44 protein-coding genes, 1 tRNA gene and 3 pseudogenes are annotated in these 48,629 nt (G+C 39.3%); 37 read left to right on the top strand and 11 right to left on the bottom strand.

Annotated features, from left to right (window positions below; genetic code table 11):
- The 6 genes and pseudogenes from Q0C76_RS08340 to Q0C76_RS08315 form a co-directional block, all read left to right on the top strand.
- Positions 1-200: pseudogene (locus Q0C76_RS08340) on the top strand (hypothetical protein); the annotation flags it as partial.
- A complete protein-coding gene (locus tag Q0C76_RS08335; RefSeq protein ID WP_295731877.1) occupies positions 193-2,292 on the top strand; it encodes a class I SAM-dependent DNA methyltransferase in 2,100 nt (699 codons plus the stop codon). The pseudogene Q0C76_RS08340 and the gene Q0C76_RS08335, both read left to right, overlap by 8 nt.
- 21 nt (positions 2,293-2,313) lie before the next feature.
- On the top strand, positions 2,314-3,636 hold the full coding sequence (locus Q0C76_RS08330) for a restriction endonuclease subunit S (protein WP_295731887.1): 1,323 nt from the start codon (positions 2,314-2,316) through the stop codon (positions 3,634-3,636).
- Positions 3,637-5,247, top strand: a pseudogene (locus Q0C76_RS08940) (DEAD/DEAH box helicase family protein); the annotation flags it as partial.
- Positions 5,248-6,552: 1,305 nt separating this feature from the next.
- Positions 6,553-7,504: pseudogene (locus tag Q0C76_RS08320) on the top strand (helicase-related protein); the annotation flags it as partial.
- Positions 7,505-7,639: 135 nt separating this feature from the next.
- On the top strand, positions 7,640-8,137 hold the full coding sequence (locus Q0C76_RS08315) for a hypothetical protein (RefSeq protein WP_295731873.1): 498 nt from the start codon (positions 7,640-7,642) through the stop codon (positions 8,135-8,137).
- Positions 8,138-8,789: 652 nt separating this feature from the next.
- Here Q0C76_RS08315 and Q0C76_RS08310 read toward each other — a convergent pair.
- Positions 8,790-9,011 carry a hypothetical protein gene (locus Q0C76_RS08310; RefSeq protein ID WP_295731871.1) on the bottom strand — a complete coding sequence of 74 codons (222 nt, stop codon included), beginning with the start codon at positions 9,009-9,011 and terminating at the stop codon, positions 8,790-8,792.
- A 1,176-nt stretch (positions 9,012-10,187) separates the two neighbouring features.
- On the opposite strand from Q0C76_RS08310, the gene Q0C76_RS08305 reads away from it, so the two are divergent.
- From Q0C76_RS08305 to Q0C76_RS08290, 4 genes are all read left to right on the top strand, one after another.
- Positions 10,188-10,523 (top strand): hypothetical protein, encoded by a 336-nt coding sequence (locus Q0C76_RS08305; protein WP_295731869.1) that lies wholly within the window; start codon positions 10,188-10,190, stop codon positions 10,521-10,523.
- On the top strand, positions 10,508-10,720 hold the full coding sequence (locus tag Q0C76_RS08300; RefSeq protein ID WP_295731867.1) for a hypothetical protein: 213 nt from the start codon (positions 10,508-10,510) through the stop codon (positions 10,718-10,720). Before Q0C76_RS08305 ends, Q0C76_RS08300 begins: the two co-directional genes overlap by 16 nt.
- A 679-nt stretch (positions 10,721-11,399) precedes the next feature.
- Positions 11,400-12,194, top strand: coding sequence for an SDR family NAD(P)-dependent oxidoreductase (locus Q0C76_RS08295; protein ID WP_295731865.1), 795 nt, complete (start codon positions 11,400-11,402; stop codon positions 12,192-12,194).
- A gap of 139 nt (positions 12,195-12,333) precedes the next feature.
- On the top strand, positions 12,334-13,665 hold the full coding sequence (locus tag Q0C76_RS08290; RefSeq protein ID WP_295731863.1) for an MATE family efflux transporter: 1,332 nt from the start codon (positions 12,334-12,336) through the stop codon (positions 13,663-13,665).
- Positions 13,666-13,743: 78 nt separating this feature from the next.
- Here Q0C76_RS08290 and budA read toward each other — a convergent pair whose 3' ends face one another.
- From budA to Q0C76_RS08275, 3 genes are all read right to left on the bottom strand, one after another.
- On the bottom strand, positions 13,744-14,460 hold the full coding sequence (budA, locus tag Q0C76_RS08285; protein WP_295731861.1) for an acetolactate decarboxylase: 717 nt from the start codon (positions 14,458-14,460) through the stop codon (positions 13,744-13,746).
- 11 nt (positions 14,461-14,471) lie between these two features.
- Positions 14,472-16,154: an acetolactate synthase AlsS gene (alsS, locus tag Q0C76_RS08280; RefSeq protein ID WP_295731859.1), complete on the bottom strand. Its 1,683-nt coding sequence runs from the start codon at positions 16,152-16,154 to the stop codon at positions 14,472-14,474.
- A 213-nt stretch (positions 16,155-16,367) separates the two neighbouring features.
- On the bottom strand, positions 16,368-16,577 hold the full coding sequence (locus tag Q0C76_RS08275) for a hypothetical protein (RefSeq protein WP_295731857.1): 210 nt from the start codon (positions 16,575-16,577) through the stop codon (positions 16,368-16,370).
- A gap of 154 nt (positions 16,578-16,731) precedes the next feature.
- On the opposite strand from Q0C76_RS08275, the gene Q0C76_RS08270 reads away from it, so the two are divergent.
- A complete protein-coding gene (locus tag Q0C76_RS08270) occupies positions 16,732-17,238 on the top strand; it encodes a helix-turn-helix domain-containing protein (protein WP_295731855.1) in 507 nt (168 codons plus the stop codon).
- Positions 17,239-17,277: 39 nt separating this feature from the next.
- On the opposite strand, the gene Q0C76_RS08265 is transcribed toward Q0C76_RS08270, so the two are convergent.
- Positions 17,278-18,417 carry a hypothetical protein gene (locus Q0C76_RS08265; protein WP_295731853.1) on the bottom strand — a complete coding sequence of 380 codons (1,140 nt, stop codon included), beginning with the start codon at positions 18,415-18,417 and terminating at the stop codon, positions 17,278-17,280.
- Between the two features lie 106 nt (positions 18,418-18,523).
- On the opposite strand from Q0C76_RS08265, the gene Q0C76_RS08260 reads away from it, so the two are divergent.
- The 7 genes from Q0C76_RS08260 (at position 18,524) to Q0C76_RS08230 (ending at position 24,046) form a co-directional block, all read left to right on the top strand.
- Complete coding sequence (locus tag Q0C76_RS08260; RefSeq protein WP_295731851.1) at positions 18,524-19,129, top strand: uracil-DNA glycosylase family protein; 606 nt, start codon at positions 18,524-18,526, stop codon at positions 19,127-19,129.
- A 5-nt stretch (positions 19,130-19,134) separates the two neighbouring features.
- Positions 19,135-19,434 carry an MGMT family protein gene (locus Q0C76_RS08255; protein ID WP_295731885.1) on the top strand — a complete coding sequence of 100 codons (300 nt, stop codon included), beginning with the start codon at positions 19,135-19,137 and terminating at the stop codon, positions 19,432-19,434.
- Between the two features lie 89 nt (positions 19,435-19,523).
- Positions 19,524-20,012, top strand: a complete 489-nt coding sequence (locus Q0C76_RS08250) for a hypothetical protein (RefSeq protein WP_295731849.1) — start codon at positions 19,524-19,526, stop codon at positions 20,010-20,012.
- Positions 20,013-20,036: 24 nt separating this feature from the next.
- Positions 20,037-20,558, top strand: coding sequence for a GNAT family N-acetyltransferase (locus Q0C76_RS08245; RefSeq protein WP_295731847.1), 522 nt, complete (start codon positions 20,037-20,039; stop codon positions 20,556-20,558).
- A 135-nt stretch (positions 20,559-20,693) separates the two neighbouring features.
- A complete protein-coding gene (locus Q0C76_RS08240) occupies positions 20,694-21,530 on the top strand; it encodes an alpha/beta hydrolase (protein WP_295731845.1) in 837 nt (278 codons plus the stop codon).
- A gap of 44 nt (positions 21,531-21,574) precedes the next feature.
- Positions 21,575-23,071 carry a glutamate--cysteine ligase gene (locus Q0C76_RS08235; protein ID WP_295731843.1) on the top strand — a complete coding sequence of 499 codons (1,497 nt, stop codon included), beginning with the start codon at positions 21,575-21,577 and terminating at the stop codon, positions 23,069-23,071.
- A 66-nt stretch (positions 23,072-23,137) separates the two neighbouring features.
- Positions 23,138-24,046: a lactate/malate family dehydrogenase gene (locus tag Q0C76_RS08230; protein WP_295731841.1), complete on the top strand. Its 909-nt coding sequence runs from the start codon at positions 23,138-23,140 to the stop codon at positions 24,044-24,046.
- Here Q0C76_RS08230 and Q0C76_RS08225 read toward each other — a convergent pair.
- Both Q0C76_RS08225 and Q0C76_RS08220 read right to left on the bottom strand, forming a co-directional pair.
- Positions 24,043-24,612 carry a TIGR00730 family Rossman fold protein gene (locus Q0C76_RS08225; protein ID WP_295731839.1) on the bottom strand — a complete coding sequence of 190 codons (570 nt, stop codon included), beginning with the start codon at positions 24,610-24,612 and terminating at the stop codon, positions 24,043-24,045. The two genes, Q0C76_RS08230 and Q0C76_RS08225, sit on opposite strands and share 4 nt — an antisense overlap.
- Positions 24,613-24,695: 83 nt before the next feature.
- Positions 24,696-25,073 carry a DUF4828 domain-containing protein gene (locus tag Q0C76_RS08220; protein WP_295731837.1) on the bottom strand — a complete coding sequence of 126 codons (378 nt, stop codon included), beginning with the start codon at positions 25,071-25,073 and terminating at the stop codon, positions 24,696-24,698.
- 166 nt (positions 25,074-25,239) lie between these two features.
- Between Q0C76_RS08220 and Q0C76_RS08215 the strand changes: the two genes are divergently transcribed.
- The 4 genes from Q0C76_RS08215 to wecB all read left to right on the top strand — a co-directional run bounded on the left by Q0C76_RS08215 (position 25,240) and on the right by wecB (position 28,935).
- Complete coding sequence (locus Q0C76_RS08215; RefSeq protein ID WP_295731835.1) at positions 25,240-26,253, top strand: Gfo/Idh/MocA family protein; 1,014 nt, start codon at positions 25,240-25,242, stop codon at positions 26,251-26,253.
- A gap of 12 nt (positions 26,254-26,265) precedes the next feature.
- Entirely contained in the window at positions 26,266-27,576 is a 1,311-nt protein-coding gene (locus Q0C76_RS08210) for a DEAD/DEAH box helicase (RefSeq protein WP_295731833.1), read from the top strand.
- Positions 27,577-27,630: 54 nt separating this feature from the next.
- Positions 27,631-27,703 (top strand) — tRNA-Arg (locus tag Q0C76_RS08205).
- Between the two features lie 119 nt (positions 27,704-27,822).
- Positions 27,823-28,935, top strand: a complete 1,113-nt coding sequence (gene wecB, locus Q0C76_RS08200) for a non-hydrolyzing UDP-N-acetylglucosamine 2-epimerase (protein WP_295731831.1) — start codon at positions 27,823-27,825, stop codon at positions 28,933-28,935.
- 34 nt (positions 28,936-28,969) lie between these two features.
- Here the strand turns inward: wecB and Q0C76_RS08195 are convergent, their stop codons facing one another.
- Both Q0C76_RS08195 and Q0C76_RS08190 read right to left on the bottom strand, forming a co-directional pair.
- Positions 28,970-29,407 (bottom strand): GtrA family protein, encoded by a 438-nt coding sequence (locus Q0C76_RS08195; protein ID WP_295731829.1) that lies wholly within the window; start codon positions 29,405-29,407, stop codon positions 28,970-28,972.
- The gene (locus Q0C76_RS08190) at positions 29,400-29,858 is read right to left on the bottom strand and encodes a flavodoxin (RefSeq protein ID WP_295731883.1); all 459 of its coding nucleotides are present in this window, start codon (positions 29,856-29,858) and stop codon (positions 29,400-29,402) included. The genes Q0C76_RS08195 and Q0C76_RS08190 overlap by 8 nt, the downstream gene beginning before the upstream one ends.
- A gap of 112 nt (positions 29,859-29,970) precedes the next feature.
- On the opposite strand from Q0C76_RS08190, the gene map reads away from it, so the two are divergent.
- The 4 genes from map to Q0C76_RS08170 all read left to right on the top strand — a co-directional run bounded on the left by map (position 29,971) and on the right by Q0C76_RS08170 (position 38,043).
- Positions 29,971-30,831 carry a type I methionyl aminopeptidase gene (map, locus tag Q0C76_RS08185; protein WP_295731827.1) on the top strand — a complete coding sequence of 287 codons (861 nt, stop codon included), beginning with the start codon at positions 29,971-29,973 and terminating at the stop codon, positions 30,829-30,831.
- A gap of 135 nt (positions 30,832-30,966) precedes the next feature.
- Complete coding sequence (locus tag Q0C76_RS08180; RefSeq protein ID WP_295731825.1) at positions 30,967-33,891, top strand: BspA family leucine-rich repeat surface protein; 2,925 nt, start codon at positions 30,967-30,969, stop codon at positions 33,889-33,891.
- 126 nt (positions 33,892-34,017) lie between these two features.
- Positions 34,018-36,945, top strand: a complete 2,928-nt coding sequence (locus Q0C76_RS08175) for an LTA synthase family protein (protein WP_295731824.1) — start codon at positions 34,018-34,020, stop codon at positions 36,943-36,945.
- A 198-nt stretch (positions 36,946-37,143) separates the two neighbouring features.
- A complete protein-coding gene (locus Q0C76_RS08170; RefSeq protein ID WP_295731821.1) occupies positions 37,144-38,043 on the top strand; it encodes a YihY/virulence factor BrkB family protein in 900 nt (299 codons plus the stop codon).
- Positions 38,044-38,076: 33 nt separating this feature from the next.
- On the opposite strand, the gene Q0C76_RS08165 is transcribed toward Q0C76_RS08170, so the two are convergent.
- A complete protein-coding gene (locus Q0C76_RS08165; RefSeq protein WP_295731819.1) occupies positions 38,077-38,304 on the bottom strand; it encodes a DUF2922 domain-containing protein in 228 nt (75 codons plus the stop codon).
- A gap of 14 nt (positions 38,305-38,318) precedes the next feature.
- Positions 38,319-38,525, bottom strand: a complete 207-nt coding sequence (locus Q0C76_RS08160) for a hypothetical protein (protein WP_295731817.1) — start codon at positions 38,523-38,525, stop codon at positions 38,319-38,321.
- A gap of 98 nt (positions 38,526-38,623) precedes the next feature.
- On the opposite strand from Q0C76_RS08160, the gene recX reads away from it, so the two are divergent.
- The 11 genes from recX to Q0C76_RS08105 form a co-directional block, all read left to right on the top strand.
- Positions 38,624-39,415 carry a recombination regulator RecX gene (gene recX, locus Q0C76_RS08155; protein ID WP_295731815.1) on the top strand — a complete coding sequence of 264 codons (792 nt, stop codon included), beginning with the start codon at positions 38,624-38,626 and terminating at the stop codon, positions 39,413-39,415.
- A gap of 86 nt (positions 39,416-39,501) precedes the next feature.
- Positions 39,502-40,155: a sugar transferase gene (locus tag Q0C76_RS08150; RefSeq protein ID WP_295731813.1), complete on the top strand. Its 654-nt coding sequence runs from the start codon at positions 39,502-39,504 to the stop codon at positions 40,153-40,155.
- A gap of 2 nt (positions 40,156-40,157) precedes the next feature.
- Positions 40,158-41,114 carry a glycosyltransferase family 2 protein gene (locus tag Q0C76_RS08145; protein ID WP_295731811.1) on the top strand — a complete coding sequence of 319 codons (957 nt, stop codon included), beginning with the start codon at positions 40,158-40,160 and terminating at the stop codon, positions 41,112-41,114.
- A 2-nt stretch (positions 41,115-41,116) separates the two neighbouring features.
- On the top strand, positions 41,117-41,878 hold the full coding sequence (locus tag Q0C76_RS08140) for a DUF4422 domain-containing protein (RefSeq protein ID WP_295731809.1): 762 nt from the start codon (positions 41,117-41,119) through the stop codon (positions 41,876-41,878).
- A gap of 50 nt (positions 41,879-41,928) precedes the next feature.
- Positions 41,929-43,140, top strand: coding sequence for a polymerase (locus Q0C76_RS08135; RefSeq protein WP_295731881.1), 1,212 nt, complete (start codon positions 41,929-41,931; stop codon positions 43,138-43,140).
- Positions 43,119-43,733, top strand: coding sequence for a YveK family protein (locus Q0C76_RS08130; protein WP_295731807.1), 615 nt, complete (start codon positions 43,119-43,121; stop codon positions 43,731-43,733). The genes Q0C76_RS08135 and Q0C76_RS08130 overlap by 22 nt, the downstream gene beginning before the upstream one ends.
- Positions 43,734-43,866: 133 nt before the next feature.
- Complete coding sequence (locus Q0C76_RS08125) at positions 43,867-44,883, top strand: galactofuranosyltransferase (protein ID WP_295731805.1); 1,017 nt, start codon at positions 43,867-43,869, stop codon at positions 44,881-44,883.
- Positions 44,884-44,892: 9 nt separating this feature from the next.
- Positions 44,893-45,759: a beta-1,6-N-acetylglucosaminyltransferase gene (locus Q0C76_RS08120; protein WP_295731803.1), complete on the top strand. Its 867-nt coding sequence runs from the start codon at positions 44,893-44,895 to the stop codon at positions 45,757-45,759.
- Between the two features lie 86 nt (positions 45,760-45,845).
- Positions 45,846-46,964, top strand: coding sequence for a UDP-galactopyranose mutase (glf, locus tag Q0C76_RS08115; protein ID WP_295731801.1), 1,119 nt, complete (start codon positions 45,846-45,848; stop codon positions 46,962-46,964).
- A gap of 6 nt (positions 46,965-46,970) precedes the next feature.
- A complete protein-coding gene (locus Q0C76_RS08110; protein ID WP_295731799.1) occupies positions 46,971-48,389 on the top strand; it encodes a flippase in 1,419 nt (472 codons plus the stop codon).
- Positions 48,390-48,537: 148 nt separating this feature from the next.
- A partial coding sequence (locus tag Q0C76_RS08105) for a KxYKxGKxW signal peptide domain-containing protein (protein WP_295731879.1) occupies positions 48,538-48,629 on the top strand: 92 nt, incomplete at its 3' end.

The following is a 48,629-nucleotide window of genomic DNA, read 5'->3' as shown; positions in this document are numbered from 1 at the left end:
ACAACACAACACAACACAACACAACACAACACAACACAACACAACACAACACAACACAACACAACACAACACAACACGTTGATTATTTAAGTCAACGCTTATTTGTCAAGCAATTTAAGAAGAGCTTACTAATTTTTAAAGGATTAGTAGGCTCTATTTTTGTGCCTTCATTTTTGAATGGAGGTGTTGAGCTTGCTTAGGGATAGTGAAAAGTTTAATCAGATTACAAGCCTAGATAAATTGGATGATCAACCAATTGACATTACCGATGAAGCAAACTTCATTTGGGGTATTGCCAACAAGCTACGAGGGACTTACCTGCCAGATAAATATGGAGATGTCATCATTCCGATGACGATTATTCGCCGCTTCGAGAGTGTTTTAGCACCGACTAAAAATAAGGTTCTGACCCAGTTTGAAGCTATGCCAACCTATCCAGCTCGAGCCATGTACAAGATTAGTGGTTATGAGTTTTACAATACGAGTCGTTTTAACTTGGCAGAACTGTGTAATGATCCAGATAATATTTCAGCTAACTTTAAATCATATTTGAATGGCTTCTCTTCAGATGTTCAAGAAATTTTACAGAATCTAGACATTGAAAGCCATATCGACAAGATGGATAAAGGTGGCTGTCTTTACTCGGTGGTGAAGTCCTTCTCTGAACTGAATCTAAGCGTTGAGAAGTTTGACAGTATTAAGATGGGCTACATTTTTGAAAATTTGATTGCTCGTTTCTATCAAAATGTCGAAGCCGGGCAATTTTATACTGGTCGTGACATTATACGGCTCTGTGTTTCGCTGTTATTAGCGGAAGGTAGTGATGACATTACAGAAGATAACAAAGTCATTACGGTCCTAGACCAGGCTTGTGGGACTGGCGGCATGCTTTCAACGGCCTACACTTATCTAAAACATATTAATCCAACAGTTAATGTGCATCTTTTTGGTCAAGAATTAATGGGACAATCGTATGCGGTTGGCTTAGCTGAAATGTTAATCAAAAACCAAAATATTGATAATTTTCGTCATGCTGACACATTAAAGGAAGATTGCTTTCCTAACCAGAAAATGCGTTATGTTTTGGAAAATCCACCATTTGGGACTCCCTGGGGTGGTAAAGATGCTAAACAAGGCCAAGAAGAGTCGGTTAAAGAAGAGTATTTAAAAGGAGACAGCGGTCGATGGCCTGCAGGATTACCAAAATCTAATGACTCACAGTTATTATTTGTTCAATCTGCCATTAATAAATTAGATGATAATGGGCGAGCAGCTATCATTGAAAATGGTTCTCCACTCTTTACAGGTGGTACCGCGTCAGGTGAGTCACAAGTTCGGCGTTGGTTGCTAGAAAAGGATTATCTAGATGCAATTGTTGCTTTGCCAACGGACCTCTTCTATAACACGGAGTTAGCTACTTATATTTGGATTTTAGCTAAGAGCAAAAAAGAAAAACGCAAAGGAAAAATACAATTTATTGACGCAACTAATATTTATACAAAATTAAGAAAACCTCTTGGAAAGAAAAAGAACGAGTTTTCCAAAAATAATCGAGATAAAATTACTAAACTGTACACCGAATATCAAGAAAATAAGCTTTCACAAATTCATGATAATTCAGAATTTATCTATCGCGAGTACACAGTCATGCAACCACTCCAACGGAGCTATGCAATTAATAATAAACGGATTGAAACAATGATTGCCAGTCTCAGAAGCTTTTTTGATCAAGTTAAATTTGAAGACTTGAACAATAGGAAAGAGAAGCTATCGGCTAAGGAACAAAAACAACTGGCTAAATTACAAAAAAATAAGCAAGCTTATGATCAACTGTTAGCAACTTTGAAGATTAATAAGTCAGAAAAGGTTTATAAATCATTAGGAAAATTTGAGCCAGTAATTACAGCCTTATTAGGCGATATCGTTGATAAAAAGATGATTAAAAAGATTATTGATGGCTTATCTAAGATGGACAAGACTGCAGAAATTCAAAGGGATAAGAAGGGAAACGTACTTTACGACAAAGAAACCGAAGATACTGAAATTGTGAATATCAAGACTCCGATTGATGAATATATGGCTAAGGAAGTATTACCATTTGTTCATGATGCAAAAGCTTTCTGGAAAGAAGACTTAGGTAAGAAAAAGCCGATTATTAAAACGGGTGCTGAGATTCCATTTAACCGTTATTTCTACCAGTATCAAAAGCCAGAAGCAATGAATGTATTAGCGACCAAAATCAAGAAATTGGAAAGTAAAATTAATGTAGAAATGAAAGACCTACTTAAGTGATGGGGTGAAGAATAAGTGAAGATGAAAGATAGTGGGATTGCATGGATTGACCAAATACCTGAAAATTGGAAAACTGTAAAGATTAAGTATTGTCTTTCTCGTAACGAAAAGAAAAATCATCCGAATGCAACAGTTTTATCTGTTTATAGAGATTATGGAGTTGTTCCAAAAAATAGTCGAGACGATAATCATAATGTGACGTCAAGTGATACTTCCAACTATAAATATGTTGTAAAGGGAAACCTTGTGATTAATAAAATGAAAGCCTGGCAGGGTTCACTAGCAGTTTCGAGATATACGGGAATTGTTAGCCCTGCTTACTATGTATATCAATTTACAAATTCAAAATTGAATAAGGCGTATTTTCATTATTTGATAAGAAACTGTTACAAGGATGAATTTAGGAGGCTGTCAACAGGTATTAGAGATGGACAATGGGATTTGCAGGCATACGACTTTGAAAATACATTAATTTTGTTACCATCTCAATTAGAACAACAACAAATAGCTGATTTTCTTGATAGCAAAACAGCTGAAATTGATGGGCTGATTGATAAAATCAATACTGAAATTGAGAAACTTCAGCAATATCAAAGTAACGTTATTTTTCAGGCAATAACCAAGGGATTAAATCAAAGCGTACTGATGAAAGATAGTGGTGTTGAGTGGATTGGTGAGATTCCAGAAACTTGGAAAATGATTAGATTAAAATATTTAGTGGATTCAGTGGTTACCGGTGATTGGGGAGAAGATAAGATTGACGACTATAAGAAAAGTTTTATGAAAAATATGATATGCTTAAGAGTTACCGATTTTGCTTTTAATCGGGGAACGTTTAAGAGTACACCACCTAAATTGCTAACGTACAGATTGTATACATTAACAACAATAAAAAAATTGATTTTACATGAAGGAGATATATTAATTGAAAAATCTGGAGGTGGGGAAAAGACACCGGTTGGACGTGCGGTGATTTTTGATAAAAAATATAAAGCTTTATACGCCAATTTTTTAAGTAGGATAAGGCTAAAAAAAGGCGTTTCATCAAAATTTGTAGAATATTTTTTGAGATCGCTATATCACAGAGGAGTAACAAAACTATATTTTAATCAAACTACAGGAATACAAAACTTAAAATTAGATGAACTACTATCCACAGAGAAGATGGCTTTACCTAAATTAAATGAACAGCATCAAATTACTGATTATCTTGAGCAAAAAGTAGCTCAAATCCAAAGGCTCATTAAGCTTAAGAAGCAACAAATTAACCAATTAACGGAATACAAAAGCTCTCTCATTTTTGAATACGTAACGGGTAAAAAGCAAGTAAACGAGGCGAACTAAATGCGTGGACAAATAAATGAACGATATGAGTATCAACAAGAAATAATTAATCACTTGGTCAAAGAAAATGAGTATGTGGAGAGAGGTCATACTAAATTCGATAAAAAATTTGCTATGGATAAAGAATTATTTTTCCGGTTCTTAAAAGACACTCAGCCAGAAGCGCTAGAAGAACTTACTAAAACATTCGGGGATGATACTGAAGAAACAGTTGTTAACACAGTTAATAGATTTATTACTAGCAAAAGTGGTAGTCTACTGTCCGCTTTAAAGCATGGAATACGTGTTAACAATCAGGACTTAACTTTGCTTTATGGAAAGCCTGCTACTGATTTTAACCCTGAACTTTCAAAACTATACTCTGAAAACATTTTTTCAGTAATGCAAGAAGTAAATGCCGATAAAGAAAACAAGGAGCGAATTGATTTAGTAATCTTTATAAATGGATTTGCGGTCATTAGCTTTGAACTTAAAAGTAATAGTCAGGGTCAGAACTATGAAGATGCAATTAGACAATATCGGACCTCGCGTAACCCTAAAGATCGACTGTTCCTTTTTAAAGCAGGCTGCTTAGTCAACTTTGCTATGGACACCGAAGAAGTTTATATGACTACCCAGTTGGCCAAGGAAAAGACATTTTTTATGCCCTTTAATATGGGAAAGGGTGAAGGCGTAGATTCCGGTGCAGGGAATCCACAATTTCCAAATAAATATAGTGTCTCTTACATGTGGGAAGATATTCTCAAGAAAGATACGTTAATTGAGTTAATCACTAAATTTATCTTTATCGAAACGAAGGAACATAAAGATGAGGTAACAGGAAAGAGAAAAGTAAGCCAGCGGATAATTTTTCCGAGATATCATCAATTAGATGTAATTCGTAAAACCCTAGCTGATTTAAAAATAAACAGGACATCACAAAATTACTTAATTCAGCATTCTGCTGGATCCGGTAAAACTAATTCTATTGCTTGGCTTGCCCATAGATTGACTAGTTTACATGATGATGACAACCAAATTATTTTTGATAATGTGGTTATTATGACTGACCGGGTAGTAGTAGATCGACAATTACAAAAAGCAATTATGGGTATTGAACATAAAGCGGGCCTTATTCGTGTCATGGATGATAAATGCACATCAGCAGACCTCAAGATGGCTCTAGAAAGTAATACTAAGATTGTGGTTACTACGATTCAAAAATTTCCCTACGTTGTTGATTTGATTAAAGACGATAGTAATTCGTCTGACATTTCCCTGAAGAACAAAAAATTTGCTGTAATCATTGATGAAGCGCACTCATCAACTGCTGGTAAGGATATGATGGCTGTTACTGAGGCTTTATCATCTTCGGATAAATTTTATGAACAAGATGTTCAAGATCAATTAGTACAGGAAATAGAGAGTTCTGGAAAGCAAAAGAACGTTAGTATGTTTGCTTTCACTGCAACGCCAAAGCCAACCACTTTACGTTTATTCGGTCGTTTAGATAAACACGGTAATTATCGTGCTTTTCATTTGTATAGTATGAAGCAAGCAATTGAGGAAGGATTTATCCTTGATGTTTTAGCTAACTATACAACGTATCAGACTTATTATGAGCTTAATAAAGAGATAGCTGATGACCCGGAATTGAAAACTGCTGATGCAAAACGACAAATTGCTCAACAAATTGATTTAGATGATCAAAATATTGCTCAAAGGACAAAAATTATTATTGAACATTTCCGTAAGCACGTTATGCCAGAATTAGGCAATCAAGCCAAGGCAATGGTAATCATGTCTTCTCGGAAAGCTGCCGTAAAATATCAACAAGCATTTGATCAATACATGCAAGAACACCACTACAATGATATGGGAATGCTCGTGGCCTTTTCCGGCAAGGTTAGTTTTGATAATGGCGATGAGGAATTTACTGAAGCTTCAATGAATGGCTTACCTGAAGACCGTACTGCAAGGGAATTTAATAAGCCTGGGTATCGTTTCTTACTAGTAGCTAATAAATATCAGGTAGGCTTTGATCAACCCAAATTGTCTGCCATGTATGTGATGAAAAAATTACGCGGAGTCAACGCAGTGCAAACCCTTTCTCGCCTAAATCGGATCTGTCCACCATACGAAAAGACACCTTTCGTATTAGATTTTGCAAATGATTATGAAGACATTGAAGCGGCTTTTGCACCTTACTACACAACCACTTTATTGGCAGATACAGTAAATCCGCAATTAGTTTATAATCTTGTAGAAAAGATTGATGGATTCTATATTATTGATCCCCAGAATATCGAAGGTGCAAATAACATCCTTCATAAAGTAAAAATTCAAAGTCGTGATAAGAAAAATCTTAACTTCTATTTTGGCGCTACTGAAAAAAAGATAAAAGAATTAGATGAAAATACTCAGCATGAAGTTATTACCACACTAAAGCATTTTGTACGATGCTATGAATTCATGTTACAGATATCTAGCCTTAAAGATGAAGAATTGCAAAAGCTTTATAATTATGTATCTTATTTATTGAAATATGTAAGCATTAGTCGACCGGGACAGGGGTATGATTTAACTGGAAAAATAAAGGCAAGCAAGTTTACACAAAAACAGACAGGTCAGCATGTTAAAGGGACCAAACGATCTAATCCGATAGTAAAATTACCAATTGCGGATGATGTTGAGCTTAGTAAAGCTAAGAAGCAAAAACTATCTGCAATTATTGAGGAAATCAATCGGACAACTGGATCTAATTTTGATAAAGATATTGCTGTTAAATCAATGCTTCAGATTAGAGATTTGATGATGAGATCAAATAGTTTACGAAGCAGTGCTAAAAATAATAATGAGCAAGATTTTGAATTATCATATTTTGATCAAATTGATAACATGTTAATCGAAGGTCTTGAACATAATAAAGATTTCTTCACACTTCTTCTCAATAATGATGATATCAAGAAGAAAGTTTTAGGGACATTTGCTGAAGAAATTTATAAATCACTGCGAGAAAGTAAGGTAAAGCAATAAAGAAGACCTTAATGTGCCAAAGCCTGATCCAGATATTATTAAAAAGATAGCTCCATCAAAAAATCAAAAACTACTTGCACAAGCCATTTAGGAAAATGAAAATGGAACACTAGTGACGTTTATTAGGTTGTTACAGGCTTCTACAAATCCCGAATTGCTTAGTTCTAACATTCACTATAAAGAATTAGGCTTGGTTGACGCCGACTCTGGCGTTTGGGAAAAGCAGTCGTCAACAATTGAAAAATAGAATTCAAGTAGCGGAGAAGTGTATAAGAAGTATGATCTGGCGAAGATAGAAGCCCCTAAGTTTGAAATGGGCATTGACCTTATTGATAAATTAGTTAGTCAAGGTAAGAAGGTCTTAGTTTGGGGGATGTTTGTTGGTACCATGCAAAAGATTACCGATACCTTGAATGGTATGGGAATAAAGACTACCTTGATTTATGGTGGTACACCAAAGCAGGATCGAGAAGGAATGATTAACGATTTTCGTACGGGAAATGTACAAGTATTGGTATCGAACCCTAACACCCTTGGTGAATCTATTTCACTTCACCAAACTGTGCACGATGCGGTCTACTTTGAGTACAACTTCAACCTGACTTTTATGTTGCAATCTAGAGATCGGATTAACCGTTTGGGATTACTTGCGGATCAATATACTCGTTACTATTATCTTATGACTAAAGGTGATGTTGCTCATATGAGTTTTATCGATAACATAGTATACAAAAAGCTGAAAGACAAAGAAAAGGTCATGCTCGATGCGATTGATGGTCAGTTATTGGTTCCTGAATACACCGATGATTACCTGCAGGAAGTCAAACATATTGTGATGGGTAGGTATAAGTAGTAAAGCAATGGATAGTAGTAAACATTGCTACTAATTTTTTCGACAAAGATGTTATCAGTGATTTACCGACAAATGGTTCGGGAAAATAGCTTAAACTTTTGGCCATATATTTAAGTTGTTGGGGAGGGGTAAATAATGGATAAATCCGAGGCAAAAGAACTGTATCATGCTGTAAGAAACGGCGCTAGCTTTATTGGTAATCGCATTATTTTTAATGATGATAAGCAAATGATTTTTATTAAACATTTGTTGTGGTCAAAATGTCGGATGTACCATTACTCCGATATTGAAACTGATTATATTTATCAACAGTCAGGAACTATTAATAAGGGACATCCATATTTTGGTGCCATTGCTGGGCGAACTTTAACCAATGGTAGCTTTATGGGTGGTATGGTAGGTGCAATTGCTGGCCAAAATACTCCAGGAAAACAACAGAATTATGTTGTGGACCCAATGCTAGTGATGGTTTTCAAAGATGGTTATCAATATCAAGAAATTCTTGATCACGGGGTAATCAAAGACCATACCATATACGGATGGCTCAACCAGCAATACACGCAAAAGCTTCAAGATCAATTAGACCGGGCAGATGGCACCGCGAAGTTCAGAGAAACTGGCAGATTGCATTAAAAACTAGCGCTTCACAGATAAGAGCTTTTCATAAATGGTAACAGAAACATCAATTAAGCAGTGAAACTACCAATATTGTAGCTACGCACATAAAATCATTCGTGATATATCTATTGAATCACAATTAATTTATTAAAAAATTCAAAGCCAGCTTTAATAGCTGGTTTTATATCCATTCTCTAAGTATGTGTGGATTCTAGTTTTGTTGTGTTGAATAAGCTATTTATCTGTAGCGATCCCATTAGTATTACGCCCCCTTTTTGATGAACCATTTTCAGAAGCGGAATACTCTTCATCAAAATATTGTAAATTTATTTCCATAGTGAACACTTCGTTTTAAAGTCTGGGTGGACTGTAATTTACGGGTTGTTTTTTAACACTTGCGAACAAGTAAAAAGCAAAATAAAAACCGGATTATTTATCCGGTTTAATAAAACTATATTGGTCTACATCATCAACACCATGCAAATTACTACAAATAGAAATAGTTAATTTTGTTTTGTCTAATTCAGTATTTGACTCAATTTATAGATTGTTCCAAACTGAAAGTTTAGTGTTGTCGATATAGAGGCCATCTTTCTTTAACCGGAAAGTATTGTATTTCATTTAAACCACCTCCAAAATAAAAAGCACCCAGAATTAATCTGAATGCTTAATTAAGTTTGAGTTGTTTTCCCGAAACTTTTCGATCAATCATTACAGTCACAATTTTAGCTTTATCAGCTTTTACTGATTGAAATGACCTATCCGTGATAGTTGCTACATTTCCTTGCTCATCAACTAATTGATCGCCAGGATTGACATCATTATTACCCTGAATAATCAATCCAAATCCCGAAGGTAAATTAAATTGATCAATAACCCTAATCACCATTGCCACCTCTTTGATACTCTAATAACGTCTCCTAAAATTCAATTCATCAAATCAGTCGAAACCCTTCGGTTCTCTTTTAGCTGTTGCGCGCTTCTATGAAGCATAGCATCATCGTTAATTACCTTCGGCCCACGTTTCAGAAACCGTACAACGACAGCCAGGGTAAGTATCATCAGGAATTAATGGCACCTTGTTAATCTTATAGATACCTTCAACATAATCATTCTTTTTAATGGAATTAATTTAAGCTGTGTAGTATTCCCACGTATGTGGGGATCTCCAGATCTTAGTTACCTAAACCGTGATTATGTATGTCGGGATCTTCCTAAAATCGTCGTGAGTAAAGTTGTAACTACTTTGACTACGACAGCAAGCATAATAACTGCTATTAAGGCAACCCATAAATTAAAATCATCCATGATTTTAATGAAAACTACGGTTTCAACAGCCAAAATTATAATTGCCATTAATGGTAAGAAATATTTGCTATTGTAAAATAATAACCATTTATTTCTCATATGAGTCACCTGCCTTTCATTTAATATTTTACTATAATTTTTAAATATTTAAGCCACTTTATTGAACCCTTCGGCGCTTTGCAAAGGATTTATCTTATTTTCTCATGTATGTAGTGTACGCAGCTAGCTCTTGCTACTAGTATAAAGCGTAAATTATGGCATGATTGTTGAATTTAGCTCGCGCTTGTGGCAGAACTAGGAAAGCTTTAATAATGTTTAAATGGCGCGGTAATCAAAAGATTTAATTAAAGTCATTGAAATCTAATGGTTATGAATATTGCAAATGGTATGCCGAACCTGATGAGGAAAATATTGAACCAGGTATTTATACGGTGAAAGATGCGCCGATGATTCCTGTTCATCCGAACTGTCGTTGTTCTATTTTGGGTATATGTTTCTGATGAAGTAGAGCTACAGAAAAGCAAGCAAGCAAACGTTGAAAAATACGAGTTGTTAACAATTCTGTTGATATGAATTATATCCATTCAAAAGAGTATCGTAATAAATTTTCTAAGATTTCTACTAACAAGAAGCTTAATCGACAATTGTACAAGTATGCTGTTGCTATGCTGACTCATTGTCAGAATACTGACAAGATAGTTATTTTTTTAATTCTAACTGCAAAATTGTAAATAAAGCTTTTGGACAAGAAAAGAAATTGGAAGTTGGGATTCCAAGCAAAGTCATTTCTAATTTGCAAACACATTATGGAAGAGAATCAGTGATTGGAATGCACACTCATCCTACTAATATTCCACCAACAGGTTCTGACTTTGTTGCGGTAGGATATAGAGGTTATGATTTTGGACTTGTTATTACTCATGATGGTAGATTATACAAATATGCTACTGGTAATATGCCATTTCATAAAGAAATCATTGATAAGTATATTGCGCAGTATCGCAATCCACCTTATAATTTAAACGAAGACGAAGCTGAAGAGAAGGTTATTCTTGAGCTGAGGAGGTTTGGATTAAAATGCGAAAAACCATGATTGAAAAAATGGTATATGATGCAATGCATACTGATCCAAACGTTCCGGTCACTGATGAAGTACATGATCCCATAGTCCAATTTCTTCCTAGTGGAGAAAAGATGTTGAGCAAAGAAGAAGAAAACTATTTTACTCATTGCCTTTTAGAAGAAAACACAAAGCTAACAGAATGGCCAGAAATTGTTTATGGTGGTTAGTTAGGAAGATCATTTTAACAAGTAAGCATTCAGATTAATTCTGAGTGCTTTTTATTTTGAGGTAATTTAAATAAAATACAATACTTTTCGATTAAATAAAGATGGCCTATATATCGACAGCACTAAGCTTTCAGCTTGGAACAATCTAAAAATTGAGTCAAATACTGAATTAGGCAAAACCAAATTAACTATTTCTATTTATGGTAATTTGCATGGTGTTGATGATGTATCACCATATAGTTTTATTAAACCTGATGAATAATCTGCTTTTTATTTTGTTCGTTCCCATATGCAGTGGACGTTAAATAAAGCTTGAGTAATCGTCTCCTGCAACGGACTAAAAGGGTAGTTATGCACCAGTACCAAATTTTCAGCTGTAATGATCGTGATGGTAACGTGGCTTATTGATACAAGCTTTTACGGAAAGTACAAGATTATTCATCATGTAGGTATTTCCAAGAACAGTGAAATAACTAATTTAGTAACTGCACGTTGGGTTACTTTACGAGAAGTAAACAAAAAGTTGAACAGGTTGCTAAAGTTCGGACTACCAATATATTGAAATATTTGATAATAATATCATCAAATTTACTTGTAAAAAGTAAGCTATTCATTTATAATCAATTCAAGCCAATGAACGAAATAATGATAATCAATCAAAAAGATTGGAGGGTTTCATATGCAACTAGGTTTAAATGGGAAAACAGCATTAATTACTGGTTCTACTAAGGGAATTGGTAAAGCCATCGCTGTTGAGATGGCTAGGGAAGGTGTTAACGTCATTATTAACGGGCGGAAACAAGCAGTTGTGGACACAGTGGTTAATGACTTAAAAGAGAAGTTTCCTGAAACTAACCCGCAAGGCGCCGCTTTTGATATTTCAGTGGCAGAAGAACGGCAAAAATTGTTTCAACAATTTCCAGAAGTCGATATCTTAGTTAATAACATGGGAATTTTTAAACCGATGGATTACTTTGCTATTTATGAGGCAACTTGGCAACACTTTATTGATGTCAATGTGACGTCCGGAAATCTACTGGCTAAATTTTATTTACCAAAGATGTTAAAGCATGATGCGGGTCGGATTATTTTTATTGCTAGTGAGGAAGCAATTATGCCATCAGGCGAAATGCCACAATATAGTTTGACCAAGACAATGAATCTTTCCTTGGCCAAAAGCCTGTCTAAACTGACAAAGGGAACCCACGTAACGGTTAACACAATTATGCCGGGCTCAACATTAACAGAGGGCGTTCAACAGATGTTAGTGGATATGTATAGCAAGACTGATCTGCCAAAGGATGAGTGGGAAAGTGACTTTATGAAGAATCACCGGCCCTTGTCGCAAATTCAACGCCTGATTCGTCCGGAAGAGATTGGCAGGTTTACTGCGTTTGTGGCTAGCCCGTATTCGGGTTCTTTCTCTGGTGAAGCATTACGAATGGATGGCGGACTTGTTCCAACTATTTTTTAATTTTTAACTTTTTGCTATTGCATAATTTCGAAAATTTCAATAAAATAGTATCGTTAATTTAAATCTAAAGGGTCACTTGTGAAGATACCGTTTAACCTCCTTCACGAATGGCCCTTTTTCGTTGTAAAGGAGTTTGAATGTGGATAATTTATTTTTAAAAGCACCGGTGAAACGAGCGTATTTTAAACTTGCCTTGCCAGTGGTGCTTGGGATGATCACCACTATGATTTATAACTTAGCTGATACCGTCTTCGTGGCTAAAACTGGCGATCCGAAAATGGTGGCTGGCGTGACGATTGGGGCGCCATTATTTACCTTCTTGCTCGCCATTGCTGATATCTTTGGCTTGGGTGGCAGTTCCGTTGTTTCACGATTGTTAGGTGAAAAGCAGGTTCATCTAACGAAGCGGGTGACCAGCTTTTGTTTATATGGTTCCGTGATTATTGGGGTTTTGCTAACAATCATCTTACTGGGATTTGAACACCCAATCTTGGTCATGCTGGGTGCTAAGGCCAGCACCTATGCGGAAGCTGCTAATTTCTATCGGGTCCTCAGTTTGGGTGCCGTGTTTGTAATTTTTTCAATTGTTCCCCAAAATTTAATTCGGACTGAAGGGTTAGCAACTCATGCGATGATTGCGGCCGTCACGGGCACGGTCATTGCTATTATTTTGGACCCAATCTTCTTGTTTGTTCTAAAATGGGGGACCACTGGGGTTGCGTTAGCTAACGTCATTGGCTATGCCGTCACTGATGTCATTTTAGTAGTGATGGTTTTGCGGTATGCTCAATATGTATCGCTGAACCCCCGCCTCATTAAGATTGACTTCCACACGGTCTGTGAAGTGATCGCCATTGGAATTCCAGGATCTATTACTAATTTTGCGCTAACTTTTGGGATGGCCTTGCTGAATTCTTCATTGGGAGCTTACGGTGCCGACATGGTGGCGGCAATGGGGATTGTTCAAAAGGTTTATTCCGTCTTAATTTTAGTTATCGTTGGTTTTGCCTTTGGTGCGCAACCATTGATTGGCTTTACCTATGGTGCAAAGAAGTGGTCCCGGCTTCACCAAATTTTGCGCTTTGATTTTTTGGTCCAAGTGGTTTATACAGTTGTGGTGGGCGGAATCTTGATTGCTTTTGCTAAACCGATTATCCGTCTCTTTATGACCCAACCGGTGATTGTGAATGCGGCTAGTCAAATGTTATTAGCAACGTTTATTACGACACCATTGGTCGGACTGATCTTGGTATATACCACAGTTTTTCAATCGATTGGGAACGCCTTTGGGGCCTTCTTAATGTCAATTTCTCGTCAAGGACTGATCTACTGGATTGTTTTGGAAGGATTACGGCATTTAGCGGGGTATCATGGAATTATTTGGGCCCAAGCGGTCAGTGATATCATTACCTGTCTTCTGGGCTACATCTTGTATCGCTTAATTTTTAATTGGCAGTCACACAATAAATAGACTAAGCCACTAGTTAGATAAATAATTCTAACTAGTGGCTTAGTTACTTTTAATTATTCGTCATAGTTCGTTAGGCGTTTAACCCTGGTGGCCTTCTGATTGTGCGATCCCTTGGCGTAACGACTTTAGATCAACGTCTGATTGGCGAAATTCGTCATTATGGATAGGGAAGTGTTGGTCCAGTTGGTCAAACACTTCATAATTACCGTTCATTTGTGGAGCCGCAAAGCTTAATAAATGTCCAGCGAATTGGTGATCATCGCTAATGAAGTGAAGGTGCCAGCCAGCTGCTGTAACACTACCAAAGGCAGATGGTGCATAGTAGCCAAAGATGGTTCCGCTAATGTCTTGTGCAGTAAAGGTTGGTTGGCCCTGGGCAACCTCAAGGAGACTAGGATAGGGGCGCACTTGTTTTGGCGCAATTCGGATCAGAACTTCGGATAAGGTTCCGTGTAATTTTAATGCGGCGAAAACGTTTTGTAATTGATGATCGTGAACAAAGGCGCCATTCAGTAATTTAAAGTCAAGGTCTTTTAAGGCCACGTCCCGTGGTTTTTGGGGGAAGTGGACCGATGCAAATGGCAAAGTTTTAGACATATCGGTAATATGATGCACGTTACCGGTTGAATCAGCTTGGTAGACTTCATTATCGAGAATCATCACTTCACCATCTAAACCTTCAAAAGTGCCTAAACCGTAGCTGCCGTGCTTGAGTAATTCCTGTAGGGTAATGGTGCCAGCCAAATTTCTAGCCATCAGCATTGCTAAAGTACCATGTTCATATAATGTATTCATAAGCAGCCTCCTTATTGGCCCAGTGCAGAATCGACAAGGTGAGTGGCCAATTCCTTATTGTGACGATAGTCCACGGGAACATCGACTACGACTGGACCAGCGGTAGCAAATGCTTGTTTGAGGACCTTGCTTAGATCAGCTGGTTGGTTGACGCGGAGACCCGTGGCCCCAAATGATTCAGCATATTTAACGATATCGACTTCACCAAATTTAACACCAGCTGGTTGGTCATATTTCAGTTCTTCTTGGAAACGAACCATGTCATAATGACCGCCATCGTTCCATACTACCATTACTAAGTTGAGGTGGTGGGCCACCGCAGTGGCCAGTTCAGCTCCTGAATAAAGGAAGCCGCCATCACCACAAACGGCCAGCACTTTGTGTTCTGGATGCAGCATGGCAGCCACCATGGCCCATGGCAAGGCAACCCCTAACGTTTGCATTCCGTTGGACATCAAAAGGTGGCGTGGCTTGTAGCAACGGAAGTGACGTGCCATCCAAATGTAGTGGGAACCCACATCAACCGTTACAATTGTGTCATCGTTGACTTGCTTTTGCAGTGCCGCAACAATTGACAACGGATGACTGGTTTTCCCGTTAGTTGAAGGGTGGTCAATCTGATCTTCATCGATGAGTTCTTTCCGGAATTGGGCAAGACGTCTGGTAGCTTCCTCAGGTAGTCGATAGCCACTGAGTAATTGATTCAGGTTATTGAGGCTTTCTGCCAGATCACCGACTAATTGCATTTCTGGTTGGAAATTATTATCAATTTGGGCTGCCGTCGTGTCACAATCAACAATGCGTAAGTGACCCTCTTTATTCCAGTTTCGCGGTTCGTATTCAATCGGGTCATAGCCAATTGTGACGACTAAGTCACTCGATGAGAGTAAGCGATCACCGACTTGGTTGCGGAACAATCCTACTCGACCAAAGTAGGAAACATTCTCCAGCTCTCTTGGAACCAATCCCGCTGCTTGGTAAGTTTCAACGACCGGGAGATGGTAATTTTTCATTAATTTACGCAGGGCGGCTGCAGTTCGGTCGTCTGCGCCACGCAAGCCGACTAATAGCACTGGAAGTTTTGCTTGCGAAATCAGGGTTGCTAATTGGTTCAGAGAATGCTGGGATGCGGGACCAGCTTGGGCACCGTTGTAGTAAGGCAATGGCTTTTGGCTGACGAGCGCATCGTCAACATCTTGTGGCAAACTAACGAAGGCGCCACCATGTCTTGGCCCTTGGCTGGCCTCAAAAGCGTTCGCCATGATTTCAGAAATGTTTTCCGGATCTTCAATTTCAGCTGAATAATTAGTAATGGGGGCCATCATCATGGTTGCCGGAGCAGATTGGTGGGTAGCCCGATGCAGGTCCTTTCGTTGCACTTGACCACCAATGGCCAACACTGCGTCACCTTCCGCACTGGCCGTCATTAAACCGGTTGTCAGGTTGCCAATCCCCGGACCAGAGGTAGCTATCGTGACGCCAGTCTTTCCAGTTAGTCGGGCATAGGCTTGCGCCATAAAAATAGCATTTTGTTCATGGCGGGTCACAATTAATTGAGGATTATCCGCCGGACCATTATCGATGGCTTCAAAGAGTCGATCAATTTTAGCCCCAGGAATTCCAAAGACGTAATCGATGTGATGCTTACGAAGACTATCAACCACAATATCGGCACCATAAGTTTTCTTGGACATTTTATCCATCCCTTCCTTTACTATGATCATTGTTGTTGACATTTTAAAGGATTCAATAAAGCGCTTCAATATTGATCATTAGTGCACAATTATCGGTAAGCCTGAGACAGAATTCATCTTGTCCTGATTGAGAAACTTTGCTGATTTTTAAAGAACACAATATTTGCTTACTTTGTGAAAGTAATTACCAGTGGTCTTGTACCTAATCATGATTTACTTAAAAACTGATAATACCATTTGAATGACTAAAGCGATTAAATGGATTGCAAGGAGCAGCGTTAGTAAAATTACTAATAACATCCATAGATGTAATTTTTCGAAGATCAGGAAGCCACTGCCGGTTTCAATAACTAGCATTAATAAGGCACTGACCCAAATGAAAGCTTTGCTATGGTAGAATTTGGTCAGGATTTTTTTAACCATTTTGATTACCTCGAGCCTATTTTCAAATGGAGGAAAGTTGCTTAGCTAATATCCGACATGATTGTCAGCTGTCTGTCAGGTGAATGTCGTTCTTATTTATAGTCAAATTAATTATAATTGACTACAATTAAATTAAAGGGGGAGCGTGATTTTCATGGTTAATACACGGATTAAAGATTTACGGGTAACTAAGGGGATGTCACAAGAAGAACTGGCAACGGCTGCCAAAGTGTCGGTGCGCACGGTTCAACGGCTTGAAGCTGGTCAAGACGGGAGTATTGAAACACTTAATTTGATTGCTGGAGCGTTAGGAGTCGGCGTTCGTGACCTCTTTGCCGATGAAACATCTGATAATCAGCAGGAACGGATTAAACATTCAGAAACTCAGCTGCAAGCCCAGCTAGCTAATCGTCATCAGGAGTTTCATACATTTAAAAGTTTGTATTACACTATCTTTATTATTGTCATGTTAGTATGGGGAGCATTCTTTCCAATGATCAAAGGTGCCTGGTCAGCAGTAATTGGCATGCTGTGGGTTGGTGGCTGGATGGTCATGGAACCGTTACGGCGGTGGTGGGTGATTAAATGGATTAATCCCAATTTAGATGCTAAGTATCCTTTAACTGCTAGTCGTCCCGATAAAAATCGCCCACAAAAATAATTCGGGTGCCTTCAGAACGCGATCGTTTTGAAGGCACCTTTATTTATCTTCGGGGTTCGAAACTTTTTGAATGATGGTTTTAATTTTGTTTAGTGGATACGGAACCTCACTTTTTTGATAATAGTTTTTATCAGTCACTTGGACAATGGCTTCGTGATCGTCGTCGCCAACCGGAACCCGAACCCAGTCGCCAACGTTGATCGAATCATCATCAGTTAAATAATTGTACTGGTGACCATCTTTGTGAAAAGCTACGCTCAGGTAGATAACGTCACTCATGCGTCGCCTCTTACGACCGTAGTAATCGGGATCTAATAATAATCCTGTAGTAGGAATGTCAATTAACTGGTGAATGAACGTCATTAACTGCTGCCACGGTTGTGGCAGGCAATATTGTTCATAATCACCGCTAAAACTGACGGGTGCTAATTGTCGTCGCCAGAGGGTACATTTAAAATGGCCAAACTGTTCCTGATCTTCAACTGCGTCGTTAGGCACTCCGGGAATGGTGCTAGTTAAGTCAACCGGGTTTAAATCATCTAAGAAGGGTGCCACGTCTTGTGGCAAACGATAAGTCATCTCCACAGCAGTTCCATCTTTTACTTGTCGTTGGTATTGAATTGAGTTATCAGCTCGTGTTAGCGTTAGGTGCTCTTGATAATTGTGGTGGTCGTGATAATCAACCGTTAGTTGTTCAATGAAGTCTTCCCGACTGTTACCATCAAATACCATTAGATCTGCGCGGTTGAGCTGATCTCGGATCTTCATCGCTAAGCGTTCAATTGCTGCTTCTGGATCAGCTTGGTAATTAGTAAAGTTAAATGATTGACCATCAGTATTCCAAATTGTCGTGGCTTGGTGGTGGACTGGCTGACCAGTTGTGACTTCACCAAAGTAATTCATTGTTGCTAATGCTTGGTGAAGTAAGGCTTGAGCAACGTCGGCAGGTACGGTTAATTTTTCCGTTGGCTGACCATCAACCGGTGTTTTGATCGTTTGATTAAAAACCATCGTTTGGACAGTACAGTGACCATCCGCATTAATATCCAGTTCTTGACCTAATTTACCGCCCGGCACCTTTGGATCATGCCAAGGTAAATAAGGGTTACCAAACCAGATTGCCATTTTCACTGGTTGCCCATACTTGGCAGCCAGCTGTTCATTTTGTTCAGTTGTCATTATAATCGCCCTCTAAATCTTAGTGGCTTCATTATATCAAGAAATTGCACTTTATTTTCAATCATAATAAGCTATAGATAACTTCAAAGATTTTAAGGTGATTAGGATGACCATTGATCCATTTCAAAAAATTTTCCAAGAAATTCAAGCCAGCCCAGAGAACGCTCAACTGACAGCACGCGAGGTTGCACCACTCTATTATGCTGGACCAGACGTCCGAATTAATATTATTGCCCAAGCTCCCGGTCAACGGGCTCAAGAACAGCGGATGTTTTGGAATGACCGGAGTGGGGTGCGCCTGCGCCAGTGGCTGGGCGTTAGTTGGGACGAGTTTTATCATTCAGGTAAAATTGGCATTATGCCAATGGACTTTTATTTCCCGGGAAATGGGCCGCACGGTGATCGACCACCACGGCCAGATTTCGCGCAGCACTGGCATCCGCAGTTATTAAAACTAATGCCGAATATCCAATTAACAATTTTGGTTGGTGCTTATGCGGCACACGCTTATTTGCATTTACCGAAGTCAACGAAGCTAACGTCGATTGTTCACCATTATCAAGAATATTTGCCAACTTACTTTCCGATTGTGCATCCGTCACCACGCAACCAGATTTGGCTGGCAAAGAATCCCTGGTTTGGAGAAACTGTCTTGCCAGATCTTAAACAACGGGTTCGACACATTTTAAATCAAGGAAGTGATTCGTTGTGACCAAGATTGATGAGCAATTTATGCAGGACGTCCTTAATATCGTTGACATCATTCCAATGGGACGGGTTGCAACTTATGGGCAGATTGCGCGGTTGATTGGTCGGCCCCGCAATGCCAGGTTAGTAGGAAAAGCGTTGGGTAAGTCCGGCCACTATGGGAAACATCCTTGTCACCGGGTGGTTACCGCCACGGGAAGGCTGGTCCCTGGTTGGATTGATCAGCGACCAATGCTGGTGGCTGAAAACATCCCTTTTAAAGATGAAAATCATGTTGCCATTCAGCAGTGCTTATGGAAAGGAATTTAATTTTGCTGTTTGATGATCAACTATCCAGCAGGGAAAGGAGTATACTAGAAGCGCAGAAAGCGTTTTCTTTGATGGATGGAGGGACAATCATGTTAAATACACAAACCAAATTTGTGACCTTAACCAATGGCACTAATATTTGGACGCGACGGGTTGGCAATGGTCCACGGAAATTGATGTTAGTTCACCGTAGCGATGTCATGCCATGGAATTATTTACAAGCCTTTACTGACTTAGCACAACAAAATGATTGGGAAATTATTTTTGTTGAACTCAGTGGTGCTTATCTTTCTGACCAAACGGATTCAAGTTCGCTCCCGCGGCTGTCAGCCCAAGTAGAAGAAATTCAACGGGTAGTGGCGGCCTACCACCTAGATCACTTTATGATTCATGGAATTGGGGATGTGACAGCAGTAACCCGGTCTTATGTGGATAGCCATCCGACCGCCCATCGGTTAATTACGGTCCCTGACGAGTCAGCTCAAGTGCGGGCAACTGAGATTTTGGGTAACTTTACTAACACTACTTACCAAAATTTAATTCGCAACCAAATGCGGCGGTTAGTTTCAACAACGTAAATTAATGTTATAAGGAGATTTTAGATGACAATTCGCTTAGCAACCAGCAACGATTTAGCAAACTTGTGTGACTTTTACCAGGAAGTCTGTGCTCAGCAGCGACAAGACCAATACTCACCACGGTGGACGTGGGGTGACTATCCCAGCCGGTCAGTTTTACAGGCGGCGCTGAATGACGATCAAATTATGGTGACGGTCATTGATGGACAGATCGTTGCTGCCGGCGTTTTATCGGTTGGTGAAGATCCGGCTTACCGTGAGGTACCATGGCAACATCACTTTGCAAATTCTGAGATTGCCATTCTTCATTTGTTTGCCGTCAGCAAACATTATCGTGGTCATGACATTGCCCAACAATTATTACAGGCGATTATTCAGCAGGCGCGCACGAACGGTCAGCGAGTTATCCACCTTGATATTATTAATCCAAATGTGCCAGCAGAAAAAGCGTATTTAAAAGCTGGTTTTCAGTTCAATAACGCGCAAATTCTCGACTACGATGATTTGGGATCAACCCCGGCGAAACTCTTTGAGTACCCGTTATAGAAGGATCAATTAAATTGAATTACAACTTCGTGTTTTTGGACACGAAGTTTTTTTCGTAAAAAACTATCTTCTAGACTGAAATTTGTGGTATGTTAGCACTGTACTTAAATTTTAAGAAGGATTTAATAATTAGTAATGAAACTTAAGAATTATTTATTGATGCTGGTGACCGTGATGGTCGCCTTTGTTGCTTGTGGAGGCCACGTGCTGGCGGCTACCTATACCGGTGGTACCCCAACCGTGTTTGTCCATGGCTTGCAGGGGAACTACGGTTCAACGGATACGATGATTCGTGACTTAAGTCATCGTTATTCAGGAACGCGGAAAGTCATGACGATTAATGTTAAACCCAATGGTCAGCTGGCCATTTCTGGACGGTTTCAAAAAGTTAAGCATCCGTTGGTGCAAGTAAATTTCTTGAACAATTCAGCAAGCACCACGACCAATGCGCACTGGTTGAATCGGGCGTTGACCTATCTGTATCAAAAGCAAGGGGTGCGTAAAATTAACATTGTGGCTCATTCGGCAGGCAACGTCGCAGCTTACCAAGCCTTAGCAGCCCAAGCTAGCCGAACTCCCAAGACAAAGAAGTTTGTCATTTTGGCGGGACCATTTGATGGCGTTTTATCACTGAATGATGAAGCCAACAAAATCAAAGTTAATGCAAAGGACCATTATAAACCAAGCATTATGTACCCGGCTAATAGCTATTACCCAAGTTACAAGCAGCTGCTTCAGCTCAGCACGAGCTTTCCCAAGACAGTTCAAGTCCTGAACGTTTATGGTGATCTAGGTGACGGTTCTCATTCTGATGGGTTAGTTTCCAACGCTTCTTCGCTGTCGGTCAACTATCTGCTGCGTCATCAAAAGACACCAGTCAAAAATAAATGCTTTCAGAATTCGAAGGCAACGCACTCTGGTTTGCATAAGAGTAAAACCATCGATAATTGGATTGCCAATTTTCTGTGGTAAGGATGCATAGATAAAAGAAAAAGAATTAGATGAAGGTGAAGCTAATGAATAAGCAAGAGTTAGAAACTGCCTTTCACGAACCGGCATTTCGTGATTTATTGTTCGAAGGTAAATTTGGGATGCGGACGGAAATGCACCGGATTTTGACCAACGGCCGCACAAGTACATTTCCTTATCCCCAAGCATTAGGCAATCGTGACAATAATCCGTATTTAACCAGTGGCTATTCGGATAATTTGATGGAGTTTAATGCCATTATTGTCCGGAGTGCCAAGGCGGCTGTCCGGCAATTGGAAATTTTGGAACAGATTGTTGATGGTGACCTCCACGAAACGGAACGGTTATGGCCGCTTAGTTTAGCACCAACCCCAGTTTATTTACATGATTTGGAACGGCTGAGCGACTCCTGTACGAAACAAAGTGCGCGCGCACGGTACCAGCGGATGACCGCTAAGTACGGTGTCAAACGAGCATTGATGGGTGGCGTTCACGTTGGGTATAGTTTGGATGAAGAATTGATCGCCAAACTTTACGAGAAATTCGGTCAGCATGAATTCGATTGTGAAGCTGACTTCCGCAACTACCTTTACTTCAAGCTTGGCCTTGGGTATTACGTACTGCAATGGCTGTTCACCTATCTCTTTGGGGCTAGTCCGGTTGCTCCGAAGGCCCAACCGGTAATCGCTCCTGACCTTGACCATCAAGTACGGAGTTTTCGTAACGGTCCGGATGGCTTTCATAATTTACCTGGGGAACAGGTTCAGTATGGATCTTTTAACGAATATGTGGCGTCATATTCTCGTTTTCTTGAAGACGGGACCTATTTAGATAGTGGGGACTTTTGTGGCCCAGTGGCTTTTCATGGTAAAACTGATGACGTTCGCAAGTTGCCACAAGAAGGGGTCCAGTTCATTAGTTTACGGATGTTTGACCTTGATCCATTCTCCCGTGCTGGCATTAGTGATGATACGCTTAACTTTATCGAGTTGGTCATGGTTTACCACTTAGTTAAGCCGGTTGGCGAATACACGCCGGAAGAAATTGCGGATGCGCGGGAACGTAACTTTGCGGTGGCCATGCAAGATCCCACGGAACAATTTGATTGGACCAAGCGAGAAGCCACCGAATTTACTGATAAATTAGCGGCTTTCTGTGATGAATACGATGCGCCCAAGCGTTACCGTTTAGCACTCAAGTTTGTTCAACGACGCATCGAAGATCCAAGCCTGACGATTTGTGGACAAATGGTTAGCAAAATTGATGACGGTAAATTACTGTCATTTGGTTTGAAACTGTCTAATGATCGGTTTTCACAATTAGTCCAATCCGGCAAACCATTGACGGTGATTGCCGAAGGGAGTTCCGTTTCTGTTCAGCGATTAGTCCGGGTTGCCATCACGCTTGGCATCCAGGTTTGGATTAATGATGATGTCGAATTCGAGTATGGTGATCACGTCGAGAAGTTAGATCCCGAATTGGAAATTGAGATGCCGGCCGGCCCCGAAGCTTATTTACGGGGAATGTTTCCGGAAGTGAAATAAAGTAAAGAGCGGTGATTCGATCCTTTTGTGATCATCACCGCTCTTTAACTCAAAAGGAGTTTTATCATGCGCACAATTGGAATTATTGGCTTAGGCCAAGTTGGTAGTGCCTTAGCGGCTCAGTTATTAGCGACCCGCCAGGCTGATCAATTAGTGTTGTTAGACCAAGATGATGAACGGGCGGTAGGCTTGCAAAATGACTTACAAGCTGGCTGGCCACAGGCCCAACTTTTGGTTCAGGACTGGTCGGCATTACATGCTGCCGATGTCGTGGTGGTTGCGTTTGGTAATCAGCAACAATTACGCGCCGACCGGTTTGGCGAAATTACCTTTAATGCTCAAGCAGTCCAACAAGTTGCACCACGGATGCGGGAAGCTGATCCGCAGGGAGTGATTATTAATTTAGCCAATCCTAACGAAGCAATCACCGCGTTAATTCAACAGGTGTGGCAGCTGTCGCCTCAACGAACGCTCGGCCTTGGTACGGTGGTCGATACGGCGCGGCTTAAATTGGCCATCCAAAGTTCAAGTCATCAAAGCGTCCGCAACATTGAGGGTTACGTTTATGGTCAGCACGATGGTAATTTGGTGACGGCTTGGTCAACTGTGCGGGTGAACGGTCACACGATTGACCGACCAATTTTTGGTAAAAAATTGGATGATCATGAATTAACGATTCAAGCTAAATTGAATGGCTATTATGCGCTTCGGGGACTGGGCAGTGATTGGAACGGCATCGTTGCCTGGACACGCCGTCTTATTACCGCCATCCTAACCAACAGTAATATGGCGTTCTCGGTGGCGGTAAATCAACCGCAATTTGGCGGCTACGTCAGCTATCCAGTGCAGATTAATCGACAGGGCGTGGGGAATTACGTATTATTGCCGCTTTACCCGCTGGAAACCGAACAAATTAAAGTCGCCGCTAACGCGATTCAAGAGCAGTTAGCAGCGATGCATGATTTATTAAATTAATGGTATTGACGGTAATGTGGCGCTTGGTAGCGGTTCATGAATTCAATCATTTCATCAAACGAATCCGTAAAGCAGACCGCATCCAAATATTCTGGCTCAAGGAAGCCTTCCTCTTTCATGACCACTAGTTGTTGATACATATTGTCATAGAAGTGATGATAGTTGAAAAAGGCCACGGGCTTGTTGTTGTCACCGACGCCGGTCCACGAAGCGGCTTGGATTACTTCTTCAGCGGTTCCCAGACCACCCGGTAAAGCCACCAGCCCATCAGCCATTTCCATCATGGCTTCTTTACGTAGATCCATATTGTCGGTGACTTTTAAATCGGTTAACCGATTTAAACTAGTATCGCGAGACTTGAGTTCCTTAGTAATGACGCCGAATGCTTGACCACCATGGTCTAACACGTGGTTGGCAACGGTGCCCATGAGACCAAAGCGACCGCCACCATATACCAGGTCAATGTGGTGTTCAGCCATCGTATCACCAAAGGCGGCGGCCATGTCAATGTATTCTTGGTGACAACCGGGCCGGGCGCCACAGAAGACGGCAAGTTTTTTAATCATAATTTCATCCCCAAAATATAAGTTAATACTTCTATTTTAACATTGAATTAATTATTCTCGAATAAAAAAGCATGAGCCAACGCTCATGCTTTCTTTTCAGTAACTGGTCTAATGCGGTAGGCTTGTTCGTCCGCTTCATCAATAATTTGCACTGGCATTTGTTCGTTGGCCTTGACGGTAATGTGATAGCCAAACTTATCTAAGTACACTAATTGGTGATTGCTCACCTGTTCAACTGTGGCCGGGATGTCCTGATGATCGATGCCCAATTTTAAATCCGGTGCAATGGTAATGATGTGCGTCCGCTGTCGTTCTTCGTCAAAGTATTCCCAAGTACCAGCGTAGAACAGAGGAGAGACCGTTGCGGATTGTTGATGATGACGTGAATGGCTGAAACCGAATGAACTTGAGATTCCAGCCATTAATCCCGCGCCGAATAATAGCATGCCTTTTTTCCTCATAAATATGACTCTCCCAACAGTAATAATTTCTTTTATCATTTGATCTAAATAAATTCGTTAGGTTTATTATACACAGATTAATATGAAGGAAAGATTTCATTTCTGTTAAAAAGTCACAATAGTTTGTATAATAGAATCGTAAAGATTGCAAAGGAGATTGATGAACATGTTGAAACTCGGAATTATTGGAACCCACATTATTACTGATCAGATGCTAGATGCCGCCAAAACCACTGGTCGTTATCAGTTAACCACGGTTTATTCGCGGACCATGGAGCGGGCCAAACAATTTGGGAAGCCATACGGGGCCACTGAATTTTATGACAGTTTGGAAGACTTCTTTGATGAAGGCGACTTTGACGTTGTCTACATTGCTTCACCAAACAGTTTGCATTACGAACAAGTTCGTTTAGCAATTGAAAACGATAAGTTGATTATTTTGGAAAAGCCCGCCTTCGTCAATCCAGAAGAATTTAGTGCAATCGAATCGTTATTGAAGGCGCACCCGACAGCTCGGTTAGTTGAAGCAGCGCGGCATCTTCATACGGGAATTTATCAACAAGCCAAGACAAAACTGAAAGCGATGAAGACCATTCAAGGGGCTACCTTTACGGTAATGAAGTATTCATCACGGTATGACAAGGTACTAGCCGATGAAAAGCCGTACCCGAATATTTTTACTAAAGAATTTGCTGGTGGGGCCCTACAAGACTTAGGAGTATATGGTGTGTATGCTGCAGTTGACCTGTTTGGAACCCCTAACTCGGTTGTCTATTTCCCAACGATGGTCAAAAGTGGCGTTGATGGTAAAGGGGTAGCGATCTTAACTTATGATGGGTTTGAAGTTACCTTGAACGTTGGTAAAACCGCAAACTCATATCTTGGTTCAGAAATATATGGGTTGAAGGATAGCTTGTACTTTGACAGTATTTTTGACACCACTGAAGTTACTTACTACAACAGCAAAAAGCAAGCTGAACCAATTAAGGCCCCAGTCTTCTACACGAACTCAATGGTGGATGAAATGAATGATTTTGCCGACCTGTTTGAGCAGCCAAATGATGAACAACAATTGCAACGTTATCACAAGTGGTTCGATGAAGCACGGGTCGTTAACTCAGTCATGTTTGACTTACGCCAATCTGCTGATTTAATGTTCCCTGCTGATCGGAACCGTTAAAAAGGAGTTATTTTGAACGAGCAAATACAAGCACATTTTGAAAAACGTGGTTTTAAGAAACAAACGGCCATTCAAGAAGCCGTTTATGATGCCTTAGCGACTGGCAAGTCGGTGATCGGGATTGCACCGACTGGCTCCGGAAAAACGTTAGCTTTTACCTGGCCCTTGCTAACGCGGGTGCAAACCGGCACCGGGATCCAAGTGGTCGTTTTGGAACCGTCCCAAGAACTCGCTTTGCAAACGGCCCGCGTGATGCGCGAGTGGGCGAGCCTCGTTGGCATCAAAGTTCAGTCACTGACGGGCGGAGCCAACCTTCGTCGCCAAGTCGAACGCTTGAAGAAGGGGCATCCTGATATTGTCGTCGGGACCCCGGGGCGGATTTTACATCTGCTCGATAGTCGTCATTTGAAGCTTAAACATCTGAAAACGTTAGTGATTGATGAAGCTGATGACTTACTGCGGGATGATACTCAAGCAGTGGTGGAAGATATTGAACGGCGCACCCCGCTGAGTACCCAGCTGGCCTTTTTCTCGGCCACTAGTTCTAAGCAGCTGCAGCAAGCAGATGTGATTTTCGGGCGCGATGTCGTGAAGTATGATGTCCGAAAACAAGATGATAGTCGCGGACCCGTTAAACATGGCTTGCTGTACGCGCGGACGATGGCCCAAAAAGCGCAAATGCTAGAACGACTCAGTAAAACGAAAAATTTCCGTGCCTTGGTCTTTTTCTCGAGTATTAAAACCTTACATTACACGGCAAGTCGACTGAAACATGCGGGAGTCTCGTCTGCCACCCTTGGTGGTCGCCAACGTCAAACTGAGCGGGAAAAGGTAATGCGCCAGTTCCGCAAACATCAGATTAAATTACTGCTGACCACGGATGTTGCCGCGCGAGGAATTGATATTCCAAAACTCCCAGCGGTAGTGAACTATGAACTTCCGCAGTCGGTGGCGGAATACGTTCACCGAACTGGTCGAACTGGTCGACAAGGCGAACCCGGCTTAGTGGTGAACCTTGGTGATGATCATGACTTTCGTGACTTGAAAAAGCTGTTAAAAACTACTGACTATCAACTTCAACCATTAGCGATTGATAACCGGCAAGTAACTGAAGAGACTGGTGATGCCACCGTTAAGAATGAACCGGTCCGCCATGAAAATGCAAAGCGGATTCAAAGGGCCCAGCATCAGCGAACAGATGGGGTAAAAAAGTCGATTCAACGGACGTTTGATACCTTTACCAAGCCGAAAAAGAAGAAGCGGCATAAACAGCGGAAAAATAAGGGAATTCGCTTAAAACACCGCCGTAAATCCCAAAAATAAATCCGGAAATTATCTTTACTTCATTTTAAAAGCATGGGATAATTTCCCTTGTTTGGTCCCATAGTATAACTGGATAGTACATCCGCCTCCTAAGCGGTCGATTCCGGTTCGAGTCCGGATGGGACCATTAATAAGGCACTTCCTTGGGAAGTGCCTTTTGGTGTTTGATGGGCGAGGTAGTTTTATCAACTAATTCGCGGTACAATAAAACATGAAATTTTTTATTAAGGGTGAGGAGGTGACAACATGGCTCAATTACGGATTATGATTTTATTCGGCACCCGGGCCGAAGTGATTAAAATGGCGCCGATTATTAAGTTAATGCAGCAGGATCCGGAAACGTTTGCGCCAATTATTGTTGTTGCTTCTAAGCAGTACCAACAGCTACACCAAGCAATGCGGTTCTTTGGTATTGATTCCGATTTTGATTTAAACGTTAAATCGAGCAGTGAGATTGGGATGCTCGAACAATTGAGCCAGTTGTTGCACAATTTTCAGACGGTAATCAGTGCGGCCCAACCTGACATGCTGATGGTCCTTGGTGATACGATTACGACACTAGCTGCGAGTCTCAGCGCCTTTTACAATCGTTTGCCAGTTGCCCATGTGGAAGCCGGATTACGGACGTACGATAAAATGAATCCGTTCCCAGATGAGATGCAGCGGCACTTGACAGACACGTTGAGCGATGTCTTTTTTGCCCCCACTGAGCAGGCACGGGAAAACTTATTGAATGAACAGATTGCGGATGAACGGATTTTTGTAACGGGGAATACGATTATTGATACCGTTACCCAGTACTATGATGATCATTATCAAAGTCAACTGTTAGCTTCGCTGCCTGATGATCACGAATTTATTTTGCTCACGATGGGGCGGATTGAAAACACTGGATTACCGATGGAACGGGTCTTCCGCACAATGCGGGATGTCATCGAAACCAACCCTAATTTGGAACTTATTTGTCCAGTGGCAACTGATTCGGCCGCTTTTGGGGTTGCTACCAAGATTTTATCGAACCGCGACCGCATTCATGTGATGCCCCTAATGGATTTGGGGGACTTTTTAAACACCGCCGCCCGGAGTAAGTTTATTTTGACCGATTCTGCCGGGACGGTTGAAGAGGCTTCGGTGTTCCACAAGCCAGTCCTATTGTTAAGGCAAAATACGGAACGAACGGAAGCGATTAAGGCGGGGACCGCCAAAATTGTTGGGACTGACCCCACCAGTATTCAGCAAGCGGTCTTTGCCTTATTAAATGATAAAAAGTTCTACAATCAGATGACATCTGGCGGTCAGTTGTTTGGTGATGGCCACGCGGCGGATCAAATTGTGAAGATTATTAAGCGTGAGTTTTAAAAATAAGGAGTTGGCGCAATCAAGCGTCAACTCCTTATTTATCTTCAATTTTTTCGTTACTCTTAAAGATCAGCCATTTTGAAAAAATGTAATTGGCGATCACCACGACCACGTTGTCTAATGTCTTAGCAATTAACTGTTCTAATGGCGCCCGCATACCGAGCACACTCAATGCTAACCACATGAATGCCATGTCCATTAGCAATGTGACACCACGGTAGAAAAAGAACTCGACGATTTCAATCCAAAAGGCTTTCCAGGTGGTGTATGGCGAACCAAAGACCCACACCTTGTTCGTGAAAAAGGCAACCAGGACGGATAAAAACCACGCAATCACGGTCGCCACTTCGTAATTCCAGTGCAGACCGGTACTCAGCCATTGATAGGAAGCAATATTGACGATGGTGGTAACCACGCCCCAGAAGAGGTAGGCTACGACCTGCTTATACTTATCCCAGAGCTCTTTAATCATGGTTGTTCTCCGCCTGTTGGACTAATTGATCTACAAATTGATCCAAAGTCTTGATATCGTCCTCATCGGGTGCAAGGTTAATGTGGACATTGTCAGCTCCTTTAGTCGCACCAGCCGCTGCAAAGGCCTTGCCAAATTCATCCACCGCCACACAGAAGTCATCTGCGTAGGCCGTATCGCCAGAACCAGCGACCCCGTAAATTTTGCCCTTTAAATCAGCTTCCTGCAGATCGTCAAAGAAGTCGAGCCCTTCGTCAGGCAGTGCGCCTTCATCATAAGTGTAGGGACAGATCACACAGATATCCGCATCTTCAAAGTCGGCGACGTCCGCCATGGTCATTTCATTTTCATCGACTTCGACGCCATGACTTTCGAGGGCATCGGTAACGATGTCGGCGACATCTTCATTATTTCCAGTAATGGTGGCAAACACAACAACTGCTTTCATTATGAATTCCTCCGTTTAATTAAATGCAAGGGCTAGTATATCACAAAAGCGGTTCGTTGCGGATAGTGCTATACTAAATACTGAGATTTTAATAATTAAGGAAGTAAGTTGAAATATGATTAGTCTAAAGTCACCCCGAGAAATTCGGGCGATGGAAGTTGCTGGTGCCGCCCTTGCTGGTATGCATATCGGTTTGCAAAAGATTGTACGTCCCGGAATTTCATCCTGGGTTATTGAAGAGTTTGCGCGGAAGTATTTTAAAGCGGCCGGCGCCAAAGCCGAACAAATTGGTTTTGAAGGTTACAAGTACGCAACCTGTGTCAGTGTCAATGATGAAATTTGTCACGGTTTTCCGCGGAAAAAACTCATTTTAAAAGATGGCGACTTGGTGAAGATTGATACCGTTGTTAGTGTGGATGGTGCCTTTTCTGATTCTTGCTGGTCATACGCTGTGGGACAAGTGAAGCCAGAAATTAAGAAGTTGATGGATGTCACTAAGAAGGCCCTCTACATGGGGATTGATCAGTGTGTACCAGGTAACCGGATTGGTGATATTGGCGCAGTGATCCAGCACTATACTGAAGACGAAAATGGCTATGGTGACGTTCGCGAATTCGTCGGTCACGGGATCCAGCCCACCATGCATGAAGATCCAATGGTGCCGCACTATGGTGAACATGGCCAAGGGGTTCGTCTCCGGAAGGGCATGACGATCACGGTTGAACCGATGATCAACACTGGTACCTGGGAAGCCGATACCAGTGATCCAGATGGCTGGTTGGCGAAGACTGCCGATGGTGGCTGGTCTTGCCAATACGAACACACGTTAGTGATTACCGATGATGGCCCGAAGATTTTAACTTCCCAGGATCCAGAAGCGGATGCTAAGTACATGTATGATGATGAATATGCGAAGGACTTGGCACACTACTCAGCGATTGCTTTGCGAGTCGCCAAGCCATTTGAAGAAAAATAAACATCAAACAAGTTCCGCAAAATTATTTGCGGAACTTTTTCGTAACTCAAAGTCCGCTGATCCGTTGGATTAAGCGAGCGTTAAAATGAATGATAGTATTTAGTTGGTAGTAATAATGAATCGAGGAGAGCAATCGTGGTTTCGAAAAATAATCGGGAAATGATTCAACGACATGGTGGTCAGAATGAACCTAAGTATGCATTACGACGGCTGAGTATTGGGGTCGCGTCAGTTTTGCTGGGGACAACTGTGTTCATGGCTGGTAGTCACCAAGTTGCCCATGCTGATACGCAAACTGAAGGTGATCAGGAAACGACGCCGTTAACGACTAAGCAGTCAGCAACACCTCAAGATCAGACTCAGGATGCTAATCAAGTGACCCTGTGTCCGGCAACCACTTCAGCACCAAAGTTGACTCATTCAACGAACCAACAGCCATTGCGTGATCAATTGACAACGGTTCAACCACAGACGCAGTCAGCGACACCGGCAGCGACTAACCGTGCCAACCAAAGCGTTGATCTAACGAAGTGGCAATATGAGTCCACGGATAATGGGATTAATTTAACTGGGTACACCGGTGATACCACGCAGATTGTGATTCCTAACAATGTTGATTTCCAACAGGCGGGGAAGTTAACTAATGGTCAAACCGTACAGATTACTAAGGACGTCATTGCGCGGTTGCTCGGGGCTAATCCAACTACCTTAGCCGTTTCAACCACGGGTGATGGTAAAGTCATTGCAAGTGGCAGTGACTGGAGTGGTGCCTTTAGCAAGCAATACGTTTATGAAAATGGGACGATAGCACCGAATAAGCTAACGACACTAGATTTAGCTAATTTAGACACAAGTCAAATTACGAACATGCATGACATGTTTAGCGGGTATCCGCATCAAGCGTTACAGACGATTACCGGGTTAGATCACTGGGATGTGAGTCACGTTACTGATATGTCGAACCTGTTTAATGGTGATGATGCTTTGCAAAATGTTGATGATCTGACGAACTGGAACGTTAGTCAGGTAACGAACATGAGCCAAATGTTTGATCATACGGCAATGTCATCGGTTGGTAACCTCACTAACTGGCAAGTGGACAAAGTTACTAATATGGCTGATATGTTTGCTAACACTAAATTACAGTCTGTAGGTTTATTAAATAATTGGCAAGTTAATCAGGTTGCCGATATGTCAGGAATGTTTTTACATTCTGCAATTACTGCCATTGGTAATTTAGCCCGTTGGCAGGTTGGTAACGTGCAAGACATGTCACGAATGTTTGAAGGATCAGCTTTACAAGATTTAGATTTGACGAGTTGGAACGTTAGTCAGGTCCGAGATTTTTCATACATGTTCTTCCAGTCAGCATTGAACAAGATTGGTGCTTTGACGCACTGGAACGTTGCCAAGGCCACTAATTTGACGTTTATGTTTGCCCAAACGCAGTTGCCTGATATTGGAAATTTAGATCAGTGGCAAGTTGGTAAGGTTACCGATATGGGCGCCATGTTTAGTAATTCTCAAATGACGAATGTTGGGAAGCTTGCTGACTGGGATGTTGCCAAAGTGACAAAAATGGATGCCATGTTTGATGCTAGTGCACTGACCAATCTGGACCTCAGCAAGTGGAATGTCGCTAGCGTCACCACGATGGCCAACATGTTCTACAATAGCCAGTTGACTAATTTGGGAGACTTGAGTAATTGGAACGTGGCCAATGTTACGAACTTTTCATCAATGTTTGGGCAATCCCAGTTACCATCAATTAATATTTCAAATTGGGACTTTGGGAAGGCTGTACACACTACGGAGCCGCTCCAAGGGGTGGCCAAGATGTTCGCTAATAATCAAGTTCCGCAAGTAATTATTGCGAATAATTTAAAGAATGTGCCAACCACATTTAACGTTGCAGACTTTAATTCAGCTCATCAACCGCACAGCAGTCACCTGGTTGTGATTACTAATAACGCTACTTTACTTGGCTTAAAGGATCGGCAGATTCCTAACCAATTAACGTATCAAGATCAGCAACAAACGGTTGGTACGGACGATGCGCCGACCTTTTATCAATCAAACGGTTCGGCTGATGCGCATGCAATTGTTTTGAAACAGATCCAAGATCAAGCGGCTGCCTTTTTGAAGAATCATTCAGCATACAATGGCTACACAATCGCTAATGAAGCTCAGCTATCACCGGTTGAGTTGGCCAACGCCAAGCTTCAATTAACCAAGGCACCCCAAAAGGTTCGAGTACTCGGTTACGATGATGTGACTAAGCAAGCCATTCCAAAGGCGAATGCCGACAGTGATGATCAGAAACTGGATAGTACCATTAAGCAGTTAATTAATGATTTGAAAGCTCGCCACTATGTTTTTGCTAACAAAGTGACGATTGGTGAAAATGGTGAAAACTACCCGTTTGAATTGTTAATGGTTACTATAGATGGTCAGACACAAGTACCAACTTATTATGTCCACTTTACTCATGCTACGAAGAAGTCAACGGAAATCAAGACCGTTAAACAGAGCATTCACTACGTGTTTGCTGATGGTCAAACAGCAGCCCCTGACCATACTCAGGCCGTGACGTTCACGCGGACCAACACGACGGACTTAGTAACGGGCGTGACAACGGATGGCACATGGTCGCATGGTGGCAATTACACCTTTGCTGTGGTAACTAGCCCGGCAATTGCGGGTTATATGCCAAGCCAAAGTGAAATTGCTAGCCAGGCAGTCACACCAACGAATGCTGATATTGTGGCAAAAGTGGTTTACACTAAGAACCATCCAGCAACACCAGACAAGCCAACACCAGAGCAACCAAAGCCTGGGCAACCTGGTCATCAACCATTGCCTGGTGGCCATGATCAACCCCAGACGCCGGTCAACCATGAACAGTTATTAACGAGTGCTAATACGACGACTGCCCGTCAGCAAGCTACCAAGACTAAGCAATTACCACAAACGGGAACTGATCACGGTGAAGCAATGATCGCACTTGGTTTAGTAACGTTGATGAGCCTACTTGGACTTGGTTGTAAGAAGCGGGCATAAAGAGCTTATTCTTAGTTGCGTCAGCAGTAAGAGAATGGTATATTATTTTTAGATCATACCTCCACACCAAAGGAGTTACCTTGAGGTAATTACCGAACGTGGAGGTTTTTATTTTGGAGAATTTCAATGAAGAGAAGAAAACTTTTACCAATTTATTATTGTGAACTAATATTGCTGATTTTAAATTCATGGTTATGGAATACTCAGCTTCCACTGGTTAACTATGCGATGAACGATGGCAAGATGATGTTGATTCAGGTAATTCATGTCATTTTGAATGTTGGAATGATCACTGTGTTGCTCAGATTAGGGCGCTCGTTTATTCAACAAAGGGTGTCCATTAAAATCTTACTTAATAGTTGGCTGTTAGTGATAATCCTGGGAATCGGAGAATTGATAATTCAACTATTATGGAAAAACGAATTTCAATTTCCTGACTTAGTTAATAGTCTTTTTCCACTCTCAAGGAATGTTATTCCTGTGGTGATGGGAATCATTCTATCAAGGAATCTTGTACCATATTTTAAGCTCTTGAAAAAACGGAGCCAGATCAAAATTGGACTAATTTTATTAGGTGGATTATTTTCTACGACCCTTTTCAATGCTAATTTATGGGGATTCAATGGTGCTTACAATTTGGGGTTGACGTTAATTTTTGTGTCGATGGGAGCATTATTTAGTGAGTTTCAATTGCCAATTACCCAAAGAAAATTAAAAATTGCTATAGGGGGGGTACTGCTTCTTGATTTAGTTTTGGCGGCAGTAATGCCCAAAATCTCTGTTTCAATTCATAACGATTTTTCGACCGCGATGCGCTTTGCAAATCCAACAAATGTGCTGACAGTGATTATCGCATTAGGATTTTATTATTTAATGAGGTATCGGTTCACATCACAGATGGCAGATTTAGCTGCGGTTGCGGTTGCTTTAGCTACCTACCCAACATTGATGAACTTGTTTATTTCCTCAATTATGGGACATTTCAATCAGAGTATGATTCGCTATACTGTGATTCTAATGTGCTCGGTAATTTTATTGCCAATAAGTTATTGTTGTTTACGATTTTTAAGGCTGGTTGCTAAATCAAGTGTGTACTTACAGTGTCGTTTACAGATTGATAATCTAAACAACTTTAGTGATGTTAAACAATTATTAGCTAATCACTGGAAACGATTTGGTCATGAGTATCTTGCCGTTGGCTTTTTATATTTATTGTCTTTAGTTTCTTTATTGGCGATGGATAATAGTCTGAAATTAACTCCCAACGTTAATTACACCTACAATACATTTATTTATACTTTCTGTAATAAACAGTCGGTAATTATTTTAACGACCTTGTTAATTTGGCTGATGTTTAAGTTCTGCCAATCTTTAACAAATAGTTTTTGGTGGGGAATCGGAATTACCACAACGATTAATGTAATTTGGGTAATTGCTAATCGAATCAAAATTGGCGCAAGAAATGAACCGATTATGCCATCGGAAATGATGATGTATCAGGCTTATGGCAGTATTTTAAAAATGGTAAATCCCTGGTTACTATTTGGTGCATTAGTAGTGATCGTTCTGATTGGTTTTGTTATTTGGTGGCTGAACAAAAATGTGCAATTTGCAAAATTATCTGCAAAAGCACGAATAGTTTACGTGATCCTAGCGCTTCTGGCGTATAGTAGTGCCATTTTTTGGAATCATCAGGGTTCACCAATTCAGACGTTTGTTCAAGGGATGGGCTTTGAATCATATCCGTTTAATCAATTAAGCGGTGCGCGAGTGAATGGTCCTTTAGTGCAATTTATGAGTAATATTGATGTGAAGGTCATGGATAAACCAGCGGGATATTCCAAGAAAACGATGCAGAATATCGCTAAAAAGTATCGATTAACAGCTCAACACATTAATCAAAGCCGCCAAAATAATTTATCAAAACAAACCATTATTTTAAATTTAAGCGAAAGTTTCGCCAATCCTAATCGGGTTCCTGGCGTGCACTTGAAACATAACCCAATGCCATACATCACTTCATTAAAAAAACAAACCACTAGTGGTTTAATGGTCAGTTCTGGTTATGGTGGTGGAACAGCAAATATGGAATATATGTCACTAACTGGGTTAACATTAGCCAACTTCACACCAACATTAGCAACACCTTTTACGCAGTTAGTCCCATTTGCCAAGCAAGCTTGGTCAATTAATCGGTTGTTTAAGGACTCGACAGCCATTCATCCATATGTGGGTTCTTTTTATAGTCGACCAACAGTTTATCGAAAATTTGGTTTTGACCGCTTTATGTACTTAGGGAGTCGTTATAAGATTCGCCATCAAAAGAAGATTGACAGAAGCCCATATTTATCAGATGAGACTTCATACGAGAATGTGGAAGAGCAATTAAAACGGCATCAAAGCTCTCAGTTTATCAGTATTGTCACAATGCAAAATCACTTTCCTTATACCGAGCACTTTTATGATGGTGCAAAGAAATATCAAGCAACGATTCATGGCTCTGAAACTGATAGTGATACGGTTGCTCAATACGCCATGGGAGTTCATTACACTGACCAAGCGGTAAAACAATTTATTAAACAAATTAATCGTGAGCAACGACCAATTACTGTAATTTTCTATGGTGACCATTTGCCGGGAATTTATAAAAATGATATGAATCGTGATGGATTAAAATTACATGAGACTGATTACTTTATCTATTCTAATCTAGCAGCTCGCCAACGCGGAGCTAAGCAATTTATTAGCCATGCCAAGATTGTTTCACCAAACGATTTCATTGCGATGTTGGCCGAACAGACGAATTCAAAGGTTACACCATATATCGCTTTGTTGACGAGAGTTTACCAAGATTTACCGGCGGTATCGCTTAAGACGAATAATGCAGATACAAATGGTTATCATTCGGCACCACAATTTACGAATGAGCAGGGTAAAGTTGTATCAAAGGAACACTTTACTAAGGCGCAAAAAGAATTATGGCATGATTATTTGCTAGTGCAATATGACATGACCGCAGGACACCATTATTTAGGAAATAACTTTTTGAAATAGGAATTAATTTAAAATGTTGTATAGAAGTCTTCTTTGAAACATCTTTTAAGAGCTTAAATCGGATTGCTTGTATAATCCTTAATTGCAGTGGTTATTTTTATGCAATGATAAATTATAAGAATAGATAAAAGATCAAATTTAAAAAAAGATGCGTTCATGATAAAATGAACGCATCTTTAACTTTATGAAGGGACAAATATGGAGCAGGAACAAGGCAAATTTAAACAATTTCTGGCGGTCTTCTTCCACCACTTTCAGATGGCGCAGGTATCCTCCTCGGCCGCTGTTTTAGCGTACTATTCGCTCTTGTCCATATTCCCAGCAATCTTGGTAGTAGGGAACCTACTGCCGATGATTGGGATGGATGCTAATACGGTGTTGGGTTATCTGCAAAGTGCGGTCCCCGAGTCCGTGTTCGCATTTATAAAACCGATTGTATATGATTTTTTGCGCCATGGGAGCGGTGGAATCCTAACGACCGGGGCGATTATTGCCTTATGGTCGACCAGTCAAGGAATCGCAGCCTTCCAACGGAGCGTTAACCACGCGTACGGGGTAGCGGAGAACCAAAACCCAATTATTAACCGGACGGTGTCCTTTATTTGGATGTTAGTGGTAATTTTGATCCTCTTTTTAATGGCTTTGACCTATGGGATTGGTGAAGACCTGTTACAGAATCTACAACCAATCTTCCATTTTAATACGTCGTATATTCGGACGTTTGCCCAGTTAAAATGGCCAGTAACGTTCTTCAGCTTATTTATTGCGTTAACCCTGCTATATTATTTTGTTCCTAATGCCCGAGTTCGGCTTCGCTATGTTTTGGTAGGGGCAGTGATTGTGGCACTATTATGGATGGGACTTTCACGGGTCTTCTCCCTATATGCCCAATTACTGAACCATCGGGTCACGTCTTATAAAACGATTGGGGCCTTTATCGCGATGATGATTTGGCTGGATTTTTCCGGAATGTTGGTAATGATCGGGGCGACGATCAATGCGACCTTACAGGAGGAACATGAAGGGGAGATTGAGGAACGCCGTCGTCTGATGGAATGGATTCGTAATCCGCGTCAACAGCAAAATTTACGTAAATAAAAAGCCGGGATTCGTTGGATCCCGACTTTTGGTTTAGGCCTGTGCAGTGGAGAAAATGACTTCATCAGTGGTCGTGGTGTACTTAGCACCGACCACCTTTAGGTAGAGTAGATCATCATCTTTTTGGAAAAGCTGACTTTGCACAATTTTGTCCATGGCCTGACGGACAGTTTGTTCATCCAGTTGATCATTTGCGTAGTTTAACTTTAAAACATGACCCTTACTCAAACTACCCTTAAAAGATAAACTTAATGTTTTCATAGTTGTTGTCCTCCTTAGTTGTTAGCAAGTGTTTCAGCGTTAGTGAGCGTAATGGTTTGAATAGTTTCACCAGTTAGCAGGGTGATGCCTTCCAAGAAGCCAGTAATTTGCTCATCAGATGGGTTGGGGCAGATATTATTAAATGTCCGCATCATCCCGTCAGGATGCCGTTCACTGGTAACTTTAATTTGCAACTTGTTCGCCTTAAATTGATGTTTCATGATAAAAACTCCTAATTGATATTTTAGTAAGGGTGATCACGACTTACACTTCTTAATAACGGTTGATCAGATAAAAAGTACACGGAGAAATTTAAAAAATGCAAAAAATTACGAAAATCGAAGCTCAAAAGCGGAAGGGACGTTACAATGTCTACCTCGATGGTCAATATGCGTTTCCCGTGGCGGAGAGTGTCTTAATTAAGTATCGCTTGATGAAGGGAATGGAGTTAGAACAGTCACAAATCGCACAGATCACGACTGATGATGAGATTGCCAAAGCGTACGGGCGGATGTTGGATTATCTTTCCCATCAGTTGCGAACGGAAAAAGAAGTCATTCAGAAACTAAGGGAAATCGAAACCCCGGATGAGTATGTTGAGCCGATTCTGCAAAAATTGCGTGGAGAACGACTGGTGGATGACCACAACTATGCGATGAGTTATGTACGGACGGTGATGCGGACTGAACTGAAGGGGCCCAATGTAATTCGCCAGAAGCTGCGGTTAAAGGGTGTTGGAGAATTAGAGATCGATGCTGCTTTGGAGCAGTTCACGGATGAGAAGCAGCTTGGAAATGCAGCGAAGCTGGCCCAAAAATTATATAAACGCTATCGGCGACAGCCGATCCGACGGCAAGAAGAGAAAGTTCGTCAGGGACTGATGACGAATGGCTATCGGCCAGACTTTTTTAATCAAATTAAAGAAGCGGTGGAACCGGAGGCGGATGAAGAGCAGCAAAATGAATTGCTGGATCGTCAAGCCCAAAAATTAATACGTCGCTATCAAAAATACCAAGGATATGAACGTCAAATGAAGCTCAAACAAGCATTGTACCGGAAAGGCTTTGATCTTGATGAAATTGACCATTGGATTACAGAACATTTAAATTAAATCAAAAGGGCTTTTTCAATTGTAGATTTGCTGGTATTATAGGATAGATATTAATTGTTAATTACATTAAAGAGATATAATAAATTATGGAAAAAGAAAAGATTTATATTGATGAAAATAAGTTGAATCATCAGTATGGATACCGGATTATCAAGCGACTATTTGGAATTATTGCATCTAGTATTGCAGTTGTTGTTCTTAGTCCACTTTTATTAATATTGGCTATCTGCATTAAGATTGATGATTCACAGGGCCGTGTTTTCTATACTCAAAATAGGGTAGGAAAAGATGGTAAAATTTTTAAAATGATAAAGTTTCGGTCTATGGTATCAAATGCTGATGAATTGTTGGTAAAATTACGTGATCAAAATGATGTTGATGGTGCGATGTTTAAGATGAAAAATGATCCGCGCATTACTAAGATTGGACATTTTATTCGTAAATATAGTTTAGATGAATTGCCGCAGTTATTTAATGTAATAAAAGGAGATATGAGTCTCGTAGGACCTAGGCCTCCATTACCAAGTGAGGTGGCTGAATATACAGAATATGATAAGCAACGTCTAATGGTTACCCCGGGAGCTACTGGGTTGTGGCAAGTTGGTGGCAGAAATGATGTTGATTTTGATACAATGGTTCAGCTAGACCTTGAATATATTCAGCATCGTTCAGTTTGGCTTGATCTAAAGATAATGTTCAAAACTGTAGAGATTATGATTAGACCAAATGGAGCATATTAATTATGAATAATCCTGAGATTAGTATTATTGTTCCCGTTTATAATGTTCAGGACAGACTTGAAAAATGTATTAATAGTTTACTTGAACAAACCTTTACTAACATTGAGATCATACTTGTTAATGATGGTTCTACCGACAATTCTCTGTATATCTGCAAAAAATATTTTGAAATGGACGGTAGGATAAAACTCATATCGCAAAAAAACCAAGGCTTATCAAAGGCAAGAAATACAGGTATTGAAAATGCCACTGCAGATTTATTAATGTTTGTTGATAGTGATGATTACGTAGGAGAGAACTTTTGTAAAGATGCCATTTACAATATGAACCACTACGATTCAGACATGGTTTTTTTTGGATATACCAGAATTGAAAATGAAAAAATAAGTAAATTACTTACATATGGTCAAAAAGATCGAAAGCTTTCTAAAGATGAAGTTTTTAGTAATTTATATACGGATAGCTATGCTTGGAATAAGTTATATAAAAAAAGTTTATTCAATACTGTTAATTATCCTGTTGGCAAAAACTACGAAGATTTAAGTACCACATATCGCCTAGTGGAAAATACTAATTCAATTTCATATTGTGCGAAAGCAAACTACAATTATGTTGCATCAGATAGTAGTATCGTAAGCAAAATGGATTCGAAAAACATTTCGGATCAATTTGGCGCTATTCTAGGACTATCAGATTTTTTAAAAAATAATTATTTAAACATATATAATGATAATATTAACGAATTAATTAAGTTTGCTCTCAGATACTGTACGTATTGTGATAGTAACTATAATATTCACTATCACAAACGTGCGTACGATATCTTAAAGAGAACGATAGTACCTCAAAATTTAGACTTATCTCATAAAGTGATTTTACTAATGTATAAATTTTCGGCACCGCTCACGGAAAAACTTTTATTATTAAAACGATGGTATAGAAATAGAAGAGGAGATTGATTGTGAAGGCAAAAATTTTAGTAGCAGCTCATAAAAATTATAAGATGCCTAAGGATGATATTTATTTACCAGTCTTTGTTGGAAAGGCTCTCCATCCAGATGTTAATCATTCTTTTCAAGGGGATAATGAAGGTATTAATATTTCTGAAAAAAACGCTACATATAACGAACTAACTGCTATTTATTGGGGATGGAAAAATCTAAACTTAGATGCAATGGGACTTGTACATTATCGTCGTTATTTAAGCTTAAACCATAAAAAAAGTTTGGAAGATGTTTTGTCAACCAAACAGGTTCAGGGCCTGCTAAACAACTATGATATTATTCTTCCTCAAAAACGTCGTTACTATATTGAAACTAATGAGTCACACTATTTACATGCTCATGAGCGGGAGCCTTTTTATGTGATGAAATCCATAATTAAAACAGATTACCCTGCATATTCTAAATCTTGGGATAGAGTAATGAAAAGAACTTGGGCGCATATGTTTAATATGTTCATAATGAAGAAACAACCATTAGATGAGTATTGTTCTTGGATGTTTGAGGTTTTGAATAAGGTTGAAAAGCAAACTGATATTTCACATTATAGTCAATATGAAAAAAGAGTTTATGGATTTCTAAGTGAATTATTGCTAGATGTATGGCTTGATAAGAATCAAAAATATTCAACAAAAGAGGTAAAGTATGTATTTATGGAGCATACGAATTGGCTGATTAAAGGTGGTAATTTCTTAAAACGTAAGATAATAGGTCATGCTTAGTTTGAGTAAATATTAATACTATGAAAGGAAGACGTACGCTTGTGAGCACAATGCAAAATCCTAAAATGAGTATGCATAATTCTCCTATTTCTGGGATTAAAATATACTTCTTAGCATTTACTATTTATTTTTTTCCAACTTTTTTAATACAAACAACTTTTAGCACGGATGCTAATTCTCATTTCTTGAGGCTCATATCTTATCTTTCTATTCCATTATTACTATATAAGATATTTGTTATTGATAGATGGAGAAAAAGAGAGCTAATAGCAATTATTCTTATTATGCTAGCAAGCATAATAACTTGGCGAACTGCTCATATTAGTGATTATCTTTTCCTATTTCCACTAATTTTTGGAGCAAAAAACATATATTTTAAAGATATTGTTAAATGGTATTTGTATTTTAATACTGTTTTCATGTTATCTATAATGGGAATATCTCTATTAAAAATTATTCCTAATTTGATATATTATTCGGATCATCGACCAACTAGATATGCTTTGGGAATGGTTTTTCCATCTAATATAGCGGCATTTTTTCTTTTTATGGCTTTAGCGTATTGTTATGTAAGGTTTAATCGTTTGAATTTATGGGATTATCTTGGCATTTTTATTATTGGTTGCGTTGGTATGAAGTTGACAAATACTAGATTAGACTTTCTAGCCACTGTTTTGATAATACCGATAATGATTATTGCCCAACGAGCGTATCGTGGTAAAACGTTATCCAGATATTTAGGATCATTTTTTTGGATGGCTATTCCTGTTACAGCTTGGGTAGTAATTGTTGGATCCTATTTTTATGATAAACAGAACTATTTCCTTAAAAAGCTAAATGATTTAAGTTCGGGAAGATTGATATTAGGTCATGATGCTTTTCAACGTTATAAGCCAAACTTGTTTGGAAGGTCTATTACTGAATACTCATATGCTGGTGTGAAGGGGCATAAGTATGCAAGCGAGGTTGGTTCAATCTCTCATAATTACTTTTATATTGATTCGTCATATTTACGTATGTTATTACTATGGGGCACTATATCTTTCATAATAATAATTCTTTGTTTAACTGCAATTGCATTGAAATCAACTATTCAGAGGACTTATGTTCTGTCAGCTATCATTTTAATAATCTCGTTAAGTTTAATGTTTGAACCGCATGTAATACAGCTTATATACAATCCATTCCTATTATCTTTATTCTCAATTGATAATTATGTAATAAAAAAGGAGCCGTACGAATGGCTAATAAATTTAAATTAAAAGATGTCTACAAAATCGTTATTAAAAATTGTTTGGTAATTTTAGTTTTTTCAGTGATTTTTGGGATTTTAGGGTATTTATATGCCCAACATAAGCAAAGCACCGTGTATGAAACTACGCAAAACTTAATTATTAACCATAGTTATACTGGAGAGTCTGCTAATGAAGAACTTCAATCTGATATGAGTTTAACCAAAACTTATGCCAAAGTTATTGAAAGTAATGATGTTACCAAAAAAGCAAAATCATATCTTCCTAAAAACCTTAAAAAAAAGTATAACGATAAAGATATTGCATCAATGACTAGTGTGCGTGTGATACCAGAAACAACAATGATAAAGATCTCTGCTAAGTCTCCTTCTGCTAGAACGTCAGCTAAGTTAACCAATGCACTTGCCAAAGCTGCAGAAAAAGAGGTTCCTAACAAAATACCATCTGGATCATTGAAGTCTGTATCAAATAGTAGTAAACAGGATGCCGAATCTATTACATCTCCTTCGCGTAAGAAGTATGCAGCCCTTGGGTTAGCAGTTGGATTTCTTTTTGGAATGGTAGTGTCGTTCTCAATTACTACTTGGACTAAATTAATTTAATAATTGATTTAAAATAGTGAGTCAGTATAAATTTATACTGGCTCATTATTGTTAAAAAATGTCAATAATAAGAATTGGTATTATTAAACGTAGTATGATAGTGTTGTTTAAAATTTGGAAGGGAAAATCCGCGATGACAAAAATGTTATTTACAGTTGAAGAATATGATGGTGCAAATAATGCTGGACCAAAGGCCAAAGAAGATATTGAACAAATTTTAAAAAATAGGAAATTTAAAATAGTTTCGCAACAAATTAATATTCATTCAAAGATTTCTAAATTAAGCGCTTACTTATTTACGATTCCGCGAATGTTTCCTAAAAATCAATTTGTTGATGAGTTATATTTTCAGTATCCAACTTATTCAAGTTTTTTGATGAAAAAACTTATTAAAAAACTTAAACAGCATTGTGCAAAATTAATCTTTATTATTCATGACATTGAATCACTCAGAATATTTGTGAATAATAAGGATTACTGGTATTCAGAAAAACAACTTCTAAATCAAGCCGATGGTTTAATCGTACATAATGATCAGATGAAAAAATGGTTATTGGATAATGGGGTTAATGTTCCAATGATATCACTAGAAATTTTTGATTATTTAAGTACATTTCAGCCTAAATTAGATTTTTCATTTACCAAGTCGGTTTGTTTTGCCGGAAATTTAAGTAAAGCTAAATTTTTAGACAAATTAGCACTAAAAAACATCTCGCTAACTGTTTATGGACCTAATGCTGCGGATAATTATAAAAATGGTGTTAAGTATGAGGGACAATATTCCCCCAATGATTTACCTAACTATTTAACACAAGATTTTGGGCTGGTTTGGGATGGAACAAGTATAATAACTTGTGATGGTAAATTTGGTAATTATATGAAATATAATAATCCACATAAGGTATCACTATATTTGAGTTGTGGAATTCCGGTGGTTATCTGGAAAAAAGCTGCATTAGCAAATTTTATTGTTAATAATAACCTTGGAATTGCTGTTGAAAGCCTAGGGGAAATGGACGAAGCAATTGCAAAGATGGAAGAGAACGATTATAAGCGTTATAAACGTAATGCTTTAGAGATTTCAAAAAAACTTAGAATGGGTTATTATACCCAAAAAGCAGTTAATAGCATACAAGAAGAATTACATTAGGAGATAAAAATGCAAGCGGTTCTTATTTTGGCTCATAAAAATCTCAAGCAAGTTGTTGAATTATCTAAAAAACTAACACCTTACTTTAATGTGTATTTGCACATTGATAAAAAGGCGTCCATAAATCCCAGCCTATTAAACGAATTAGATAGTATGCATGTTAATTACTTTTCAAAATATAATGTAAAATGGGGAAGTTATAACATTGTTCTATCTACTGTTTTTTTAATGAAAAAAGCGCTTAAAAATAAACAAAATACTTATTTTCATCTTATATCTGGTCAAGACTGGCCGATGAAGGACCCTAGAAAGATTTTTAATGATTTTAATGATGATAATAAAATATATATGAACTATTTCAAAGCTGATGATAAGGTTAAGGCCGGGGAAAGGTTAATTTGGTGGGTTAAGTATTATTTTAATTATAATCAAGTGAATAGAAGATCTTTATTTGGTAAGATTTACCATCGTATAATTTTAAATACTCAGAGAGTTATTGGAATCGATAAGTTTAAAAGGTATCATATGGAGAGTAGTAATATTTATGCAGGAGAGGAATGGGTTGATATTCCACGTGATGCTTTAACCTATGCAATTAAAATCTTTGATAGTGATACTAATCTAAAAAAAATATTTGAAACTAGCTTTTGTTCTGATGAAATGTGGTTGCAAACAATTCTTTGCAATTCATCTTTTAAAGAACGGATTGATAAAAATATCCACCGATATATTAACTGGACAGAAAAAAATGGTAGCTATCCTGCAATTCTGGATGTTAATGATTATCAAGCGATTAAAAGAGGACAATACTGGTGGGGTCGAAAAATCTCGATGCCCATATCTAAAGGGTTAATAGATAAACTTGACAGATGCTAGAGTATATCAAAAAGATATATTCTTTTTTATCTAAATTATTTTTGTTAAAATCAAATAATAGTACTGCCTAAATAAGGAGAAAAATTTTGGAAAAATATGATTATTTAGTAGTTGGTGCCGGATTATTTGGTGCCACGTTTGCATATGAAGCTGCCCAGCGTGGCAAGCGTGTTAAAGTGATTGAGAAACGTGATCACATTGCTGGTAATATCTATACCAAAGAAATCGATGGCATTCAGGTTCACCAATATGGTGCCCATATTTTCCATACGTCAAACAAAAAAGTATGGGATTACGTTAATCAGTTTGCTGATTTTAACCGTTATACGAATACGCCAGTGGCTAACTACAAAGGTGAGATGTACAATCTGCCATTTAATATGAACACTTTTAATAAGATGTGGGGTGTACGGACGCCAAAAGAAGCCATGGCAAAAATTAATGAACAACGCCAAGAAATGTCAGAAAAAGACCCACAAAATCTTGAAGAACAAGCAATCTCTTTGATTGGCCGTGACATTTATGAAAAGCTCATTAAGGGCTATACGGAAAAACAGTGGGGACGGAAAGCTACTGAACTGCCAGCATTTATTATTCGACGTCTTCCGGTTCGCCTTACCTATGATAACAATTACTTCAATGATGATTACCAAGGAATTCCAATTGGTGGTTATACCCAAGTTGTTGCGAAAATGTTAGATAATGAATTAATTGATGTTGAAACTGGGGTGGACTTCTTCGATCAGAAGGATGAATACCTGAAAAACTATCCAAAGATTGTCTTTACCGGAATGATTGATCAATTCTTTAATTATCAATTAGGAGAATTAGAATACCGGAGCCTTCATTTTGAAACCGAAGAAATAAATGAGGATAATTACCAAGGAAATGCGGTTATCAATTATACGGATGCCGAGACGCCATTCACTCGAATTATCGAGCATAAGCATTTTGAATTTGGTAAGGGTGATAAAGGTAAGACGATTATTACTCGTGAATATCCAGCAGACTGGCACCGTGGTGATGAACCATACTACCCAGTTAATAATTCAAAGAATAATGGTTTGTACAAGAAGTATACCGAATTAGCCCAAAATAAAGCAGGTAATGTGATTTTTGGCGGTCGGTTAGGTCAATACCGTTACTACAATATGGATCAAGTTATTGCAGCTGCATTGAAAACTGTCGAGAAGGAGTTCGATTAGTTAACTATGAAAGTAATCAAGAACTATTTGTATAATGCTGGTTACCAGATTCTATTAATGTTGGCGCCACTCTTAACAACGCCATATGTTGCGCGGGTTTTGGGCCCGCATGAATCTGGTATTAATTCCTATACAAATGCTTGGGTTACGGTATTTTATCTAATTGGACAAATGGGAATTACCTTATATGGTAATCGTGAAGTTGCATATAATCGTGACAACAAATATGAAAGGTCTAGGACTTTTTGGGGAGTGGAATCTCTTCAATTAATAACAATTGCTTTATCATTAATAGCATACTTAACTGCGGTTTTTCTTTTCAGTACAACCTTTCAAAAGTTTTATTTATTACAAACTTTTTGGATTATAGCTGCAGGTGTAGATGTCTCTTGGTATTTTATGGGTATGGAGGACTTTAAAAAGACTGTTACACGGAACACAATTGTTAAATTAGTATCGATTGCTTTAATCTTTGTGCTTGTTCGAACAGAGGCTGATTTGTGGAAGTACATTTTACTTTTAGGATTGGCCCAAGTTGGTGGTAACGTAACCCTTTGGCCCTATTTAAAAAATAGTATTCAATGGGTAAACCCTAAAGAATGGCACCCATTTAGTCACTTCTATCCATCATTACTTTTGTTTATTCCAACAATTACAACCCAAATATATTTATTTGTAAACCGAGTAATGCTCGGTAAAATAGGGCAGCCTTCTGCTTTAGGTCAGTTTGACTATGCTGATAAAATTGTGAAATTAGTTTTGGCAGTTGTCACAGCAACTGGTACGGTAATGCTACCGCATGTTGCCAACAAATTTGCAAATGGTGATGTTAAAGGGGTAAGGGAGAGTCTATATAATTCATTTGATTTTGTTACTTCTTTGGCTGTTCCAATGATGTTTGGAATTATGGCGGTTTCAGCGAAGTTTGCCCCCTGGTTTCTTGGAAGTAAATATTCGCAAACTGGGCAAATTATCTTTTTGGAAGCACCGGTTATAGTACTGATTGCATGGAGTAATGTGACTGGTACCCAGTATTTAATGCCAGTTAATAGGGTTAATGAATTCACTATTTCAGTATCTGTTGGAGCTGCCGTTAATGTGATTGCTAACTTTATTTTAATTTTCCCATATTCATCAAATGGTGCAGCCATTGCTACAGTTATTTCTGAGTTTTCTGTGACAGCGATGCAGTTATGGTTAATAAGAACAACCATTAAAAGAAGAAAGTTATTTAATAACATTTGGAAATATTTTGTTAGCGGGTTAATAATGTATTTTGTGGTCTTGCGATTAAGTCAGATTATGCACATGAATCTAGTAAACTTGTGTGTTCAAGTTATTATTGGAGCGTTGGTTTATTTTATAGGTATTTATACTTTAAAGGCAACGATTATTAAACAGGCAAAAAACTATTTACAGAAGTAATTTACAATTATTACTGTGAGATTTCACTAATTACTTTTGGCTAACATTCGATAAAATCCAAGATTAATATTTTTATTGGTGCTATACTGCATCTAGAGTTTAATGAAATTAATAAATAAAAAACTAAGGAAGGTTGAATGTTTTTAACATGGAAGTACGTAAGCACTACAAGATGTATAAAAAAGGTAAGACCTGGTGTTATATGGCCTTAGCGACGATTGCAGCCGCCACCGGCATGGC

The sequence above is a fragment of the uncultured Limosilactobacillus sp. genome (genome assembly GCF_934202705.1).
GTDB lineage: Bacteria > Bacillota > Bacilli > Lactobacillales > Lactobacillaceae > Limosilactobacillus.
Note: the sequence above shows the minus strand (reverse complement) of the source record. Positions and strands in the feature narration are given on the sequence as shown.

Coding starts and splice junctions, on each gene's coding strand:
- Q0C76_RS08330 (WP_295731887.1), top strand. CDS start 2,314: ATGAAAGATAGTGGGATTGCATGGATTGACCAAATACCTGAAAATTGG.
- Q0C76_RS08315 (WP_295731873.1), top strand. CDS start 7,640: ATGGATAAATCCGAGGCAAAAGAACTGTATCATGCTGTAAGAAACGGC.
- Q0C76_RS08310 (WP_295731871.1), bottom strand. CDS start 9,011: ATGGTGATTAGGGTTATTGATCAATTTAATTTACCTTCGGGATTTGGA.
- Q0C76_RS08300 (WP_295731867.1), top strand. CDS start 10,508: ATGCGAAAAACCATGATTGAAAAAATGGTATATGATGCAATGCATACT.
- Q0C76_RS08295 (WP_295731865.1), top strand. CDS start 11,400: ATGCAACTAGGTTTAAATGGGAAAACAGCATTAATTACTGGTTCTACT.
- budA (WP_295731861.1), bottom strand. CDS start 14,460: ATGAATACATTATATGAACATGGTACTTTAGCAATGCTGATGGCTAGA.
- alsS (WP_295731859.1), bottom strand. CDS start 16,154: ATGTCCAAGAAAACTTATGGTGCCGATATTGTGGTTGATAGTCTTCGT.
- Q0C76_RS08275 (WP_295731857.1), bottom strand. CDS start 16,577: ATGGTTAAAAAAATCCTGACCAAATTCTACCATAGCAAAGCTTTCATT.
- Q0C76_RS08270 (WP_295731855.1), top strand. CDS start 16,732: ATGGTTAATACACGGATTAAAGATTTACGGGTAACTAAGGGGATGTCA.
- Q0C76_RS08265 (WP_295731853.1), bottom strand. CDS start 18,417: ATGACAACTGAACAAAATGAACAGCTGGCTGCCAAGTATGGGCAACCA.
- Q0C76_RS08260 (WP_295731851.1), top strand. CDS start 18,524: ATGACCATTGATCCATTTCAAAAAATTTTCCAAGAAATTCAAGCCAGC.
- Q0C76_RS08250 (WP_295731849.1), top strand. CDS start 19,524: ATGTTAAATACACAAACCAAATTTGTGACCTTAACCAATGGCACTAAT.
- Q0C76_RS08245 (WP_295731847.1), top strand. CDS start 20,037: ATGACAATTCGCTTAGCAACCAGCAACGATTTAGCAAACTTGTGTGAC.
- Q0C76_RS08240 (WP_295731845.1), top strand. CDS start 20,694: ATGAAACTTAAGAATTATTTATTGATGCTGGTGACCGTGATGGTCGCC.
- Q0C76_RS08235 (WP_295731843.1), top strand. CDS start 21,575: ATGAATAAGCAAGAGTTAGAAACTGCCTTTCACGAACCGGCATTTCGT.
- Q0C76_RS08230 (WP_295731841.1), top strand. CDS start 23,138: ATGCGCACAATTGGAATTATTGGCTTAGGCCAAGTTGGTAGTGCCTTA.
- Q0C76_RS08225 (WP_295731839.1), bottom strand. CDS start 24,612: ATGATTAAAAAACTTGCCGTCTTCTGTGGCGCCCGGCCCGGTTGTCAC.
- Q0C76_RS08220 (WP_295731837.1), bottom strand. CDS start 25,073: ATGAGGAAAAAAGGCATGCTATTATTCGGCGCGGGATTAATGGCTGGA.
- Q0C76_RS08215 (WP_295731835.1), top strand. CDS start 25,240: ATGTTGAAACTCGGAATTATTGGAACCCACATTATTACTGATCAGATG.
- wecB (WP_295731831.1), top strand. CDS start 27,823: ATGGCTCAATTACGGATTATGATTTTATTCGGCACCCGGGCCGAAGTG.
- Q0C76_RS08195 (WP_295731829.1), bottom strand. CDS start 29,407: ATGATTAAAGAGCTCTGGGATAAGTATAAGCAGGTCGTAGCCTACCTC.
- map (WP_295731827.1), top strand. CDS start 29,971: ATGATTAGTCTAAAGTCACCCCGAGAAATTCGGGCGATGGAAGTTGCT.
- Q0C76_RS08175 (WP_295731824.1), top strand. CDS start 34,018: ATGAAGAGAAGAAAACTTTTACCAATTTATTATTGTGAACTAATATTG.
- Q0C76_RS08170 (WP_295731821.1), top strand. CDS start 37,144: ATGGAGCAGGAACAAGGCAAATTTAAACAATTTCTGGCGGTCTTCTTC.
- Q0C76_RS08165 (WP_295731819.1), bottom strand. CDS start 38,304: ATGAAAACATTAAGTTTATCTTTTAAGGGTAGTTTGAGTAAGGGTCAT.
- Q0C76_RS08160 (WP_295731817.1), bottom strand. CDS start 38,525: ATGAAACATCAATTTAAGGCGAACAAGTTGCAAATTAAAGTTACCAGT.
- recX (WP_295731815.1), top strand. CDS start 38,624: ATGCAAAAAATTACGAAAATCGAAGCTCAAAAGCGGAAGGGACGTTAC.
- Q0C76_RS08150 (WP_295731813.1), top strand. CDS start 39,502: ATGGAAAAAGAAAAGATTTATATTGATGAAAATAAGTTGAATCATCAG.
- Q0C76_RS08145 (WP_295731811.1), top strand. CDS start 40,158: ATGAATAATCCTGAGATTAGTATTATTGTTCCCGTTTATAATGTTCAG.
- Q0C76_RS08135 (WP_295731881.1), top strand. CDS start 41,929: ATGCAAAATCCTAAAATGAGTATGCATAATTCTCCTATTTCTGGGATT.
- Q0C76_RS08130 (WP_295731807.1), top strand. CDS start 43,119: ATGGCTAATAAATTTAAATTAAAAGATGTCTACAAAATCGTTATTAAA.
- Q0C76_RS08125 (WP_295731805.1), top strand. CDS start 43,867: ATGACAAAAATGTTATTTACAGTTGAAGAATATGATGGTGCAAATAAT.
- Q0C76_RS08120 (WP_295731803.1), top strand. CDS start 44,893: ATGCAAGCGGTTCTTATTTTGGCTCATAAAAATCTCAAGCAAGTTGTT.
- Q0C76_RS08110 (WP_295731799.1), top strand. CDS start 46,971: ATGAAAGTAATCAAGAACTATTTGTATAATGCTGGTTACCAGATTCTA.